Consider the following 55,798-nt stretch of genomic DNA (forward strand, 5'->3'; position numbering starts at 1 on the left):
GGAGGGCCGACAGGACCCTGTTCGCCGGGTGTACCGGGCGGGCCGGCCTCGCCCGGCCTACCCTGCTCTCCGGCCGGTCCGATCTCGCCGCGAAGGCCCTGCGGCCCGGCCGGACCGATCTCGCCCTTCGGCCCGGGCTGACCGGGAAGGCCTGCCTCGCCGCGCGGACCGGGCGGACCCGCGGGTCCCGGTTCGCCCGGCGAACCGGCAGGACCCGGTTCGCCGGGCGGCCCGACGGGTCCGGGCGGTCCCGGCGGTCCGGCGGCACCGGCCTGCGCGGCGCTCCCGTCCTCGCCTCTCGGTCCCTGGGAGCCTTGCGGGCCCGGCGCGCCGGCGGGTCCCTGCTGTCCGCACTCGCCGATCACCGCACTGCGCTCCTGGCGCCGCGTGCGCAGGGTCACGATGCAGGTGGCCGGGTGATAGACGATGCGGAACTCGAACTGGCCCCGGCCATCCGTCTTGGCCGAGAAGCGCTCGTCCAGGCTGATCTCGGTGTTCGGCTCGTCGACCGAGCCGAGCACCCAGAGTTCGCCCGCCGCGATCTTCGCCGCCAGGATCTGGATCTCCGCGCGGGCCGGGTGCACCGCGAAACAGGCCGGCGCGGCCGCGACCAGCAGAAGCCGCTTGAACATCCAACCCGTCCCGACCGGCGCACTCCTGCGGGCGTCGTCGTCACAACTTGAACAGTTTCGTGCCGCCAGGGAAGCCGGCCGGCCCGGCCACCAACAGCGCAATGCAGCGCACGGCCACCCCTGAGGCCCGGGAAGACTGCACGCACGACCATCGATCGACGGTCTGCCTTCTCCGCACGGTCGTGAGGGCCGCCTGATCGCGGTGGGGCGTGGGGCGACCGGCAGACTTGGCCGTCAAGTGGACCGGCCGGCGCCTTTCGACCAGACGAACCCCGCTTGTTCGGAGGGATTGGACAAATCGAAATCCGAATCTGTTCATTGTGCGCCACACAAAACGGACGGCAGTAGCGAAACATTAGAGTGTCGGCGCGAGACTGCGGCCTCCACAGTTAGGCAGGGATGGCGCATGTCCATCAGGACACGCATTTTCGGCGGCTTCGGCCTGAGTCTCTTGATGACCCTCGCGGTCGCCCTGGTGGCGTGGCAGAGCCTCACGGGCTTCGCCCGCCGGGTCGATGCCGCCAACGGGGCGCAGATCCTCGCGGGCGAGATCGGCGAGTTGGCCCTCGCCGCCGATCGCGCCCTCAAGAGCGACGACGGCCGGCACGACGCCGCGCTCGGCCGCACCGTCGGTCAGGTGCGCGCCACCGCCCGCAGCGTCGCCGCGCGGCTCACGAGCGATGCCGGCGCGGCCGGCATGGACGGGTCCCTGTCGGCCTTCGAGGAGGCGGTCGGGGCCTATGGCCGCCAGAAGGCCGAAAAACACGCCCTGCAGGAGAAGCACACCGTGCTGCTCGACGAGTTGCGGGCCGCCGCCGCCGCGATCGGAGCCGCGCAGGAGCGCGGGCTCGCCGAGGCCGGGCAGGCGCTGGAGCGCGGCCTCGCGGACCAGAAGTCGGCCGGCAGCACCGGCGTCCTCGTGTCCTTCGCCATGCGCTCGGCCCTGGAGCTGCGGGCGCTGCAATACGGCCTGATGTCCGACCGCGCCGGCGTGACCCGGGCGCAGTTCGATGCCAAGGCCTCCTCGGTCGGCGTGCTGATCCGGCGGCTCGGCGCCATGACGAGCGACCTCGACGTCGCCCAGGCCGCGGGCGGATTGCTCGACCGCTACCGCGAGGCGGTGGAGGCCGCGGTGGCGGACGGCGCGGGCGGCGTCTCGGCCGAGCGCCTCGCCGAGATCACGGCCCTGTTCGACGAACTCGTCCAGACGCTGCGCAAGGTCGAGCAGGCGCAGAACAACGTGCAGTCGGGCGCACAGGTGAGGCTGCGCGAGCAGCAGGATCGCCTCGGCTACGGCATGGCGCTGCTCGCCGCGAGCCACCGGGCGATCGATGCGGTGCGCGACGCGCAGGCGCTCGAACTGCGCTTGATCGCGGGCCGCGACGACGCGGCGGCGCCCGCGCTCGATGCGGCGGCGGGCGTGCTGCTCGAACAGGCCCGGGCGATCCTCTACGGCGTGAGCGACGAGGCGACCCAGGCGTCGCTGCGCGATCTGACCGCCAAGGTGCAGGTCTTCCGGGAGAGCATCCCGGCGATCGTCGCGGCCAACGCCGCGCAGGCCCGCATCCTGACGGACCTCGACGGGCGCATCGCCGCCCTGGTCAGCGAGGCGCGCCGCATCGGCGCGGACGAACTCCAGCACCTCGCCGCCGAGCGGAACCGGGCCATCCTGCTGCTGCTGGCCGGGGTCGCCCTCGCGGGTGCCTTCGGGGCGCTGCTCGCCCTGCTGATCGGGCGCGGCGTCGCCGGGCCGGTGGTGGCGCTGGCCGATGCCATGCGCGCCCTGGCGGGCGGGCACCTCGGCACCGCGGTCCCGGCCCAGGGACGGCGGGACGAGATCGGCGTCATGGCGAAGGCGGTCGAGGTCTTCCGCACCGCCCTGGTCGCCAAGGCACAGGCGGACGAGGCTGCGGCAGGCGAGGCCGCCGTCAAGGCGCAGCGCGCGGAGCGCCTCGCCGCCGTCACCAACGCCTTCGAGGCCAAGGTCGTGTCGCTGACCGAGAACCTGGGCCGCGCGGCCCACGGCATGAAGGAGGCCGCCCGGACCATGACGGCGGCGGCCGAGACGACGAACGGCCGCTCCGTCGAGGTGGCGGGCGCCGCCGCCCAGACCCTGTCGAACGTGCAGACGGTGGCCGCGGCGAGCGAGGAACTGTCCGTGTCGATCGGCGGCCTCTCGGGCCAGGTGGCCCAATCCTCCGACATCGCCCGCAGCGCCGTGCAGCAGGCGCGCCGGACCGACGAGGCGGTGCAGCGGCTGACCCAGTCCGCCGGGCAGATCAGCGACATCGTGGCGCTGATCAACGCCATCGCGGGCCAGACGAACCTGCTCGCGCTCAACGCCACCATCGAGGCGGCGCGGGCCGGCGAGGCGGGGCGCGGCTTCGCGGTGGTCGCCACCGAGGTCAAGGAACTCGCCGGCCAGACCGCGCGGGCGACCGAGGGCATCGCGCAGCAGATCCGGGAGATCCAAGAAACCACCGGCCGCGTCGCCGAGGCGATCGGCGAGATCTCGGGCACCATCGCGCAGATGGCGGGCATCACGGACGGCATCGCGCTGGCGATCGACCAGCAGGGCGCGGCCACGCAGGAGATCGCCCGCAACGTCCAGCACGCCGCCGCCGGCACCCAGACGGTGACCGCCGGCATCGGCGACGTGCAGCGCGAGGCCGACAGCACCGGCGCCACCGCCGCCCTCGTCCTCGACGCCGCCGACCGCCTCGGCGACACCGCCGCGGATCTGGAGCAGCAGGTCGCGGAGTTCCTGGCCGGCGTGAAGGCGGCCTGAGGCGGCGGGTTCGATTCGGCGAGAGACCGATGAGGGCCGCGTCTCGGAAGAGGCGCGGCCCTTCGGTGGTTCCGGCTCGGCTCAGGCCATAGGATGAGCAGGCGATCGTCGTGAATAGGCCGTGCATCATCCAGCGTGGGGAACCCTTCTCCCGTGCGGGAGAAGGGCATGGGGATCGAAGATCCCGTGCGGGATCTTCGATCCCCTACCCCTCTCCCGCTCGGGAGAGGGGATCCCGCGCTCGTCCATCGACGGGTTGCCGCGGAGACGGCATCTCAGAGTCCCCGCAGCCGCCCGCCCCGTCACGCCACCTTGCGCGGCACGAGGCGTTCGCCGCTCAGGGCCTCGCGCGCGCCGGACAGGCCGGCCTCGCTGTACTCGGCATCCTCGTTGACGCCCCAGACGTCGTAGAGGCGCCGGCCCGCCAGGATGTTCCGCACGGTGAGCATCGCGGTCATCATGGCGTGGTCCTGGTTGTTGTACTTGTGCATCCCGTTGCGGCCGACGAGGTGCAGGTTCGGGCAGTGCAGGTCGAGGTCGCGCCGGATCGTGGCCACGGTCTCGCGGTAGGTCTCGTCGTAGACCGGGTAGGCCTTGGGCTGGCGCACCACGCAGGCATCGACCACGTCCTCGGGACGGATCAGTCCGATCTGGGCGATCTCGCGCTTGGCGAGATCCACGAGGTCGGCATCCGGCGCGGTCCACAGCCCGTCGCCCTCGAAGCAGAAATACTCCAGGCCGAGGCAGGTGAAGCCTGAGTCCGGTACCATCTCGGGCGACCACGAGCGAAAATTCTGCACCCGGCCGACCTTCACGCTGGGGTCGTGGATGTAGATCCAGTTGTCGGGAAAATCCTCGGCCCCGCGGGCGATCAGCGCCACCGTGATGAAGTCCCGATAGCCGAGCGCGCGGGCGTGGAAGGTGCTGAGCGGCGCGGGGCGGATCGCACCGACGAGCTCTTGGAGCGGGGCGGACGAGATCACGTGACGGGCCGTGACGGTCTCGTGGCGGCCATCGCCGCTTCGGGCGCGCACGGTCCAGAGGCCGGTGGCGCGGTCGTAGGTCAGGCCGTCGACGCCGCGGTCGAGCAGCACCTGCCCGCCGTTGCGGCGCACCGCCGCCGCGGCGGCCTCCCACATCATGCCGGGGCCGCGGCGCGGGTAGCGGAAGGACTCGATCAGCGTCTTGATCACCGGCTCGCCCGGCCGGGCCTTCGCCTTCAGGCGCAGCGAGCGGGCGAGCGCGTCGCGGATCGCCGCGCCGAGATCGAGCCCCTTGATCCGCTGCGCCGCCCAATCAGCCGAGATCGCGTCGCAGGACATGCCCCACACCTTCTCGGTGTAGGTCTTGAAGAAGATCGAGAAGAGCCGCTCGCCGAACTGGTTGCGCACCCACTCGTGGAAGCTCTTGGGCTCGGGGATCGGCTTGGCGCGGGCGTACAGGTAGGAGGCGACGCAGGCCGCGCTCTGCAGCAGGCCGAGGTTGCGCAGCGCCTCGAACGCCTTGAGCGGGTAGGCGTAGTAGCGGCCCTTGTAGTAGATCCGCGACAGGCGCGGACGCTCGATGAAATCGTCGGGCAGGATCTCGTCCCAGAGGTCCACCACCTCCTTCGACTTCGAGAAGAAGCGGTGGCCGCCGATGTCGAACAGGAAGCCGTTGTGCTCCACGGTCCGGCTGATGCCGCCGACCCGCACCGGATCGCGCTCCAGCACCACGACGTCGCGCCCCTCCTTGGCGAGGAGGTAGGCGGCGGTCAGGCCGGCGGGGCCGGCGCCGATCACCAGCGTCTCGGTGTGAAGGCTCATCGCGACAAAAGCTCCGGGGCGACGGACGCCGCCGGGGCCGATCCTAGGGTCGGGAGGGTAAAGAAGGCCTCACCATGGCGGCGGGTGCGCCGCACTCCGCTAACCGTGGGGTAAGGCCGGCATGCGACGCCTGGGCGTCAGCCCCCGGGACCGTCATGATCGCCGCCTTCCAGGCACTCGTCCGTCCGAACCCCGCCGCACGCCCGCTCCTCGACAACCCGATCGTGCTCTGGGGCCTCGTCCTCGCCGGGATCGGCGGGCTCTACGGGCAGGCGGCCATTCTCGACGTCGTCCGCACCCTGCGCCTGCCCGACACCGACGACGCCATGCGCCTCGTGCAGGTGCGCGACCTCCTGGCCGGACAGGGCTGGTTCGACGTCGCCCAGCACCGGCTCCCGCCGGAGGGCGCCTCCATGCACTGGTCGCGCCTCGTGGACCTGCCCATCGCGGCCCTCATCCTGCTGCTGCGGCCCCTGGCCGGCGCCCGTGCCGAGGCGATCGCCGCCGCCCTCTGGCCCGCCCTGGCCTTCGGCCTCTACGCGGTGATCCTCTATCGCGGCGTCCGCGACCTGTTCGGGCGCCGCGACGCCCTGCTCGCGGTCTTTGCCGCCACGCAGACGGTGCTGATCGGCGCCCTGTTCGCGCCGGGCCGCGTCGACCACCACAGCCTGCAGATCTGCGCGGTGCTCGGCATGGCGCTGTGCCTGATGCGGACGCGGCACGGCCTGCGCGAGGGATTGGCCGCGGGTGCGCTCTCCGCCCTGTCCCTGGCGATCGGACTCGAAGCCCTGCCGTTCATCGCGGCGGCCGGGCTGGTCGCGGCCGGGGCCTGGATCGTCGCGGGCGAGCCCACGCGCCGCCTCTTCGCCGGGTTCGGGCTCGCCCTCGGGATCGGCGCGCCCGCGCTGTTCGCGCTCCAGACCGCGCCGGGTGCCTGGGGCGCCACGGCCTGCGACGCGCTCTCGCCGCCCTGGCTGTGGCTCTGCGCGGCGGGCGGCCTCACCGGGGCGGCCTCCCTGCTCGGGGCGCGCCTGTCCGGCCCGGGCCGGCTCGCGCTCGCGGCCGGCGGGGGCGCGCTGGCCGTCGCCGGGTTCGTGCTGATCGCGCCGTCCTGCCTCGCCGGCCCGTTCCCCGACATGCCGGATCTGGTGCGCCGGGAATGGCTGGGACGGGTCCACGAGATGCGGCCGGTCTGGACGCTGCTGCGGGAGCAGCCGGCCTTGCTGATGGGCACCTTCCTGCCGGCCCTCGTGGCGGCGGTCGCGGCCCTCGTCCTGGCGGTCGCGGACGCGGAGCGGCGCCGGGCCTGGGGCCTTGCGGGCGGCTTTCTCTGCGTCGGCCTCGCGGTAGCGGTGCTGCAGTTCCGCGGCCTCTACGTGACCACGGCCTTCGTGCCCCTGGTGGCCGGCCCGCTGCTCGGCCGGGCCGTGGCGCTGCTGCGCGAGCCGGGGACGACCACGCGGCGCCAAGGCCTCGCCCTGCTGGCCGGGCTCGCTACCCTCGGCAAGGTCTGGCTGATCCTCGCCACCCTGGCGGTTCGCGCCGATCCGGAGGCGTCCGGTCCCTCGGACGGGTGGTCCTCCTGCACCGCGGGGCCGGCGATGGCGGACCTCGCCGCGCTGCCCCCCGGCACGGTGCTGGCGCCAGTCGATCTCGGCCCGAGCCTGCTCCTCAACACGCCGCACCGGGTCGTGGCGGCGCCCTATCACCGCAACATCGTGGGAATCCAGGCTGGGATCGAGGCGTTCGGCAGCGAGGAGAGCCTGCGCGGGGTGGCCGCGGCGCGCGGTGCGGACTACATCGTGCTCTGCCGGGCGCCCGGTGGCCGCTCCCCGGACGGTCCGGTCGCCCGGGGGCTCCTCGATGGTGCCCTCGTCCCGTCCTGGCTCGAACCGGTTCCCGTGCAGACGATGCTCCCGCAGACGAGCGGCCTGAGGGTGTGGCGGGTGCAGCCCGGCCGATGAGGCGGTGGGCGGCCGGCGCGGGGCTGGCGCTCGGTCTTCTTGCGCTCGGTCTTGCGCTCGTGGGGGCGATCGTGGTGGGACGCGCAGACGAGCCGGGCGGGATCGACGACGTGTGGGTGCGGCTCTTCGGACCGCCGGACCTCGGGCCGGTAGACTTCGCGACGCTGCGGCGGCGGCGCTCCCCCAACGACGCCCTCGCCTGCCCGACCGACATCTGCCCGCACGCGCCGGCCGATTTCGTGCCGCCGGTCTACCCCGTGCCGGGCGCCCGCCTGCGCGAGATCGTGCGGGAGGTGGCGGAAGGCGAGCCGCGCACCGAACTCGTCTTCAGCGACCGCTGGGGCGAGCAGGACCGCTACGTGGCGCGGTCCCGGCTGATGCGGTTTCCCGACACGATCACCGCCGAGATCATCGGACGCGGCGAGGGCGCCGCCTCGGTCGCCCTCTACTCCCGCAGCCAGATCGGCTACGGCGACCTCGGGGTGAACAGGGCGCGGCTGGCGCGCTGGCTCGCCGGGATCGAGGCACGGGCACGATGAGAGTGGCGAGACCCGATCACGCGCGCTTCAGGCCGAGCCAAGCGCCGCGGCTCGCGCCCCTGCCGCGCGATCCGGACGTGGTGGTGGTGGGGGCGGGCGCGGCCGGCATCGCGGCGGCGCGCCGCCTCCTCGCCCGCGGCCTCGCGGTGGCGGTGGTGGAGGCGCGCGATCGCGTCGGCGGGCGGACCGTCACCACGCTGCTGCGCGGCCACCCGGTCGATCTCGGCGCGCACTGGCTGCATGCCGGGCCGATCAACCCGCTGGTGCGCCTCGGGCTTGCCCGCGGCGAGCCCCTGCGCCGGGCCGCGCAGGAGAGCCACCTGATGGTCGGGCGCCGCCGCGGGCGGCCCGACGAGGAAGCCGCCTACGGCCGCGCCTTCGCGGTGGCCGACCGGGCGATGACCGGGAAGGCCGGCAGCGGGCCGGACCGGCCGGCCGCCGCCGCCCTGCCGCCCGGCCTCGGGCCGTGGGGGAGACGAGTCGCGCTCGTGCACGGCCTCGTCTCGGGGCGGCCGCTCACGGAGGTGAGCCTGCACGACTTCCCGAGCATGGAGTACGGCGACAACTACTTCATCGCGGGCGGCTACGGAGCCTTTCTGGCGCGCCTCGCCCAGGGGCTGCCGATCGCGCTGTCCGCCCCCGTGCGCTCGATCGCGTGGGCGGAGGCCGGCGTCGCGGTGGAGGCCGAGGGGCTCGGCCGCCTGCGGGCGCGGGCGGCGCTCGTCACCGTGCCGGTGATGGTGCTGCAGGACGAGACGGCGATCCGCTTCTCCCCTGCCCTGCCGGCGGCGACGCGCGCGGCGATCGACGGCTTCACCCGCGGCCTCTACGAGCACGTGGTGCTGCACTGGCCCTCCGCACCCTTCCGCGGGCGCGACCGGCTCGCCGGCCTCACGGGCGGGGGGCTGCAGCCGCCGGGGCTGCTCACGCGCGTCGACGACACCCCGTTCCACTTCTTCGAACTCGATGCACCGCTGAGCGCGCGGCTCGACGCGGCCGGCGCCGGGCCGGACGGGGCGCGCCGCCTCGCCCGGGCGATCCTCGCCGAGCATGTGGGGACGGGCCGCCTCGCCGACCTCGCGGTGCCGGCGGTGAGCGAGTGGCGGCACGATCCCTGGTCGCGCGGCTCCTGGGCGGTGGTGCCGCCGGGCCATGCGCCCGCGCGCGACGCCCTCAAGGCATCGGTGGCGGACCGGATCTGGTTCGCCGGGGAGGCGCTGTCGCGCCTGCAATGGGGCACCGCGGGGGGCGCCTACGACGAGGGCGAGCGCGCGGCCGACGCCATCGCCGACGGGCTGGCCGCGCCGCGTTGAGCGATGATCAGCCCTGGAGCCGGTCGAGGTGCTGGCGGATATGCGCCGCCTCGGCGGCCGTGCCGGCGAGCGCGATCGCCTGGTCGAAGGCAATGCGGGCCTCGTCGGGCCGTCCGAGCTGGGTGAGCAGCGCGCCCTTCACCCCGAAGAAGTGGAAGTAGCCCGAGAGGCGTGGCGCCAGGGGCTCGATCAGGGCGAGCGCCTCGGCCGGCCCGCGCAGCTTCGCCACCGCGACCGCCCGGTTGAGGGTGACGACGGGCGAGCCCTGCATGATCTCCAGCGTGGCGTAGAGCCGGTCGATCTGCGCCCAGTCGGTCTCCGCGGCCGCTCGGGCGCGGGCGTGCAGGGCCGCGATCGCCGCCTGGACCTGATAGGGGCCGGGGCTGCGGTGGCGCATCGCCTTGTCGAGGAGTGCCAGCCCTTCGGCGATCATCCGCCCGTCCCAGAGCCGCCTGTCCTGCTCGTCGAGGAGCACGACGCTGCCGTCGGGCGCGAAGCGCGCCGCCGCGCGGGCGTGCTGGAGCAGCATCAGCGCCACGAGGCCCATGATCTCGGGCTCGGCCGGGAAGAGGCGCAGCAGCAGGCGCCCGAGGCGGATCGCCTCGTCGCAGAGCGGTGCCCGCGCCGGGCTGGTGTCGCGGTCGGCCGAATACCCCTCGTTGAAGACGAGGTAGAGCATGGCGGCGACGGCCGCGAGTCGCTCGGCCCGCTCGGCCGGCCCCGGCGCTTCGAAGGGCACCCGCGCCTGGGCCACCCTGGCCTTGGCGCGGGTGATGCGCTGCTCCATCGCGCTCTCGCCGATCAGGAAGGCGCGGGCGATCCGGCGCAGGCTGAGCCCCGAGACGATGCGCAACGCCAGCGCGATCTGCTGCGTCGCCGGCAGGTCGGGATGGCAGCAGATGAACAGGAGGCGCAGGATGTCGTCGCGGTAGTGCGACTCGTCGAGCCGCTCGGCGAGTGCGGCTTCCGCATCGTCGAGGTCGGACAGATTTTCCTCGGGGGGCAGCGGGGTCTCGCGCCGGCTGCGGCGGCCGGCATCGAGCGCGACGTTGCGCCCGACCAGGATCAGCCACGCCGCCGGGTCCCGCGGCGGTCCCTGCCGAGGCCAGTGCGTGAGCGCCCGCAGGCTCGCCTCCTGAAAGGCCTCCTCGGCGGTATCGAGGTCGCGGAAGTAGCGCAGCAGCGCTCCCACGGCCCGCGGCCGGGCGCCGGCCAGCGCCGCGTGCATCCAGTCGAGGTCGGTCACGGTGTGTCGCCCCCGGGCTGGAAGTAGGCGATCGGCCGGATCTCGTAGGCGCCGCCCGGATTCGCGCGGCCGAGGTCGCGGGCGGTGTCGAGGGCCTGCTCCAGATCCTCGCACTCGACCACGTAGAAGCCGAGCAGCTGCTCCTTCGTCTCGGCGAAGGGCCCGTCGAGGACGAGGCCGGGCTCGCGGTCCTTGCGCAGCGTCGTGGCGGCGGTGGTGGGCAGCAGGCGCGCCACCGGGCCGAGCCGACCGTCGCGGGCGAGCCGCTCCTGCACGACCGCGAGCTTTTCCATCACGGCCGCGTCCTCCTCCCGGCTCCAGGATCCGACGACCTCTTCCGCGTGGTAGCACAGGATGGCGTAGAGCATGCGGGTCCCTCCCTCGTCGGACACGACGTCCGGAAGCCGGCGCAGCCGACAGGCGAGAGGTGAAAAAACTGTGGCGGAGCGGGCTAATCCCGATTCGCCAGCGCCGCCCGGATCGCCGCGCGCACGGGTTCGGGCGCCTCGAAGGGCAGGAAATGCGTCGTGCCCGGCAGCGTCTCCACCCGGATCAGGGGCGGGCGGTCCTCCGTCAAGCCGCAGGTGCTGCCCCGCTCCGCGCGCAGGATCGTGGCCGGCCGGGCGAGGCGGCGCAGCGCCCCCCAGCTGTCGTGGCCCTGCGCGAGGTAGTTCGACGCCTCCCAGTCGCCCGTGCAGGCGAGCGCCACGCTGCCGTCCGGCCGCTCGCGGAACCCGTCCGCCACGTAGTCGGCGAGCGGCGCCTCCGGCCAGGTGCGGAAGGCGCCGCGCCCGCGATAGGCCGCGAGGGCCGCCTCGCGGGACGGGAAGACCGCGCGCCGCTTGAGCGCCCCCTGGGCCAGCGGCGAGTGGTGCCGGTAGAGACGGGCGAGGAGCGGGATGCGGGCGGCGAGCGCGGTGCGCCGGGGCAGGATGACCGGATCGAGCAGGACGAGGTTGCGCACGCGGTCGGGCCGGCGCGCCGTGGCGAGAAGCGCGGCCGTGCCGCCCATCGAGTGGCCGACCAGGGTGAGCGGCGGGCCGTCGAGGCGGTCGAGCACCGCGACCAGATCGGCCGCGACGTCGCTCCAGCTCCGGCGGCCCCGCGGCTCGGCCGGCAGCGTGGTGCCGCCGTGCCCGCGCTGGTCGTAGGCGATCAGGCGGTGATCGAGGCCGAGCGGTTCCAGCAGCGTGCGGTAGGTCCGCGCGTTGAAGCCGTTGGCGTGCAGCACCAGGGCGTCCGCGGGTCTTTCCGCCGGTCCGAAGGCCAGGGCGGCCACGCGGCCGCCGGGCAGGTCGATGGTCTCGCGGGTCCAGGTCCGGTTGTCCGCGAGGGGACTGGCCTTAGGCTGCATGGAGGTGCCTTTTGGGCCGGGCCGCCCAGGTGCCGACGGCGCCCGCCGCCAGGATGAGCGCCGTGGCGAGAAACACCGAGCGCATGCCGAAATGCCCGCCCGCGAACCCGCCGAGCAGCGGCCCGAGGACCTGCCCGGCATATTGCGACGAGGTCGAGTAGCCGAGCATGGTGCCGGCCACCCGGTCGGGGACGCTGTGGCGGATGACGCTGGCGATGCAGGGCAGGAGCCCGCCGAGCGCCAGCCCCATCAGGAAGCGCAGGGCCACGAGCTGCCAGTCGGCGACCACCAGCGCCTGCGGCACGAGGAGCAGCGCCGAGACGGCGAGACTGCCGGTGATGACCGGCCACGCGCCGATGCGGTCGGCGAGCCGCCCGAGCCGCGGCGCGGACAGGATGCTGCCGAGCGCGGTGGCCGACATCGCGAGGCCCGCCACCAGGGTGACCCGCGCGGGATCGCTCACCAGTTCCGCCACGTAGACCGTGATGATCGGCTCGATCGACATCACGGCGAGCATCAGCAGGAGCCCGGTCGCCAGCATGGCGAGCGCCGGCCCCTTGTCGGGCACCTGCGCCCAGCCGCCGGCGGCCTGGCGCGCCTCGCGGGGCGGACGCGGCGCCTCGCGGATCAGCGCCAGGGTGGCCAGGAAGGCGCCGAAGATCACCGCGCCCGCGGCGAAGAAGGTCGCCCGGATGCCGATGAGCGGCGGCATCACGCCGCCGACCAGGGGACCGACGAGGTTGCCCGCCATGATGCCCGCCGAGAGCACGCCGAGCGCCCAGGCGGAGCGGTCCTTCGGCGTCTGGGTGGCGACGAGCACCATCGAGCCCGAGGCGTAGCCGCCGAGCAGCCCCGCCAGCAGCCGCAGGCCGACGAGCTGCCAGACGTCCTGCGCGAGGCCGATCAGCGACATCGCCACCGCCATGCCGAGGCTCGCGCGCACCAGCATCAGCTTGCGCCCGTAGCGGTCGGCGAGCCGCCCCCAGAGCGGCGCCACCAGCGCGGCGGAGAAGAACGTCGCCCCGAAGGCGATGCCGGACCATTGCACGATCGCGGCCTCGTCGGCCACGCCGAGGTCCCGCACGTAGAGCGGCAGGAACGGCAGCAGCAGCGTCATCGCCACGATGGTGGTGAAGGAGCCGAACACGCAGACGACGAGGTTGCGCCGCCAGTGCGTCTCCGCCGCCATGCCCTCGGTCATGCCGCTCCTCCCCGGCCCGGTGTAGCGCGCCCCGGCCGGCCGGCGAAGCCGCCGGCAGGCGCGCGCGGCATGTGCGCGGGGCATGGCGGGGGCCATGGGTAGAGGGCGAAACCGGTCTCTACCAGGGCGCGGGGAACCCCTCTCCCGCACGGGCTTGCGGCTTCACACATCGCCGAATGAGGCGCGGGATCTCCTCTCCCCGCGTGCGGGGAGAGGGCTGCTTGCACCTTGTCGTGCAAGCAGCGAGCCCGTGTTGGCCCGATAGGGCCAACCGCGAGGGTGAGGGGGCGGTGCCGGATAAGGCTCTTCCGGAAGCGCCCCCTCACCTTCGGCTGCCGCCTCGCTCTGCCGACGACGAGGTCGGGTGGGATCTTCGATCCCCGAGCCCTCTCCCCGCACGCGGGGAGAGGAGACCGCGCACGACCCGACGTGTGAAGCCGCAAGCCCATGCGGGAGAGGGGTTCCCGCGCTCTTCCATGAGAGAGTGGTGGGCATCCGGGCACCGCGACGAACCAACCCTGCCGACCGCCCTCCCCTGTTGCCGGCCCGCAGCGCTGGCCGGGCAAGCGTGTCGCGCGGACCCGACAACTCTTGCGCCGGGCGCGCCGCCGGTCCCAGGGTGCGCCGCATGGGCCTCGCGATTCAGCTCCGCCGCGCCCGGCGCGCCGCGGCGCTCGCCGGCCTCCTCGTCGTCCTGTCGGGCGCGGGCGCGCTCGCGCAGAGCGTGACGGTCGATCTCGGGCCGAGCGGCGGTGTCACCGAGCGGGCGCTGCAGCTCGTCGCGCTCATCACCGTGCTGGCGCTGGCCCCCTCCGTGCTGGTGATGGCCACCTCCTTCACCCGCATCGTGGTGGTGCTGTCGATCCTGCGCTCGGCCCTGGGCACCCAGACCGCGCCGCCCAACGCCGTGATCGTGAGCCTCGCGCTCTTCCTCACCGCCTTCGTGATGGCGCCGACCGCCCGGGAGGCCTACCGGACCGGCATCGAGCCCCTGGTGGCCGGCCAGATCACCCAGGCGCAGGGCTTCGAGCGGGCGACCGCGCCCTTCAAGACCTTCATGCTGCGCACCGTGCGCGAGAAGGACCTCCAGCTCTTCCTCGACCTGTCGAACGCGCCGCGCCCCGCCACCCCGGAGGCGGTCGGCCTGGAGATCCTGACCCCGGCCTTCATGATCTCGGAGTTGCGCCGGGCCTTCGAGATCGGCTTCCTGCTGTTCATCCCGTTCCTGATCATCGACCTCGTGGTGGCCTCGATCCTGATGTCGGTCGGCATGATGATGATGCCGCCGGCAACCGTCGCGCTGCCCTTCAAGCTGATCTTCTTCGTCCTCGTCGACGGCTGGACGCTGGTGGCGGGCTCGCTGGTGCAGAGCTACGGCAGCTGAACCCCCTCACCCGGGCGGGGGGCTGGCGCCGGCACTGGCGTTGGTGCCAGGGGGTGCCTCCGCGCGGGCCGCCGGGCGCGGCGGCACCGCGCTCTCCGGGTAGCGTGCGCGGAACGCACTCAGGAAGGCGGTGAGCGTCTCGGCGCTGATCGCCCGGCCGGCGAGGTCGCGGAAGGCGGCCGACGCGGTGGCGCCCGGCGCGGAGAGGATGCCGAAGGCCCGCGCATCGGCGCTCTCGGCCATCTTCGGCATCATCTTGGTGCGCAGCCGGTCGAGGCTCAGGGTCTCGTCCGCGAGCGCGTAGGCGATGGCCGCCCGCATCACGTCGGCGCGCTCGGCATCCGCGAGCGGCCCCGTCTCGCGCCAGCGTGCGCCGACCAGCGCCTCGTGCGCCTCCCCGGCCTCGCGCCACCGCCGCGCGCCCCAAAGAATGTCGGCGCGCAGACGCGCGGCGTCCGGCCCCTCCATGCCGTCGAGGAGTTCGAGGGCGAGGTCGGTGCGCGACAGGTCGGAGAGCGCGCGCGCTTCGAGCAGCATGCGGGCGTCGCGGATGCGCGCGGGCAGTTCGGGCAGGCGCGTCGCGTGCAGCGCTTGCAGCGCCTGAAGCGGGCGCTCGTCCATCAGCCGGATCGCGGCGAGCCGGGCCGCCACGCTCGCGCGGGCCGCGCCGGTGAGGCGCTTGTCGACCTGATGCTGGAGGAGGTCGCCCGCGGCGTCGAGCAGGTCGAGGCCGACCAGCCGGTCGGCCAGACCCCGCACGATCTCGTCGCCCTGCCGGTCGACCGGCGTGAACTCCTTGAAGTCGAAATACAGGGCCAGGGCCTCGACCCGCCCGAGGCTCGCGCCCTTGTCGGTGAGGAAGAGGTCGGCGAACAGCCCGACCATCTCGGGGTGGAGCGAGCGGGTCGCCGCGTGGTCGGGAAACAGGCGGTTGGCCTTGCGCGCCGTCGCGAAGGCGTCGCGCCAGCGCCCGGCCTCGGCGTAGAGGTGGCTCAAGCGTGCGAGCGTGTCGGCCTCGATGTCCCCGCCGTGCCATGCCACCGAGAGGTGCTCCAGCCGGTCGAGCGCCTCCGCCCGCGCGAGCGTGCCGGCGCCGCGGCCGAGATCGACGAGGCGCAGGGCCGCCTCGGCCGCCACCGGGCGCTCGCCCGCATCCGCGAGACGCTGGTACTCGCGCCGCGCCGTGCCGGCCTCGCCCAGCGCCTCGGCCAAGCGGGCCTGCAGGAGCGCGACCTGATCGCGCGTCAGCGCCGAATCGGTGATCGGGCCTGCGGCCGTCAGCACCTGCTGCGCGGTGGTGAGGTCGCGGGCGTCGAGCGCCACGTCGGCGGCGGCCAGCAGCAGCGGCAGCTGCAGATCCTCCGGATAGGCCTCGATCACCGGCATCCCGGCCTTGAAGGCCGCGAGCGCCAGCGGGCCGGCGCCGGGACGGCTGCGGGCGTCGAGCACCGCCCGCCACAGCCGCGCCTCCGGATCCTGCCCGAGCTTGGTGTCGCCGCCGAGGGACGCGGCCGCCTGGGCGTCGCGCCGCAGCCGCACCGCGGCGATCGCCGACAGGATGCGCGTCGACCGCTCCACCGCGGTCACCGCATCCTCCTTGGCGGCGAAGGCCAGCACCGTGGCGGCCTCCGCGTCGAAGCCGTTGGCCAGGAGCACGCGGGCGAGGTCGATCCGCGCGGCCGAGCGGCCGGGCCGGTCGGCCCTGGCGACCGCGTCCTGCGCGCTGCGGATCCGCGCGCGGACGTCTCCGCGGCGATCCTCGCGCCAGCGCTCGGGCTGCACCACGAGGCTCGTCGCCACGGGCGGCGGGATCTCGGCCCCGTCGACCGGCACCGGGCTCACGGCGACGCCGCCCGACCGCGAGATCACGACCGAGGCGAGGCCGGGGCGCACCACGAGGTCGTCGGCGAGCGCCAGCACGGCGACGCCCTGGCGGCTCGCCAGCAGGTCGAAATCCACGAAGCGCCCGCGCTTGGGCACGCCGGCAATCCGCGGGCCCTGCGCCGTCACCACGGCGATGCGCTCGCCGTCGCGGTCGAGCCAGAGCACCTGACCGGGCCGCGCGAGCGGGAGCGCCACCGCCGGCTTGCCGGCCCCGTCCGCGCTCCGCCGCGGCACGAGGAGATCGCCCGCCGGCACGCTGCCGTCGCCGAAGACGAGGGTCCAGCCCTGCCCCTCCCCCGCGGCGAGCTGGGCGAAGAGGCCGCCGTCGAGGGCGAAGCGCAGCACCGTGTGGCCGCTCTCCTGGCGCGGGGCCTCGGCGAGCCGCACCGCGCCGCCCAGCGCCGCGGGATCGAGACGCAGCGGGGCGGTGCCCTCGAAGACCAGGGTGGCGAGACCGCCCCGCTCGAACAGGGCTGCGGCGGGGCGCTGCGGGAAGGGGAAGGCGATCCGCACCGCCTCACCCGCGCGGGTGACCCGCGCCTCGACCGGGCCGGGCGGGTGCGGCGGCGCGGCAGGCGGCGAATCCGTCCGCGCGGGCTCGGGCCGGGCCGGCTCGGCTTTCTCCGGAGCGCGCGGCGGCGTCTCCGCGACGGGAGGCTGCGCGGGTTCGGCCTTGGCGGCGGAGAGCGGCGCGGGCGCGCGGCGGTCCCCGGCCTTCAGGATGTCGAGAGTGTAGCCGTCCTCGTCGCGATAGGCCTCGGCCTCGTGGCCCTCCGCCAGGGTGAGGGCGAAGCGCGCGGCCTCGGGGGTCGCTTCGGCGCTCAGGGCCTCGACGGCGGGCTTGAGGCGGGCGCGCGCCTCGCCGATCTGCACCGCGTAGGAGCCGTCGACCCGCAGCCGCAGGTCGCGGCCCGCGCGCTCCAGCGCCACCTCGGCGCCCGGCGGCACCCGCAGGGTGAAGCGCGTCAGCGTCGGCAGGTGCGCCACCTCCAGGGGCAGCGGCCGGACGGGCTTGGCCGTGCGGGCGGCCTCGCGGCGCAGCCGCGCCTCGGCCTCCTCCGCCCGGCGCGCGAGGTCGGCCACGATCTCCGGCGGCAGCGGCGGGAGCAGGCCGGTCCAAGATTCGGGCAAGAGATCGATGAACACCCGCTCGGCCGCCTCCTGCACGTTCACCCGGTAGGGCTTCTGCAGGGCGAGCCGCAGGCCGGTGCCGTCCGGGTCGCGGCGCACCTGGGCGATGTAGGCGGGCATCTCGGCAGCGAGGCGCTCCCGCAGCAGGCCGGTCGCCGGCTCGCGGAAGGTGACCAGCAGGACGGTGCCCGAGACCTTGGCGGTGACCTTGACGCTCTGGTCGAAGGTGAGCGCGATGCGCCCATAGGCGCGCTGCTCGCGCCCCTCGACCGCGACGAGCTTCGCGGCCGCGGCGCCGACCGTGCCGGACAGGAGCGCCGCGAGCGCGAGGAGGAGCCTCGCCCCTCGCCGGCCTGTGCCTGTCCGCCCCATTCGTCGATCCGTCCCCGCGCGGTGAGGAACCGTCGCACGGGCAGGGCTAACGGGCGCTTAATCCTGACGGAGCGCGGCCGACGTCGCGTCGCCGGCCCAGGATGCCAGGGCATCGCGCGGCGGACGCACCCGACTGAGCATCCGCACCGCATCCGGCAAGAAGAGAAAACCGCACTCTGACGTTGCGTCATGTGCGGTTTCCTTCGACAATGACTCTGTCCGGCGGTGGTTGCCGGATACCACAGAGGAGAGAGAGATGGTCACCATCTCTGTCACTCTGCGGTGGAGGAAATGGCGCCTGATCCTCGCCATGACCTTCTAACCCGCAGGGGCCGGGCGGGGGTCCAAACCTCGCCCGGTTCCCGGTGTCATAGCATTCGGAGCATGGATCGACAACGAGCGCGAGCGACAGGACAGACGAACCGCGTCGCGCCGACCCGATCTCCTTGCGGTCGTGCGTCGTCCCACTGCGTCAGCCGGCGGACCGATGACGAGGCGCGGGGATGCATCTCACTCGGCCGGAACGTGGCCCGATCCGTCCGGCGCCGCGGGCGCAGGGCGACGCCCGCGCCTGAGCGACCGCACGAGGCGGCTGGTGCCGTTCGCGAGGCGGTCCATGTAGATGTAGAGGACGGGCGTGATGTAGAGCGTGAGGAGCTGCGACACGAGCAGCCCGCCCACCACTGCGACGCCGAGGGGCTGGCGCAGCTCGGCGCTGGCGCCGTGCCCGATGGCGATCGGCAGCGTGCCCATCACGGCCGCCGCCGTGGTCATCATGATCGGCCGGAAGCGGAGCGCACAGGCCTCGCGGATCGCCGCGGCGGGCGTCCAGCCCTGCTCGCGCTGGAGCACCAGCGCCACGTCGATCATCATGATGGCGTTCTTCTTCACGATGCCGATCAGCATCAGCACGCCGATGATCGCGATGACCGAGAGATCCATCCCGAAGAGTTCGAGGGCGCCCAGCGCCCCGACCGCCGCCGCCGGTAGCCCGGTGAGGATGGTGAGCGGGTGGATGAAGCTCTCGTACAGGATGCCGAGCACGAGGTAGATCGTCAGCACCGCGGCGGCCAGCAGCAGGCCCTGGTTGGCGAGCGCGTCCTGGAAGACCTGCGCGGTGCCCGCGAAGGTGGCCGTGATGGTGTTGGGCACGCCCAGCGAGGCCTTGATCTGCGCGATGCGGTCGACCGCCTGCCCCAGCGCCACCCCGGGGGGCACGTCGAAGGAGATCGTCACCGCGGGCAGCAGCCCCGCTTGGTTGAGCGAGAGCGGGCCGGGCGTGCGGGTGATCGACGCGAAGGCCGAGAGGGGCACGAGCTTGCCGTTCGACGAGCGCAGGCGCACGTCGTCGAGCCGGTCGGCCGTCCATTGCAGACGCGGGTCGAACTCGGTGATCACCTGGTAGCTGTCGGTCTGCCCGTAGATGGTGGAGATCTGGCGCGTGCCGAAGCCGGTGTAGAGCGTCTGGCGGATCTGGTCGGACGAGATGCCGATGGCCTGCGCCTTGTCGGTGTCGACCGTGATCCGGGCCTGGAGCGCGGCGTTCTGGAGGTCGTTCGTCACCCCCGTGAAGGTGCCGCGGTCCTGCGCCATCGCGTCGGTGATCTTCACCACCCAGCGTTCGAGTTCGGCCCGGTCGAGGCCCTGCACCACGTACTGGTACTGGCTCTTCGACTGGCGCCCGCCGAGGCGCAGGTTCTGGACCGGCGTGATGAAGGCGGCGAGGCCGGGCAACTCGCCGAGCTGCTGGCGCAGTTCCGCGATGGTCTTCTGGAGCGGGGGGCGCTCGCTGCGGTCCTTCAGCTCCACGAAGAAGGCGCCCTGGTTGAGGGTGCCGGTGAAGCCGTTCGAGCCCGCCCGGTTGACCACGTGGGCGACCGCCGGGTGGCGGGCCAGCACCTGCTCGGCCTCCGCCTGGAGGGCGGTCATCGCGTCGAACGAGATGTCCTGGCGCGCCTCGGTGGCGATCTGCAGCTGCCCGATATCCTCGGAGGGGAAAAACCCCTTCGGGATCACCACGAACATGTAGGCGGTGAGCCCCACCGAGACGAGGAAGGACATGAACACCGTGATCTTGTGGCGCAGGCACCAGTCGAGGCCGCGCTCGTAGCCGGCCTGGAGGCGCGCGAAGCCGCGCTCGAACAGGTTCTTCTTCGCGCCGTGGCCGGCCGCCTCCGCGGGCAGCCGGGCGGCGAGCATCGGGGTCAGTGTCAGCGAGATCACCGCCGAGGCCACGATGGCGATCGAGACCACGATCGCGAACTCGTTGAAGATCCGCCCGACCACCCCGCCCATCAGCAGCACGGGGATGAACACCGCGATCAGCGAGATGGTGATCGACAGGATGGTGAAGCCGATCTCGCCCGCGCCCTTGAGCGCCGCCTCGAACGGCTTCATCCCCTCCTCGACGTGCCGGACGATGTTTTCCAGCATCACGATGGCGTCGTCGACCACGAGGCCGACCGCGAGCGTCAGGCCGAGCAGCGAGATGTTGTCGATCGAGAAGCCGAGCAGGTACATCGCCCCGAAGGTCGCGATGATCGAGATCGGCACCGCCACCGAGGGGATCAGCGTCGCGGCGAGCCGCCCCAGGAAGAGGTAGATCACCATCACCACGAGGCCGATGGTGAGGATGAGCGTGAACTGCACGTCGTCCACGGCCTCGCGGATCGAGACCGAGCGGTCGTTGACCACCGCGATCGTGCCGCTCGCCCCGAGCTGCTCCTGGAACTTCGGCAGCATGGCGCGCACGCGGTCCACCACCTCGACGGTGTTGGCGTCGGGCTGGCGCTGCACGGCCAGCACCAGGGCGCGCTTGCCGTCCTTCCATGAGGCGATGCGGGCGTTCTCGACCGAGTCGATCACGCGCGCGACCTCGCCCAGGCGCACCGGGCGGCCGTTGCGCACCGCCACGATGATGTCGCGGAACGCGTCCGCGTTCATCAGCTGGGTGTTGGTCTGGATGGTGAGGTTCTGCCCCCTCCCCTCCACCACGCCGACCGGCGTCGAGGTGTTGGCGTTCGAGATCGCCTGCTGCACCTCGTCGACGCCGATGCCGCGGGCCGCCAGCACGTTGGGGTCGAGCTGCACCCGCACGGCGAACTTTTGGCTGCCGTAGACCAGCACCTGCCCCACGCCCGTGATGGTCGAGAGCGAGGGCGAGATCACCGTCTGCGCGAAGGCGTCGAGGGTCGGCAGCGGGGTGGTGTCGCTCGACACCGCGAGCAGGATGACCGGCGCGTCGGCCGGGTTCAGCTTGCGGAAGCTCGGCGGGATGGTGAGTTCGATCGGCAGCCGCCGCAGGGTCCGGGTGATCGCCGCCTGGATGTCGGCCGCCGCCTGGTCGATGTTGCGCGACAGCTCGAACTCGATCGTGATCGAGGTGAAGCCCTGGTAATTGGTCGCCGAGATCGTGGCGATGGCCGGAACGGTCGAGAATTCCTTGATGAGCGGCGTCGCCACGGAGGCCGCCATCGATTCCGGCGAGGCGCCGGGGAGCTGGGCCGTGACCGAGATGGTCGGGAAGTCGACGGTCGGCAGCGCCGCCACCGGCAGCAGCCGGTAGGCGAAGAGACCCGACAGCGTGAGCGCCAGCGACAGCAGGATCGTGGCGACCGGGCGGCGGATGAAGGGGGCCGAAATATTCACCGTGGCGGCTCCGCTACTCGATCAGGGTGCGGCGCACCTGGGGCCCGGCGGCCTGGGCCTCCGGTGCGCTCGCCTGAGGGCGCTCGGTAACCGGCTGGCCGTGGCGCACCCGGACCTGCCCCTCCACCACCACGCGCTCGCCCGCCGCGACGCCGCGGGTGAGCGCGGTGCTGCCCGCACTCGCGGAGAGCACCTCGACGCTGCGGCGCTCCGCGATCCCGTCCGGCCGCACGACCCAGACGAAGCTGCCGTCCTGGCCGGGCTGCACCGCCACCTGCGGCACCGTCACGGTGTTCGGCCGGCGCCCGAGATCGACCTCGACGCGCACGTACTGGCCGGGCCACAGCCGCTCGTCCTCGTTGGGAAACAGCGCCCAGGCGGTGACGGTGCCGGACGCCTGGTCCACGCTCGAATCCACGAAGGAGAGCCGGCCCGTCGCCAGCACCGTGTCGGTGCCGCTGGCCGAGACCCGCACGGTCGTCGGCTCCTTGCGGGACAGCGCGGCGCGCAGGAGGTCGAGCTCCCGCTCCGGCAGCGAGAAGGTGGCGCGCAGCGGCTTCATCTGCGTGATGGTGACGAGGCCGGTGCCGGTGGATTCGTTGCCCTTCACGAGGTTGCCGGTGGTGACCCGCACGGTGCCGAGCCGGCCGGAGATCGGCGCCCGGATCGTCGTGTAGTCGAGCCGCACCCGATCGGCCTCCAGCGTCGCCTGGGAGGCCGCCACGTTGGCGCTCGCCACCTTCGACTCGGCGGTGGCGATGTCGAACTGCGCCTGCGAGGCGGCGCTGCGCGACAAGAGCTCCGTCACGCGGCGCACGTCGTTCTGGGTCCGGGTCTGGGTTGCTTGGTCGCGGGCGAGCGCGGCCTCGTTGCGGGCGATCTGGGCGCGCAACTCGCGGTCGTCGAGCCGGTAGAGCACGTCGCCCGCCTGCACAGGCTGGCCGTCGCGTGCCAGCTGCTCGGTGATCACCCCGTCGATGCGCGGGCGCACCACCACGGTGGCGATGGGCTCGATCCAGCCGACCGCCGTGCGGGTGATCGGCAGGTCGATGCTGCCCGCCGCGACGGTGCCGACCACCGGGCGCGACAGCACGGCGGGGGCCTTCGGCGGCGCGGGGGCAACGAGCGCGAGCGGCAGGTGCTCGGCGACCGGCGCGGGCAATGCCGCGCGGACCTCCGCCCAGGCGGCCTGCCGGTCGCCACCGTGGCGGTGGAGGAGGTAGCCGGCCCCGCCCGCGAGCACGGCCGCGAGGAGGAGAAGGAGGCGGATCATGCGACGGCTCCGAGCCGCGGGGCCGCGGGGCGCGCCATCGCGCCGGCCCGCAGACCGTTGAGGAAGAAGGCGGCCATCGCCGCGGGCGAAGGGGATCGGCGGCCGGTGCCGTGCGCGGCCATGCGGATGCCGCCGAGCATCATCATCACGGCGAGATCCACGTCGTCGACGTCGAAGCTTCCGACCGCGACGCCGTCGCGCAGCAGGTCGGCCAGCGCGCCGCGCAGGCCGTCGAAGCCCTCGCGCAGCACGCGGCGGCTGCGCTCGCCGCACTCGCTGCCGCGGTTCTCGATCGCGTGCAGCGCGGGCGAGAGGCGCCCGACCCGCTCCAGCACCAGCGCCACCGCCGTCTCCACCCGCGCGGCCGGGTCCCGGCGCGGCTCGCGCGTGGCGCCGATGGCCTCGCGCAGATCGGCGAGCGTCCAGGCCAGGCCCTCGATGAACAGGGCCTCCTTGGTCGGGAAGTAGCGGTACAGGGTGGGCTTGGCGACGCCCGCCGCGGCCGCGACCGCGTCCATGTGCACGTCGGCGTAGGGCAGCCCCGAGAACAGCCGCATCCCGGCCTCAAGGATGCGGCGGCGGCGCTTCGGATCGGGGGGACGGGCAGGGTCGCTCATTCGCACACGACTGAACTCGTGAGTTCAGTTGGCGGGATGGCGCCGACCAACGCAAGCGGTGCCAAATGCGGCAGGCTGCCGCATGCTTTGGTGCCGAGCTTGGCGCCTGGGGGTTGCACAACCTTGCCTGCAACCATCGTCTGCACGGGTCGCCCGATCCGTCATGTGGGAACCGGCGGAAGACTTGACGCATGAATGATGTAATTTCCGCCTGACCCGCCCGTGTAAAAGCACAGTGCGCCTCCCCTCTCCCGTGTGGGAGATGGGCCGGTGATCGAAGATCGCGCGTGAGGGTGCTACGGTTCTGAGTCGAGCACGGAGCGCCGTGCTGGCAGCGTGACGGTCTGAGCTTCGCGCGGAAGCGTCCCACCCTCACGCGGGACCTTCGATCCCCTACCCCTCTCCCACACGGGAGAGGGGATCCCGCACTTTACTGGCGCTGGAGCAGATCAATTGGTAATAGTATTACCCATTTTTCTTATATGATTGGAGAAATGTATAAACCGATGCAGAAAAATGACATTTTTTCTTGCTAACTATCGAAGAATAAGGCGCTTCGACTGAGATTAAGCCAAGCAAGGGCTGTCTATGGCATCCTGCCTGCAGCTCTCCCTACCCGCGCCCGGCCACCACCACGAGGCGGCGCACCTCGCCGCGCAGGAAGGCCTGGAGGAAGCGGTTGTAGTCGCGGAAGGAGACGCAGCCGTTCGACTGGCCGCTCGGGCCGAGCATGTAGGTGTGGGCGAGGAGCCCGGTCCGGCCGTGGATCGCGCCCGGGCCGCCCACCGGGTTGAGGCGGATGGCGCGCACCCCGTGAAAGAGGGCTTCTCGCTCGGTGAGGTCGTAGGTGCCCGGCGGCGTGGCGCCGTGCATCCGCACGTGCACGTGGCGGGGATCGTCCATCTTGGGGCCGAGGCCGGAGTGGGCTTCGAGCCGCTCGCCGCTCGGCAGCGTCACGGTGCGGGCCGTGATGTCGTAGACTGCGGTCCCCCCGGCGAGGAACGGCGAGGGGCTCAGCAGAGGGCGAGGCGATTCGGCCAGGGTGCCGTTGCCGGTCGAGGCGTAGGCCAGGGCCGTTTGCGGCGGCTCGGCCGGCTGACCGAAGAGTCTTTCGAAGAACGAGCGGGTGTCGGCCATCGCGGTGGCAGTCGCGGCGGCGCGGGAGCGGCGCGCGGTCTGGCGCGCGGCGAGGCGGGGCGTCTCGGGTCCACGCGCGATGCGGAACTCGGTCGGGCGCGGGACCGGCAGCGGCACCGGCTGGATGATCGGCCGGGCGTCGAGGACCAGCGGGGCCGGCGCCTCGGCGAGCGCCACGGGCGGCGCGGGCTCGCGGATCGGTGCGGGCTCCGCGGCGGCGACGCGCGGCGCCGGGGGCGCTTCGCGGCGCCACGTGAGCCGGGCCGGATCCATGGACGGGTTGGGATCGAACAGCCACGCGTGGCGGGTCGGTTCGACGGGCGGCGCGGCGGGGAGCGCCGCCGCGGGCGCCTCGGCCGTCGGCGGCGCGGGCGGGAGCAGGAGATCCTGGTAGGTCCAGCCGAGCCAGACGGCGCCCGAGAGGGCGAGCAGGCTGCGGATCAGGCCGCGGCGCGGCGCCGGCCAGCGCAGGCGGGAGACCGGACGGGCGGAGGAAGACGCAGGCTCGACCATGGGCACGCAACTCGGGTACGCGCTCCCCGCCTGGACGCGCCCGCGGCCGCACCGGCGCGCGCCAGCAGGGGCTGGCGCGGCACGGGGTCATGCCGCCGCGAAACGGTCCGATACTCCGGGAAGTGCCTATTTCGGCTGCGTCTTTTCTCGCAGGTCTTGGTTAAAACTCACTGAAGGTCGTGCAAGACCTGCGAGAGAACCCGAATTCAGCGCTGCGGATCCAGCAGCGGGGACCACGTCGGATCGGAGGCGTAGGAGGGCGTCGGCACCGGCTGCTCCACGCGGCCGGTGACGTCGACCATGTAGAGCTTGCCGCCGGCCTGTCCGCCCGGATCTCGGAAGAACATCACGTACTGGCCGTTCGGCGCCCAGGTCGGTCCCTCGTTGTGGAAGCCCTCCGTCAGCACCCGCTCGCCCGAGCCGTCGGGCTTCATGATGCAGATCGCGAAGGAGCCCTTCCGCTGACGCGTGAAGGCGATGTAGTCGCCCCGCGGCGACCATGCGGGCTGCGAGGCCGAGCCCTCGCCGAAGGAGAGGCGGCGCGGGTTTCCGCCATCCGCCCCCATCACGTAGATCTGCTGCTGCCCGCCGCGATCGGACTCGAACACGATCTCGCGTCCGTCCGGCGAGAAGGACGGCGAGGTGTCGATGGCGTTGGCGTTGGTGATGCGGGTCTGCGCCTTGGAGCCGAGATCCATGATGTAGATGCTGGCGTTGCCCCCCTCCTGGTCGCTCATGACGAGGCGGCGCCCGTCCGGCGAGAAGCGGGGGCTGGTGCTCATCTCGGCGTTGGTGGGGATCACCTGCCGGGCACCGGTCTCGAGGTTGATGACCTGGACCCGCGGCTGCTGGCCGGTGGTCTGCGCCATGTAGGTGATGTCCTGCGTGGCGGGCGAGTAGCGCGGGGCCACCACGGCGGCCTCGCCGCTCGTCAGGTAGCGCACGTTGGCGCCGTCCTGATCCATGATCGCGAGGCGCTTGCGCCGCCGCTCCTTGGAGCCGGACTCGTCCACGAAGGCGATGCGGGTGTCGAAGAAGCCGCCGATGCCGGTGATCTTGGTGTAGACCGCGTCCGAGATCAGGTGGCCCATGCGGCGGCCGTTGGCGGCGTCGCCCGCGTATTGCTGGCCGATCATCTGCTGGCCTGCCAGCACGTCCCAGAGCCGAAATTCCGTCTTCAGGCGCCCCGACCCGTCGCGGGTGACCCGGCCGGTGACGAGGCCCTGCACGCCCGCCTCCTTCCAGGCGGAAAAACGCGGCGCGGCGTCGAAGTTCGGGGTCTCGGGGAACTGCGCCCGGTCGAGGGGCACGAAGTAGCCGGACCGCCGCAGGTTGCTGGCGACGATGCCGGAGACGAGCGGCCCGAGGGAGGGATCGCCGGAAAAGTCCGCCACCGCGATCGGCATCGGCTGAAACGCGCCGCCGGGCCCGACCCGCAGGTTGAGCTGGGCCTCGGCCGGCCGCACGAGAACGACGAGGAGGCACAGGAGCGCGGCGAGCGCGTGCGGCCAGCGCACGAGGGGGCGTGAAGGCATGGTCATGTCCGTCAGGTGGTCGGTCACGCGGCGGGTTCGAGTGTCCTCAGACCCGCGGCAACTCGAACTCCGCGTTGATGATCCGCCAGTCGTTGTAGAAGGGCGCGAACTGGGCGGGGATGCGGTAGGGAGCGCAGCGGCGCACCGCGCGCACGGCGGCCTCCGCGATGGAGCGGTCGATGGACGAGCCGCCGGCGCGCAGGATGCGCGGGTCGGACCCGAGGGAGCCGTCCGGGTTCAGGCGGATGTCGAGCTGCGGCAGCACGATGCCCTGCTGCGCCCCGGGCGGGGCGGAGTAGCAGCGCTCGATCTGCTGCTGCAGCAGGCCGACCAGCGCGTCGCGCTGGCTCGGGTTGAGGCGTGCCGCCGTGCCGGTGGCGGTGCCGAGCGCCGCCGTGCGCTGGACCTCACGGCCGGTCGCCCCGGTCGACTGCGAGGGGCCGTGGGCGTTGAGCGCGTCGCGGATCGAGCCGGCGTTGAAGCGGTCGGCGAGTTCGGCCTGCCGCCGTGCCCGCGCGTCCGCAGCGGCCTTCGCCTCCGCCTTGGCCTTCGCATCGGCAGCCGCCTTGGCCTTCGCTTCCGCCTTGGCCTTCTCGGCGGCCGCCTTCGCCTCGGCCTGGGCCTTGGCTTCCGCGGCGGCCTTCGCCTCCGCAACCTTGGCTTCGGCCTCGGCCTTCGCCTCGGCTTCTTCCCGGGCCTTCTCCTCGCGGGCCTTGGCCTCGGCCCGCGCCTTGGCTTCGGCCTTCGCGCGCGCCTCCGCCTTGGCCTTCGCCTCGGCCTGAGCCTTGGCCTCCGCAGCCTTGGCTTCGGCCTCCTCGCGGGCGATCAGCTCGGCCAGTTCCTCGCGGCGGGCCGCCTCCGCCTTCTCGGCGGCGGCCTTGGCAGCGGCTTTGGCCGCAGCCGCCTTGGCGGCCTCCGCGGCCGCGGCCTTGGCCTCCGCAGCCTTGGCCTCCGCAGCCTTGGCCGCCTCGGCGGCGGCTTTCGCCGCCTCAGCCTTCGCCGCCTCGGCCTTTTCAGCCTTCTCGGCCTGCGCCTTCTCCTCGCGGGCCTTCTCCGCCTTGGCGCGCGCCTCGGCCTCGGCCTTCGCCTGGGACTCGTCGGGGCGCGGGGGCGGCGTCGGGGCGGGTTGTTCGAGCGCCGGGCGCAGGGGCGGCATCGGCGGGTCCTCGGCGCTCGCCACCCTCATCTCGGGCGGGCGCGTCGGCGGGGTCGGCACGTCGGCCTTGGCCTCGCCCGGATCGTTCTCGCGCGGCTTCTCGGCGACCTTGTCGGCCCGGGGCGTGCGGGCGGGCGCGTCGCCGTCCCGCTGGCCCTTGGTGATCTCGGAGAACTGGTTCTCGGTCAGCACCTCGACCGGCACGCCCTCCTCGGCCTGCGGCAGCTCCTGGGCCGCCGCCGCCATCAGGGCGGCGCCGAGCAGCGCCGCGTGCGCGACGCCGGAGATCCAGAACCCGGGCTCGGAGCGTTTGAGGGATCGCACGGCTGGTCCGTCCCGGTCAGCGCTGGTCGGGCTCGGTCACGAGGGCGACCCGCTTGAAGCCGCCGCCGGTCACGATCCCCATCACCTGCGCGACGCGGCCGTAATCGACGCGCTTGTCGCCGCGCACGAAGACGCGCTCCTCGAAGCCCTCGCGGGCCGTGGCGGTGAGGCGCGCCACGATGGCGTCGTCCGTCACCTCGTCCTCGCCGAGGAAGACCTGGCCCGTCTGGCGGATCGACAGCGTCACCGGCTTGGCGTCGGAGTTGAGGGGCGCGGCCCGGCTCTGCGGCAGGTCGAGGGGCACGCCCACGGTCATCATCGGGGCGGCCACCATGAAGATGATCAGGAGCACCAGCACGACGTCGATGAACGGCGTCATGTTGATCTCGTTGATGACGCCGCTGCGTCGTCCGCGCCGACGGCGTCCGCCGCCCTGTGCCGCTCCGGCCATGCCCATGATGCGTCGTCCCGGGAGGTGGTCGGGTCAGGCCGCGAGCGCGATGCGCTCGTCGATCTGGCGCGAGAGGATGGCGGAGAATTCGTCGGCGAAGCCTTCGAGTCGCCCCTGCGCCTTGGCGACCGAGGCCTGGAGCTTGTTGTAGGCGAGCACCGCGGGGATGGCGGCGAACAGCCCGATGGCGGTGGCGAACAGGGCCTCGGCGATGCCGGGCGCCACCACCGCGAGGCTGGTGTTCTTGGAGGCGGCGATCGACGTGAAGGCCGTCATGATGCCCCAGACGGTGCCGAACAGGCCGATATACGGGCCGGCCGAGCCGATGGAGGCGAGGAAGAGCAGGCGGGATTCGAGCCGCTCGACCTCGCGCTGGATCGTGACGTCCAGCACCTTGTCGATGCGCTGGCCGAGGCTGTGGATCGAGCGGCCGGAGCCCTCGAAGGAGCGCTTCCACTCGCGCATCGCCGCGACGAACACGGCGGCGAGCCCGGTGGGGGACTTGTCGTTGAAGGACCGGTAGAGCTCTTCGAGCGAGCGGCCGGACCAGAACGATTCCTCGAAGGCGTCCATCTCGGCCTTGGTGCGGCGGAAGAGCAGCGTCTTGTCGACGATGATCGCCCAGCACCAGACCGAGGCCCCGATCAGCCCGAGCATCACCACCTTGACGACGAAGTGGGCCTGCCAGAACAGGCCGAACATCGTGATCTCGTGGACGGGCATCGCCTGGACGGCATCGGCGGGGTTCATGCAGTCGTCCTCACCCTCGAGGCGGCGCGCGGCGGCCCCTGGTTTCCCTACAGACTGAGCGGTGTTGACCTTCGATCGCGCTCGAATCTGTCGAAAGTAAGGGCCGGCGCGCCCGACCGGGCGGCCCACCCGCATCGTTTAGGCCGTCGTCAGGGTTAAGGTTCGGTTGAGACCGCCCGGAAGACGGCGCTAGCCGCGCCCTTCGAGGAGCGCCCGCAGGTTGTCCGGGAGCCGCGCCGGGCGCCCGCCCGCGAGCGCCGCCACCCGCACGTCGGCGGTGAGCAGCACCTGCTCGTCCCGCAGGATGCGCTGCGCGATCACGATCGAGGCGCCGCGCACCTCGGCCGTGCGGGTCTCGATCGCCAGCACGTCGTCCATGCGCGCGGGGATCAGCCAGTCGATCGTCATGCGGCGCACGGCGAAGAAGAGCCCCTCCCCGCCCGCGTGCAGCACGGACTGGTCGACGCCCGCGGCGCGCAGGAGTTCGGTGCGCCCTCGCTCCAGGAAGCGCAGGTAGCTCGCGTGGTAGACGAGGCCGGAAAAATCCGTGTCCTCGTAGTAGACCCGGACCGGGAGGCGATGCGGGGCGCTCATGCGGCAGCGGCGGCCTCGCCGAGGTCCACCACCACGATCTCGGGCGGGATGCCGAAACGAATCGGTGCGACGCTGAGACCGAGGCCTGCCGACACGATGAGGTCGGTGTGCTCGCGGACGTGGCCGTAGGCGTAGCGGTTGCGGTAGCGCGAGGGCACCACGGGCGCGTAGCCGAACAGGCGCACCTGTCCGCCATGGGTGTGGCCCGACAGGGTGAGCGCCACGCGGGCCGGCACCTCGGGGAAGATGTCGGGCTCGTGGGCGAGCAGGATCACGGGCGCGTCCGCAGGGACCTTGGCGAGGGTGGCCGGGAGGTCGTCGAGGCCGACGCGCCGATCCGCGGCGCCGTGCGTCCGGCGCATCCAGCGGTGGCGGGGCAGCAGCGCGAGCTGGTCGGCGAGCCCGGCGATCCACACCGGCCCGCCGGCGACCGGCAGCGCCGCGGCGTCGTTCTCCAGCACCCGGATGCCGTGGCGGGCGAGCGCCGCCCCGGCCCGGGTCGGTCCGCCGGCCCGGCGCTGGGCGGCCTCGTCCTCCCACCAATCGTGGTTGCCGAGCACCGCGTAGACGCCGAGCGGCGCGGTGAGGCCGCCGAGCGGCGCGGCCCACTCCTCGTCCGGCAGGATGCGGGTGACGTAGCGCTGGCCGGCCACGTAGTCGCCGAGCAGCACGATCAGATCCGGCTTGAGGGCGTTGGTGGCGGCCACGATCCCGGCGATGCGCGCGGCGCTCATCCAGGGCTCGCAGGCGTGGATGTCCGCGAGCGCGGCGATGCGCAGCCTCACCCCCGCCGGCCAGGGCGCGCGGGGGCGGAGGGCGTAGCGCGTCACCACCGAGGAGAACGGCTCGATGCCGGTGGCGTAGGCGCCGGTGGCGAGGCCCGAGAGCGCGATGGCGCCCGCGCCGCGCACCACCTGCCGGCGGGTCGGCCAGCGCCGCCGCGCCGGCTTCTGCCTCTCACTCATCCTCACCGCCCGCGAACAGGCCGAACTGCAAAGCCGGGTCGAGATTCGGCTCCGGCAGCCCGAGATGCCGGAAGGCGTGGGCCGTGAGGACGCGCCCGCGCGGCGTGCGCTGCACGAAGCCCTTCTGGATCAGGTAGGGCTCGATGATCTCCTCGATGGCGTCGCGGGGCTCGGAGAGCGCCGCCGCGATGGTCTCGACGCCGACTGGCCCGCCGCCGAAGGAGTTCGCGATGAGGCCGAGATACTTGCGGTCCATCGTGTCGAGACCGGCCGGGTCGACGTCGAGGAGGCGCAGCGCCCGGTCAGCGATGGCGCGGGTCACGGTAGGGGCGTCCTCCACGATCGCGAAGTCGCGCACCCGCCGCAGCAGGCGGCCGGCGATGCGCGGCGTACCCCGGGCGCGCTTGGCGATCTCGTTGGCGCCGTCCGGCGACATGCCGATGCCGAGCACCCGCGCCCCGCGCGTCACGATGCTCTCCAGCTCGTCGATCTCGTAGAATTCGAGCCGGATCGGGATGCCGAAGCGGTCGCGCAGCGGCGTGGTGAGCAGGCCGGCCCGCGTGGTGGCGGCCACCAGCGTGAACTTCGGCAGCTCGATCTTCACCGAGCGGGCCGCCGGTCCCTCGCCGATGATCAGGTCGAGCTGGTAATCCTCCATCGCCGGGTAGAGGATTTCCTCCACCGCCGGGTTGAGGCGGTGGATCTCGTCGATGAACAGGACGTCGCGCTCCTCCAAGTTGGTGAGCTGCGCCGCGAGATCCCCCGCCTTCGCGATCACCGGGCCGGAGGTCGAGCGGAAGTTCACCCCGAGTTCGCGCGCCACGATCTGCGCCAGCGTGGTCTTGCCGAGGCCGGGCGGGCCGACGAACAGCACGTGGTCGAGGGCCTGTCCGGTCTTGCGCGCCGCCTCGATGAAGATCTGGAGGTTCGCCCGCGCGGCGCGCTGGCCGGTGAAGTCGGCGAGGCTGAGGGGACGGATCGAAGCGTCGATGTCGTCCTCCCGGCGCTCGGGACTCAGGAACGGTCTGGGTTTGCTCACGGGGCACTCGGGCGGATCGGTGCGGACTGCGCGCCCGCTACCACGGATGTAATGGTCCTGTCGCGGCGCACAACGCGACCGATCGCGCGAGCGCCGGGGGCGCAGTGTGCCGCGGAGTCCGGCGATTCGAGAGCACGAAACGGGCTGCGCCGCGGGGCATCCGGACTAGGCTGCGAACCGTCGCCGGAGATGCCCGATGCCGCCCCTGAACCGCACCATGACGCCCGGCGAATGGACCCTGCTCGTCGTCCTCTCCGTGCTGTGGGGCGGCTCGTTCTTCTTCACGGGCGTGGCCCTGCGGGCGCTGCCGCCGCTCACCCTGGTGGTGCTGCGGGTCGGGATCGCGGCGCTGATCCTCCACCTCGTGGTGCGGGCGGCCGGGCTGGCGATGCCGCGTGACGGCCGCGACTGGGCGGCGTTCCTGGGCATGGGCCTCCTCAACAACGTCCTGCCCTTCTGCCTGATCGTCTGGGGCCAGACCCGGATCCCGAGCGGGCTCGCGGCGATCCTGAACGCCACCACCCCGCTCTTCACCGTGGTGGTGGCGCACGTGCTGACGACGGACGAGCGGATGACGCGCAACCGCCTCGCGGGCGTGCTCCTCGGGTTCTGCGGCGTCGCCGTGATGGTGGGCCCCGCCGTCCTCGCGGGTGCCGGCACCGACGGCCTCGGGCAGGTCGCGATCCTGGCGGCGGCGCTGTCCTACGCCTGCGCGGGCGTCTACGGGCGCCGTTTCCGGGAGATGGGCGTGCCGCCGCTGGTCACGGCCTGCGGGCAGGTGACGGTGTCGAGCCTGCTCCTCCTGCCGCCCGCGCTTCTCATCGACCGGCCCTGGACGCTGCCGATGCCGGGCGTGCCGGTCTGGGGGGCGGTCCTCGGCCTCGCCGTACTCTCGACCGCGCTCGCCTACGTGCTGTTCTTCCGGCTGCTCGCGAGCGCGGGCGCGACGAACATCGTCCTCGTCACCTTCCTGATCCCGGTCTCGGCCGTCCTGCTCGGAACCCTGGTGCTGGGCGAGAGCCTGGATGTCCGCCACGCGCTCGGCATGGCGCTGATCGGGTGCGGCCTCGCCGCCATCGACGGGCGGCTCCCCACCGCTCTGCGCGCCCGCCTGCGCCCGGCCGCGCACCGGTCCTGACGCTCAGCGCCAGACGGTGTGCGCGTCGATCCAGTTGTCCGCGCTCGGCACCGTCACCTGCGCGGTGCCGCCGCAGACCGGAAGCCGGATGGTGATCGCGCTCACCTTGACGTTGCTGCGGGAGGGGGTGTTGACGAGGTAGATGTAGTCGGTGGTGCGCTCCACCTCGTCGAAATAGGACACGTCGACGTTGCGGAAGGTCGGCACCTCGATCCAGTCCTCGCCGCGCCGCTGGAACGCGCCGCCCGGATACATGTAGACGTCCGAATAGCTCAGGCAGTAGGGGCGGCCGATGAACCGCGTCATCCCGACCCAGACCGGCGGTCCCACCTGCGCCAGCACGACGCTGCCCGCGAGGATCCCGCAGGCGGTGTAGGTGTGCCGGCTGCGCAGCACCGCGCCCACGGCGCGCAGGCCCCGCCGCCAGCCGAACCGTCGCCCCTGCATCGCTGTCTCGCTCATCCGGTCCTTCCAGTCTGCGGGATGCCCGAGCACACCGCTGCAGGATTAGGTTAGGACGAGACATCGCACGAAGGCGCCAAAGAAAACCTTACGATTCGCGCGTTCGAAATCGCGCGAATTGCCAGCGTCATGGCGGGGCCGCGATGGACATCACCCCTGCATGGCAGGGCGATGTCCGTCGACGCCGGATCTCGCTCCCGTTCTGATCCGAGAGCGGGTTCCGGGGCCGACCCGAATTAGTGGCTGCCGCCTTCCGGCTCGATCTTGTCGAGGCCGCCGATGTGGCGCTGGGCGTAGAGCGGCAGGCCGATCTGGTTGATCAGTTCGAGCTGCGTCTCCAGGAAGTCAATGTGACCCTCCTCGTCCGCCGCGAGATCCTCGAACAGCTGCTTCGAGACGCGATCGTTGATCGAGTCGCAGTACTTCGCGGCTTCGAGGTAGAGCGCCCGGGCCTCGTTCTCGGCCGCGAGGTCGCATTCGATGATCTCCTGCACGTTCTGGCCGATCCGCAGCGGGTCCAGCTCCTGCAGGTTGGGGAAGCCTTCGAGGAACAGGATGCGGTCGACGAACCGGTCCGCGTGCTGCATCTCCTCGATCGACTCCTTGCGCCAGTATTTCGCAAGATCGATGTAGCCCCAATCGTTCAGCATGCGGAAGTGCAGCCAGTACTGATTGACTGCGGTCAGCTCGCTGCGCAGCCCGCGATTGAGATACTCGACAACCTTCGGGTCGCTCTTCATTCCCGGTCTCCCGTCTCGGCGTCCGCCACCTGCGGGCGGCGCCGTGCCCCTGTGGCACCCGGCCGATCGCTCGGCACGGGGCACCCCATGGCACGGACGTCCACGCGCGCCAAGGCCTTATTTAGAATAGTTACAAGGTAAATCAAGCCCCCGTCGACGCGGGCTCGCGGACCCGGGTCTCGGGGCTCGTCGCGGGAGGTTCCGAGCCGCCGCGCGGCGGGGCCTTGATGCGGTACCAGCCGACGTAGAGCGCGGGCAGGAAGAACAAGGTCAGGAAGGTCGCCGCGATGATGCCGCCGATCATCGCGTAGGCCATCGGCCCCCAGAAGACCTCGCGGGCGATCGGCACCATGCCGAGACTGGCGGCGGCGGCCGTGAGCAGGATCGGGCGCATGCGGTGGCAGGTGGCCTCCACCACCGCGTCCCAGGGCGCCCTGCCCTCGCGCTCGTACTCGTCGATCTGCGTCACGAGGATCACCGAGTTGCGGATGATGATGCCGATGAGCGCGAGCACGCCGAGGATCGCCACGAAGCCGAGCGGCGCGCCGAAGGGCAGCAGGGCCGCGACGACGCCGATGAGCCCGAGCGGGGCCACGCTCGCCACCAGGAACATCTTCTGGATGCTGTGGAGCTGCACCATCAGCAGGAAGGCCATGACGAGAAGCATGACCGGCACCACCGCGGCGATCGGCCCCTGACCCTTGGCGCTCTCCTCGACGGCGCCGCCCGTGGCGAGGTCGTAGCCGTCCGGCAGTTCGGCCTTGAAGCGGTCGATCGCGGGCTGGAGCGCCTTGACCACGGTGGCGGGCTGCGTCGCGTCGGTGATGGCGGCCCGGACCGTGATGGTGGGCTGCCGGTCGCGCCGCCAGACGATCGGCTGTTCGAGGTCGTAGCCGATCCGCGCGAAGGCGAGCAGCGGCACGGTGGCGCCGCTGGCCACCGGCACCTGCAGGCTCTGCAGCGTGTCGACGGAGCGGCGCTCGGTCGCCTCGGCGCGGCCGACCACGTTCACGAGGTAGATCGAATCGCGCACCTGCGTGATCGTGGTGCCGCCGACCACGCCGTTGAGCAGGGTGGCGATGTCCTTCGAGGTCACGCCGAGCTGGCGGGCCTTGTCCTGCAGGATCTCGACCTTGAGCACCTTGCCGGGCTCGTTCCAGTCGAAGGTGGGCACGCCGAGGCTCGGCTGGCTGCCGATCACGTTGGCGAGCTTGAGGGCCTGCTGGCGCACCACCTGCAGGTCGGGGCCGCCGAGCCGGTACTGGACCGGACGGCCCACCGGCGGGCCGAGATCGAGCGGGTGCACGAACACGTCGGTGCCGACGAAATCGCGCCGGGCGAGGTCCTGCAGCCGCGCGATGGTCCGGTCGCGCGCCTCCAGGGACACGGTGTCGATCACGATCTGGCCGAAGAAGGCGTTGCCGAGCTGCTGGTCGAGAGGCAGGTAGAAGCGGATCGCCCCCTGGCCGACATAGGAGCTCCAGTGCCGGATCGTCGGGTCGTCCCGCAGGGCGGCCTCGAACCGGTCCATCTGGGCCTTGGTCTCGCCGATGCTGGCATTCTGGGGCAGCGTCAGGTCGACCAGCACCTCATTGCGGTCGGACGAGGGGAAGAACTGCTGCTGCACGTAGCCCATGCCGAAGACCGAGAGGGCGAGGAGCCCGAAGGTCGCCGCGACCGTGAGCCAGCGGTGGCGCATGGCGGGCAGGAGCATCGCCCGGAAGACGGCGAGGAGCCGGCTCGGCTTCTCGTGGTGGCCCTTCATGGTGGCGGGCAGGATCTTCACGCCGAGCAGGGGCGCGAACAGCACGGCCACCACCCAGGAGACGAGGAGGGAGGCCGCCAGCACCACGAACAGCGAGTAGGTGTATTCGCCCGCCGCCGAGCCGTTGAAGCCGATCGGCAAAAAACCCGCCACCGTGACGAGCGTGCCGGTGAGCATCGGGAACGCCGTGGAGGTGTAGGCGAAGGTCGCGGCCTTGTGCAGGCTGTCGCCGGCCTCCAGCCGGGCCACCATCATCTCGACGGTGATCATGGCGTCGTCGACCAGCAGCCCGAGCGCGATGATGAGCGCGCCGAGCGAGATGCGCTGCAGCGTCACCCCCATCGCGTCCATGATCACGAACACGATGGCGAGCACGAGCGGGATTGACAGCGAGACGACGAGGCCCGCCCGCAGGCCGAGGCTGAGGAACGAGACCACGAGCACGATCACCACCGCCTCGACCAGCGCCTTGGTGAAGCCGCCCACCGCCTCCTCGACGATCTTGGGCTGGTCGGAGACGAGGTGGATGCCGACGCCGACCGGCAGTTCCGCCTCCACCTGGCGCATGCGCGCCTTCAGGTCCTGGCCGAATTGCAGGATGTTGCCGCTCGGCTGCATGGCGATGGCGAGCGCGACCGCCGGCTGGCCGTTGTAGCGGAAGAGGGCCTGGGGCGGGTCGGTGTAGCCGCGGTGGATCTCGGCCACGTCGGAGAGCCGGAAGAAGCGGTCGTTGATCCGCAGGTTGATCGCCTTGAGGCTGGTCTCGTCGGCGAACTGGCCGCCGACCCGCACGGAGACGCGCTCCGGCCCGGCCTGGATCACGCCCGAGGGCTCGACGGCGTTCTGGGCCTGGAGCGTCCCGATCACCGCCTGCGAATCGATGCCGAGCCCGGCGAGCTTGCGGGTCGAGAAGTCGAGGTAGATGACCTCGTCCTGCGCCCCCACGATCTGCGTCTTGCCGATGTTCTTGACCTTGAGGATGCGGGTGCGCGCGGTCTCGACGTAGTCGCGCAGCTGGCGCATCGAGAGCCCGTCCGCCGTGAAGGCGTAGACGTTGCCGAAGACGTCCCCGAACTCGTCGTTGAAGACCGGCCCCTGCACCCCCTGCGGGAAGCTGCCCCGGATGTCGCCGACGCGCTTGCGGACCTGATAGAACAGCCAGGGGATGGTCTTGGGCGGCGTGGTCTCGCGCAGCTGCACGAACACCGTGGTCTGGCCGGGGGTCGTGTAGCTGCGGGTGTAGTCCACCGCGTTGATCTGCTGGACCTCCTTCTCGATCCGGTCCGTGACCTGCTGGAGCGTGTCGCCGATGGTGGCGCCGGGCCAGTTCGCCTGGACCACCATGGTCTTGATCGCGAAGGCGGGGTCCTCCTCGCGGCCGAGCTTGCCGTAGGACATCGTCCCGGCGACGATCACCACCGCCATCAGGAACCAGACGAAGGACCGGTGCGCGAGCGCCCATTCCGAGAGGTTGAAGGAGGTCATCGGCGCGTCCTCGCGCGGTGTGTCGTGGTAGGGCGGGTCGGCCGCAGGGCGCGGGGACGCGGCGTCACAGGCCCGTCTCCGGCAGCCGAACCGCCTGACCCTCGGCGAGGCTGTGGACGCCCGCGACCACGACGGCCTCGCCGTCCTGCAGGCCCTCGGCGACCAAGATCTCGTCGGTCTCGCGGCCCGCCACGCGCACCTCGCGGCGGGTCACCGCCTTGCCGTCCGGGCGGACGACCCAGATCGCGGTGCGGCCGTCCTGCTCCAGGAGCGCGGTCGCGGGCAGGCGGATGCGCGGCGCGGTCGGGCGCTCCAGCGCCACCGTCACGGTGGTGCCGAGCCGGAAGGCCTGCGGCGGGTCGACGAGCGTCATGCGGATCCGCCGCGTGCGCGTCGCGGACTCGGCAAGCGGGCCGATCTCGCGCACCCGGCCGCTTGCCGCCACCGACGGAGCGGCGAGCAGGCGGACGCTGAACTCGGCGTCCTTGCGCACCTCGCCCATCAGCGTGTCGGGGATGTCGACCACCGCCTCGCGCACGTCCGGCCGCGCCAGGGTGACGACGGCTTGGCCCGCCGGCACCACCTGCCCGACCTCGGCGGTCCAGGCCGTGACCACCCCGTCGAAATCCGCCGTGAGCGAGGTGTAGCCCCGCTCGTCCTCCGCCCGCTGCCGCGCGGCCTTGGCCTGGGCGAGGCGCGCCGCCGCGGTGTCGCGGTTGGCGACCGCCGCGTCGAGCTGGGCCTGGGTGACGTTGCCGCCCTCGAACAGGGTGCGCTGGCGCCCCTCGGTGGCGCTCGCATTGGCGAATTGGGCCTCGGCATCCGCTACGTCGGCCCGCGCCCGCAGCACCGCGAATTCCTGCACGGTCGGATCGAGGGCGGCGAGGCGCGCGCCCTTCGCCACGAGATCGCCCACGAAGACGTCGCGCGCGACGATGCGCCCGCCGACCCGGAAGCCGGCCTGGGTCTGGTAGCGCGGCTCGACGGTGCCCGCGAAGGGGCCGAAGGTCTCAAAGTTCCGCGAGACCGCCCTCACGGTGAGCACCGGGCGCACCGGCGGCGGCGGCGGCGGCGCGGCCTTCTCCTCGCAGGCCGACAGCAGCGCGAGAGCGGCGAGCACCGGCAGGAGCCTGCGGCGCCTCACGGCGTGCCCTCCCCCACCACCGCCACCTTCTGGCCCGGCCGCAGCAGCTGGATGCCCGCGGTGACCACCTGCTCGCCGGCCTCGATGCCACGCGAGAGCACGATGGCCGAGCCGGCGTAGCGGGCGATCTCGACCGGCTTCGGGGTCACCGTGCGGGTCTGCGGGTCCAGCACCCAGACCGCCGGGGCGTCGCGCCAGCGAAACAGCGCGCTCCAGGGCAGGCTGACCGCCTCCTGCGGCCGGAAGCGCCCGCGCCCGATCACCACCGCGCCGAGGCTCATGCCGGGCGGGACGCTCTTGAGGCCGATCTTGACCCGCACCCCGCCCGAGGCCGGATCGACCGAGGGCGAGATCTCGCGCACCGTGCCGGTGGTGCGCACGCGCGGATCGGATTGCAGGGTGATCTCGACCTCCGGGCTGCCGGGCGGCTGCGCCAGCAGGCTCTCGGAGACGAGGAAGACCGCGTCGCGCGGGCCGTCCTGCGCCAGCGTGAACACGGTCTGGCCCGCCGGCACCACCTGGCCGGCCTCCGCGTTGCGGGCCGTGATGATCCCCGCCACCCCGGGCTTCAGGTCTGTGTAGGAGAATTGCTCGCGCGCGGAGCCGAGCGCCGCGCGGGCGGAATCGACCGAGGCCTGCGTGGTGCGCAACTGCTGCTCGGCCTGATCGTAGGTGCTGCGCGTCGTGTAGCCGTTGCGCATCAGCGCCTGCTGGCGCTCGAAATTCACCTTGGCCTGGGCGAGGAGCGCCTCGGCGGAGGACAGGGCCGCCTGCGCGGTGTCGAGGGCGACCTGCTGCTCCTGCGGTTCAAGCCGCGCCAGCACGTCGTCGGCGCCCACGTGGTCGCCCACCTCGACGCGCCGCTCGGCGATCTTGCCGTTGACCCGGAACGCGATGTTGCTGAGGTACTTGGCCTGGACGTCGCCGGTCAGCACCACCTCCCCGGCGACCGGCGTGCGGGTCGCCGTCACGGTCTTCACGAGCGCAAGGTGGATGTCCGCGGCCGGTGCGCCGCTGCCCTGGGTAGCTGCGGCGCGCGGTGTCTCGGCCAGGGCCGGCACCGCGAGGGCGGCCCAGACGGCGACCGAGGCAGCAGCAGAGTGCCGGAGACGGTGAAGCATCCTGACCTCGTGGGGCGGGCGGAGCGCGCAGGGACGGGTGCGCTGGGTCGAGTGAAGGAGCGGCCGCGAGGGGGCGGGTGCGGCCGCTCCTTCCAGGCTCCCGGTCGACAGGGCCGGCCGGGAGCCTGTGACAACGCCCCGGCCGGGCGGCGGGGCAACGATTATTCCAGCCCGAGGCTGCCGGTCCGATGCGGCATCGGCGTTACTCTGCCGAGGGATCGGAAGCGGGCTTCTTGCCGGAGCCGCCGCTCACGTACTAATTACTGACTGGTCAGTCAATAGAGGATGAGATGGCCCAGGGATCGGCCCAAGGATCTGCCAAGGGATCGGCCAAGCCGCGGCAGCGGCGCAAGGAGGAGCGGCCCGGGGAGATCCTGGAGGCGGCCTTCGACGAGTTCACCCGTCACGGCTTCGCGGCGACCCGGCTCGACGCCGTGGCGGCGCGCGCGGGCATCACCAAGGGCACGATCTACATCTACTTCCCGAGCAAGGAGGACCTGTTCGTCGCGGTCTTCAGCGAGCGCGTCCGGCCGGTGAACGAGCACATGGCGGCGCTCACCGCCGACCCGAAGGGCTCGGCCATGGCGATCCTGCGGGCGCATTTCGAGTTCGTGTACGCGTACATGGTGCAGGAGCGCGGCGGGCGCGACCTCATCCGGATGGTGGTGGCGGAGGCGGGCCGCTTTCCGGACATCGCCGAGCGCTGGCACGACGAGGTGATCGGCCCCTCCGTCGAGATGCTGCGCCGGGTGGTGCGCTACGGCGTCGCGCGCGGCGAGTTCCGGGCGAGCGCCGCGGAGGAATTCCCCCACCTGCTGTTCTCGCCCGTGATGATGGCAGCCACTTGGTGCAGCCTGTTCGGCGCCGTGCGCCCGCTCGATCTCGACCGCTACCGGGTGGCGCATCTCGACCTGATGGAGCAGAGCCTGCGCGCCGTCCCGGGGCGGCCCGCGGGCTGATTCCGCGCCGGCTCAGCCGTCGCGGGCGCGCTCCAGCGCCGCGAGGTCGATCTTGGTCATGCCCATCAAGGCGGCCATCACGCGGCCGGCGCTCTCGGCATCCTCCAGCATCGCCGGCAGCGCCTCCGGTACGATCTGCCAGGAGAGGCCGAACCGGTCCTTGAGCCAGCCGCAGACCCCCGGCTCGCCGCCCTCCGAGAGCGCCGCCCAGAGGCGGTCGATCTCGGCCTGATCGGCGCAGGGGACCGCGAAGGAGACCGCCTCGGTGAACCGGAACCGCGGGCCGCCGTTCAGCGCCGCGAAGGAGCGGCCGGCGAGGCGGAACCCCACGGTGAGCACGCTCCCCTCCGGCCCCGGCCCGCCCGCCCCGTTGCGCACGATCCGCTCGATGCCGCTGTCGGGGAAGATCGCGGCGTAGAAGCGCGCCGCCTCCTCGGCCTGTCCGTCGAACCACAGGAAGGGGATGATCGTCCGCATCTCGGTCTCTCCCGCACCGGCCCGCGCCGGTTCGTTCCGAGGACGATCGAGGGCGCCCGATCCCGACACGCAGGGACCGGGCCGGTCAGGCCGGGTGCGCCGGCTCCCGCTCGCCGAGGGCGTCCTCGACGTAGAGCCGGTCGAGCAGAACCTTCGCCACCGCCATGAGCGGCAGCGCGAGGGCAAGCCCCCACAGCCCGAGCAGCACCCCGAGCAGGATCTGCCCGGCGAAGATCGTCGCGGGCGGGATGTCGAGGGCGCGCTTCTGGATGAAGGGCGTGAGCACGTAGCTCTCCAGCGCCTGCACCACGAGATAGACCCCGAGGCCACCGAGCGCACCGGACAACCCCTGGGCGAGGCCTGCCAGCACGATGACGAGGCCGGCGGCCAGCGCGCCGATCGTCGGCACGAAGCAGAGCAGCCCGGCCTGCAGCCCGAGCACCAGGGCGCCGTCGAGCCCGAGCAGCGTCAGGCCGAGCCAGACGCAGACGAAGATCGCCGCCATGATCACGAGCTGGCCGAACAGCCAGTGGCGCAGCGTCTTGCCGATCTCGTTCATGATCTCGCCGGCCCGCGACCGGTGCCGCGGCGGCACGAAGCGCAGGAAGCCGTCGCGGTAGGCGCTGGGATCGGCCGCCGCGAACAGCCCGAGCGCCAGGACCACGAAGACGTTGCCGACCGCCCCGAAGACCTGCACGGCGATGGCGGTGGCCTGCCCGAGCACGCTGCCCGCGTCCGACAGCAGCGCCCCGGGGCTCGGCAGGCTGGCGCCCGCCCCGGATTCGCCCGCCCCGCCCTTCCCCTCGTCGCCGAGGCGCAGGGCGCGGGTGTCGATGCCCTTCTCCTTCAGCCAGTCGCGCACGCTCTGGGCCTGCCGGCGCAGGGTCTGGCTGACCGTGTCGGCCTCCCGCACCAGCGTGGCGCCGCCGAACGCGGCCCCGCCCAGCACGAGGCCGGCGAGAACGATGCTGACGGCGGCGAGCGAGACGCCGTGCCCGAGCGGCACCACCCGCCGCAGCGCCCGGGCGAGCCCGTCGAGGAAGACCCCGAACAGGATGCCGGCGAAGATCAGCATCAGCGTGTCGGCCGTGTGCCAGACCAGCGCCAGGGTCGCCACGAACACGACCGTGCCGATTCCCGCGACCAGGAGGGGCCGCGCTCCCGTACTCAGCATGCCGGTGCTCCCGTTGCCCCGTCCGCCCGGGGGAGATCCCTCGAGGCTCACCAGCGGCCCGCCGCGGCTTCGTCGTGATCCGTCGCCTCGACCCAGCCGCCGACCGTGCCGTCCGCGAGGTGTTCGCGCTTCCAGAACGGGGCGCGGGTCTTGAGGTAGTCCATCAGGAAGCTCGCGGCCTCGAAGGCGGCCGTGCGGTGCGCCGAGGCCGTGAGGACGAGGACGATGCCCTCGCCCGGCCGGATCAGGCCGTGCCGGTGGATCACCGTCGCGGCGGGGATCGGCCAGCGCGCGGCGGCCGCATCGAGCACCCGGCCGACCTCGCCCTCGGCCATGCCGGGATAATGCTCCAGTTCGAGGGCGGCGAGCCGGCCGCCCTCGTCGCGGCACAGGCCGGAGAAGGTCACCACTGCTCCGATGCCCGGGCCGGCCCGGGCCGAGAGCGCCGCGATCTCGGCCGCGACGTCGAAGGATTCGGGCTGGATACTCACGCGCAAGGTCATGGCGGCCTGCCTACCATGCCGCAGGCCCCGGCGGCCACGGCGCGGGCGGGATTACACCCGCGCGCAGCGTCGGGCAGCCGCGTCGGGCTTGGCGATGCCGCCGCGTCCGGTGCATGAACCGGGCGCGAGCCGGAGACCGCCCCGTGACGCCCGACCTGCTGCTTCCCTTCGCCGGCACCGCGCCGGACTTCGCGACCCCGCCCCTCTGGTGCGGGCGCGGCAGCACCGTGATCGGCCGCACGACGCTCGGGGCCGAGGCGTGGCTCGGGGACGAGGCGGTGATCCGCGGCGACGGCCACGACGTGATCGCGGGCGACCGGCTCTGGCTCGGGCCGCGCGCGACGCTGCACATCGCGCAGGACATGTATCCGTGCATCCTCGGCGACCGGGTCACGGTCGGACCCGATGCCTGCGTGCACGCCTGCACGGTCGGCGACGACTGCGTGATCGAGGACGACGTGGTGGTGCTCGACGGCACGGTGATCGAGGACGGGGTGGTGGTGGAAGCGGGCAGCACCGTCTTCCCGCGCACGACCCTGCCGACGGGCCTCGTCTGCGCGGGATCGCCCGCCGTGCCGGTGCGCCGGCTCGAACCCGGCGAGGCCGCGGCCCGGGCGGCGCGCCTGCGGGAGAGGGTATTTGCGCCCCCGCCGCCCGGCGAGTCCGGGCGTGATCCGGGCGCCTCGGTCTTCGTCGCCCGCACGGCCCGCCTGCGCGGCGCGGTCACGCTCGAGGCCGGCGCGAGCATCTTCTTCGGCTGCGACCTCGCCGCCGGGGCGGGGCCGATCGGGGTGGGCGCGAACGCCAACGTGCAGGACAACTGCGCGCTCCACACGGCCGGCGCGGGCCTGGAGATCGCGCGGGACACCACGCTCGGCCACAACGTGCGGGCCGCAGACGGGCGCATCGGGCCGCGCAGCCTCGTGGGCATCGGCAGCCGGCTCGCGCCGGGCACCGTGGTGGAGGAGGACGTGATGGTCGCGGCCGGCACCGTCACGCAGCCCGGCCAGGTGCTCGAATCCGGCTGGCTCTGGGGCGGGCGTCCGGCACGGCCGCTGGCCCGGCTCGACGAGGGCAAGCGCGAGATGATGCGCCGGATCGTCCAGCAATATGCCGGTTACGGCCGGGCCTACCGCAAGGCCCAGGACCGCCTTGAGACCGATCGTCTCGGGATCGATCGCCCGGAACCGTGAGCCCTCAGAATGCCGCGGCGGCGGGCGGCGCCTCGCGGGCGCGGCGGGCGGCCTCGGCGGTGTCGAGGAGATGCGCGAACTCGGTCGCCGCCGCCGCGACGCGCTCGGCCACGCGCGGGTCCGTCACCACCCCGTCCCGGATCTCGCCCTCCCCGGCATAGACCGCGGTCGGCGCCACGTGGGCGGTGAAGAAGCCGAAGAGCGGCCGCATCTGGTGCTCGACCATCAGCGCGTGGCGCGGACCGCCCCCCGTGGCGGCGATCGCCACCGGCTTGCCGGCGAGTGCTGCGGGATCGAGGAAGTCGATCACGTGCTTGAACAACCCCGAATACGAGCCCTTGTAGACCGGCGAGGCGACGATGAGCCCGTCCGCGCCCTCCATCGCCTCGATCATCCGGGCGGCGGGCAGCGGCAGCGCCTCGCGCAGGGTCACGCCGAGGCCCGGCCCGGCATCGACGAGATCGAACACCTTCAGGTCGATGCGGCGCTGGCGCGCGAGATCCGCCGCGATGGCCTCGACCAGCGTCCGGGTGCGGGAGGGCCGGCCGGGATTGCCCGAGAAAGCGACGATGCGGGGAAGTCTCACGACGCAACTCCGGTTCGCCGGACCGCCCGGCTTCGCTGGTGACCTCGTGGGGGAGCAACCGTGCCCGCCCGTTCCGGTTCGGCCGCGATGGCGCCGCACCCCCGCGCCGCTTCGTGACACCCATCAGTTCGGCACGGAGGGCGCCGGCGTCAAGCATCCGCCCGCGCCGACACCCGGAACTTGACGGGCTCTGGTTAAGTCAGTTGGAACGGGATCACCGCCTTCTCCGGCATGACGAACGGATCGTTTGCGGGTTCTCACGACTCCTCTGCGTGATCCGCAATCAAACCGGGCAGGCGGTGGAAATCGGCGAAGACGAGCGCCGCGCCGGCCGCGACGAGATCATCGGCCGCCGGATCGTGCCGCCAGTGGCCGCCGCCCGCGAAGCCAAACACCCGCATGCCCGCCGCGCGCGCCGCCGTCACGCCCGGCACGCTGTCCTCGATCACGAGGCAGCGCTCCGGCGCCGCGCCCATCCGCTCGGCGGCGTGCAGGAAGAGGTCGGGCGCCGGCTTGCCGCGCGCCACCATGCTGGCGCTGAAGACGTGCCCGTGAAAGAGCGGCAGCAGCCCCGTGAGGGTGAGCGCGTGGGCGAGGCGCGCCGGATCGCTGCTCGACGCCACGCAGCGCCGGTCCGGCAGGGCCTCCAGCACGTCGGCGACCCCGGCGATCGCGGTGAGTTCCGCCTCGAAGGCCCGCAGGGTGTCGGCCCGCACCGCGTCCACGAACCCGTCCGGGGCGGTGACGCCGTAATCAGCCGTGATGTGGGCCATGATCGAGGTCATGCTGGTGCCGGTGAAGCGGCGGGCCACCGTGTCGAGGTCGATCGGCACGCCGATCCGCACGAGATTGTCGGTGAGCCGCGCGAGGCTGATCGGCTCGCTGTCGATCAGCACCCCGTCGCAGTCGAAGATCACCAGGTCCGGCCGTTGCTGCACGCCCATGTCCTCTGCCCGTCTCGGGCGCAGGCCCTGGCACGGGGCGGGCCGGGGAACAAGGCGGCGCGGGGCCACGCTTGCGCGCGCTGGGTCGGCTGTCTACTGCGGACACGCGCCCGACGAGAGCGTCCTCCCGCGCGGTCCGGAGCCCCGCATGATCCGCTTCCTGGCCCGCTGCCTCGGGCTCGTCTTCCTCGCCGCCGGTTTCGTCGGCTTCGTCTACGACGGCGCGCGGTCGATCGCCAACAACACGGTCACGGTTTCCTCGGTGAGCGAGGTGGCGTCCGCCCTCCTCAAGGACCGCGCCGCGAGCCTGCAGGCGGCGGTGGAGGGCAGCCAGCCGGCCCTGTGGAAGTTCCTGGGCGCGCCGCTCACCGTGTGTCCGGCCGCGCCGGCCGCCCTCGTCCTCGGCCTCCTGCTGCTCTGGCTCGGCCAGTCGCCCCGGGCCGGAATCGGCACCCTGATCCGTCCCTGACGCGGGGCCATGGCGGGACCCGGCCCTGGAGCCCGACCGCGCGCATCCCCATATTCCGGCTCGAGAGTCACGGGGCGGTCGCCGCGACCGCCCGAGACGGAGCGAGCCGATGCTGTTCTTCCGCAAGCGCGCCGAGATGCCGAGCCCGGACCGGATCCTGCCCGGCCGGCCGACGCCGCTCCCCACCGCCGAGCGCCACTTCGTCAACGGCCGGCCGCTGAAAGGGCCGTACCCGGACGGCATCGAGACCGTGATCGTCGGCCTCGGCTGCTTCTGGGGCGCGGAGCGCAAGTTCTGGCAGCTCGGCGACGGCATCTGGGTAACGGCGGTCGGCTACGCCGCCGGCACGACGCCGAACCCGACCTACGAGGAGGTCTGCTCGGGCCTCACCGGCCACAACGAGGTCGTGCTGGTGGCCTACGACCCCGCCGTGATGCCGTTCGGGCGCCTGCTCCAGACCTTCTGGGAGAGCCACGACCCGACCCAGGGCATGCGCCAGGGCAACGACATCGGCACGCAGTATCGCTCGGGCCTCTACCTGACGGACCCGGAGCGGCGCGCCGAAGCCGAGGCCTCGCGCGACGCCTACGCGGCGGCGCTCGCCGCGCAGGGGTTCGGGCCGATCACCACCGAGATCCGCGACCCCGGCCCGTTCTACTTCGCCGAGGATTACCACCAGCAGTACCTCGCCAAGAATCCTGGCGGCTATTGCGGGCTCGGCGGCACCGGCGTGGCCTGCCCGATCGGCACGGGCGTGCGTAGCGCCGCGGAGTAGCCCCGAGCTGCCTAACCCGGCTACTTGGCCTTCAGCACCGCGCGACAGGCGTCGGGCAGCCCCGCCAGGGTGATGGGCGGGCGCGGCTTGCCGGGCGGGCCGGGCCGGGGGTTGAGCACCGCGTCGCTGAACCAGTAGTCGAGCTCGCCGCTGCAGCCGTCACCGCCCGGCGGCGGGTCCTGGTCCTTGCAGGCGCGCTCGCCCGCCGGGCAGTCGAGCCGGATGTGGAAATGGTAGTTGTGGCCGTACATCGGCCGCACCTTGCTGAGCCAGCCCCGGCTGCCCCCCGCCTCGCGGCACAGGGCGAGCTTGATCGCCGGGTTGACGAAGATGCGCGCCACCTCCGGTTGCTGCGCCACCATCTGGATCAGCCGGACGTGTTCGGGGCGCCAGATCGCGGGGTCGATGTCGCGGCGGTCGGACCGCACGACGTTCGTGGCCGACATTTCTTCGCGCTCCGCCCGGGTGAGGCGCCGGTCCGGCATCGGGGTGAGCCAGATGTCGGCGTCGAGGCCGAGCTGGTGCGAGGCGTGCCCGGTCAGCATCGGTCCGCCGCGGGGCTGCGACAGGTCGCCGACGAGCAGCCCCGGCCAGCCCGCCTGAACCGGCGCCTTGGCGGCGATCTTTTCGAGGAAGGCGATCAGGCGCGGGTGGCCCCACATCCGGTTGCGCGACAGGCGCATCACCTGCCAGGTCGGGCCGTCGGTGGCGAGCGCCTCGGCTCCGGCGACGCAGCCGCGCGAGTAGCTGCCGATCGCCTGCGGTGGCAGCGAGGCCGCCGTCGTGGCGCGGCCGAACAGGGCCTTGGCGGGCGTCGCGGGATCATCCGGGTTGGCGAGCGGCGGCAGCGGCTTCGGATTGACGCTGCCGCGGTCCTGCGCGAGCGCGGGCAGGGCCGTCAGGGCAAGGGCAGCGAGGAACAGGGCGGAGGAGCGAATCGTCATGGGCGAAGGCTAGACCGCCCCGGGGCCGCGCGAAACCGCCGGCCGGAACGGCGTCGGCCGGACTGCGTTGCTTGCGCAACAGTGTCGACCCTGGAGGCCGCGATGACGACCGAAGCACCGACGGTGGGTGACCGTTCCGACATGGGCAGCCTGACCACCAACGAGACCAGCACGCTGATCGCCAGCGACCGGGTCGAGGGCACGGCGGTGCGCCGCCGGAACGGCGACAGCCTGGGGCGCATCGAGCGCCTGATGATCGAGAAGCGCAGCGGCCGGGTCGCCTACGCGGTGATGAGCTTCGGCGGCTTCCTCGGCATCGGCGAGACCTACTTCACGGTCCCCTGGAGCGCGCTGACCTTCAACCCGGAACTCGACGCCTACGAGATCGACGTCACGGACGACCAGATCCGCAACGCCCCCCAGCGGTCGGCCGAGGGCCATGATCCCTCCTCGGACCGGGCCTGGGAGGAGCACGTCCACCGCTACTACAACGCGCATCCCTACTGGACGGTCTGAGGCGTCACTGCGCGCGTTCCGCCCAGCGGCAGACCTTGCTGTCCTTCACGGCGAGGCAATCGTAGGGGGTGCCGCCCACGACAACGTGGTCGGCCACCCCGTCGATCCGATCGCGTGGCGTGAAGGCGCAGCCGAGATGGTCGGCCTTCGGGTCGGCGAACAGGCGCGTGATCGCCGACCGGTCGCCGTTGGTGTCGCGCAGGAGCATGCGCAGGTTGGCGAGCGCTCCGCAGGTCACCGCCGGCGGGGCGGTCTTCGCCGTCCCCCCCTTCTCGGCGCCCGTGGCGGGCGCGGCAGCCAGCGCGGCGGCGAGCGCGAGGCCTGCGCGGCCGGCCCATCGGCGTGCCGGGCGGGGCCGGTTCACAGGCCCCCCATCGCCCGCACGATCGTCCATTCGTCCTCCGTCACCGGCTGCACCGACAGGCGGGAATTGTTGACGAGGATCATGTCCTTGAGCCGGGGCTCGGCCTTGATCGCCTCCAGGGTGACCGGGCGCGGCAGGGCCGTCACCGCCCTCACATCGACCATGCCGAAGCGGCCGCTCTCGTCCGTGGGGTCGGGATGGTAGGTGCGGATCACCTCGACGATGCCGACCACCGCCTTGCCCTCGTTGGAATGGTAGAAGAAGCCCTGGTCGCCCAGGCGCATCGCCTGGAGGTGCTGCTTGGCGAGGTGGTTGCGCACGCCGTTCCAAGAAGTGCCGGACTCGGCCGCCGCGACCTGCTGCTCCCACGACCATGCCGACGGCTCGGACTTGTAGAGCCAGTGCGCCATCCCCGCCCTCCCCTCAAGCCGCGGCGCGGCGCCAGAATGCGACGCTCTCGCGGTTGACCGGATGCCCGGCCGCCTCGTCCCGCGCCACCACGAAGGCCAGGAAGGCCCGCGCCTCCTCCGGCCCGGCGAGGTCGCGCAACGCGGTCAGGATGCGGGTGATGCGCAGGTGGTTGTGGTCGCGCGGACTGAGCCAGCCGTCGGTCTCGGCGTAGAAGCGCCGCATCCGGTCGCGGGCGGCCCGCAGGCCTGCGAGCGCCGCCGGATCGGCCCGGATCGCCGCCGCCTCGCCCGGGCCGAGCACCGGCGCGCCGGGCACCGCGCGGCTCGCCTCCGCCAGCGGGAAGCACCACTGGATGAAATCGTGCACGCCCTCGATGTGCAGGTCGTCGAAGGCGAGGATGTCGGCGAGGCGCCGGCCGCGCCCGTCGGGTCCGCGGCCCGCCAGGAAGGCGTGGATCGGGCCGGCATCGGGCGTCGCGGCACTCATCGGATCAGCCGTCCGTCAGCGGATGTAGGTCGCGCACCATGCTCTTCAGGCGCTCGTCCAGCACGTGAGTGTAGATCTGGGTCGTCGAGATGTCCGCGTGGCCGAGCAGCTCCTGCACCACCCGCAGGTCGGCGCCGTTCTGGAGCAGGTGGCTGGCGAAGGCATGGCGCAGCACGTGCGGGCTGACCCGGTCGGCCCGCAACCCCGCGGCGGCCGCCGCCGCCTTCAGATCGCGCGCGAATGCCTGCCGCGTCAGATGCCCGCTCTCGCTGTCGGCCGGAAACAGCCAGGACGCGCCCGCCGGCAGGTTCGCCTCGTGCGCCGCCATCGCGGCGCGGGCGAGACCGGTGAGCGGCACCAGCCGCTCGCGCCCGCCCTTGCCGCGCACCACCAGGAATTGCTCGCGGGTGCGCGCGGCGCTGCGCGGCAGCGACACCAGTTCCGAGACGCGCAGACCCGTGGCGTAGAGGAGTTCGAGCATGCAGTGGAGCCGCGCCGCGCGGGCGGCCTCGCCGGGCGCGGCCGCCTCCTTGGCCACTGCGAGCAGCCGGTCGACCTCCGCCACCGAGAGCACCTTCGGCAGGGCGCGCCCGCGCTTCGGGCCGGCCACCGGCGCGGTCGGATCGCTCTCGGCCAGCCCTTCCGCGTAGAGGAAGCGGTGGAAGCCGCGAACGCATGACAGGCGCCGGGCCGCCGAAGAGGCCTTGAGGCCCCGTGCGTCGAGGTCGGCGAGGTAGGCGCGCACCGTCGGCGGCGCGACCGCGGCGGGATCGAGCCCGGCGGCGGCGAGGTGGGCGAGGTAGTCGTCGAGGTCGCGCCGGTAGGCCGCGAGCGTGTTGGCCGAGGCGCCGCGCTCGGCCGCCAGCATGTCGAGAAAGGCCTGCATCAGCCCGGCGCGGACGCGGGAGGCCCGGCTCCCGTTCTCCCGGCCATGCGTCGGCTGGCCGCCGGATGCGGCGCGCGCCCGGCTCATCGGTTCCCGGGCTGGAGCTTCGAGTTGGGGATCGTCACGGTGATCTCCCGCGGCGTCGGCTCGACGAAGGTGGCCATCGCGAACATCGCCGCGTAGACGAGCCCGGCCAGCAGTGCCACGACGGCCAGGAAGCGGAAAAGGGTCGGCACGTCGGACGGGCCTCTCGGGGGCTCTGGAAGACCGGAATGCGTGCGGTCGGTTGCAATGCGGCACGGTTCGACCATGCGGCCGGGCGCAAGGCAAGGGTTCCGGGCGTCGCCCCACCCGAATGCCGGGGCGTGTTGCGCGGTGGACCCGCGGCCGGGATCGTTTCACGCGGCCTCGGATTCAGGCTAAGAACGCACCATGATTGAGCCTTCGCCCCAGGACGACCCGATCGAGGCCCGCGTGCGCCGCGGCGTCGGTCAGCGCTCGATCGTCCTCGTCGGGCTGATGGGCGCGGGCAAGAGCACGGTGGGCAAGCGCCTCGCCAGCCGCCTCGGCATGATCTTCAAGGATGCCGACCACGAGATCGAGGCGGCGGCCGGCCTGACCATCCCGGACATCTTCGCGATCTACGGCGAGGCGAGCTTTCGCGATGGCGAGGAGCGGGTGATCGCCCGGCTGCTGCGCCAGGGGCCGATGGTGCTGGCCACCGGCGGCGGCGCCTTCATGCGGCCCGAGACGCGCGAGCGCATCGCCACCTCCGGCGTGTCGGTGTGGCTCAAGGCCGATCTCGACCTGCTGATGCGCCGCGTGCGCCGCCGCCCCGGCCGTCCGCTGCTCCAGAACGAGGATCCCGAGGGCACGATGCGACGCCTGATGGACGTCCGCCACCCGGTCTACGGCGGCGCCGACGTGGTGGCGGTCTCCCGCGACGTCTCCCACGACCGCGTGGTGCAGGACGTGCTCGAAGCCATCGACGCCTACTTGGCGGGCGATCCGTCGAGCCGCGGAGTGGCGGCCCAATGAGCCTGGAGACCGTCCACGTCCCCCTCGACCAGGGCCGGGCCTACGACATCCTGGTCGGGCGCGGCCTCCTCGCGGAGGTCGGCGCGCGCCTCGCGCCCTTGGGCGCGCGCGCCGTCGCGGTGGTGAGCGACACCAATGTGGCCGGCCTCTACGGCGAGGCGGTGCTCGCGAGCCTGCGGGAGGCCGGCCTGCGCGCCGCCCTCGTGACGGTGGAGCCGGGCGAGGGATCGAAGAGCTACGCCACCTTTGCGCAGGTCTGCGACGGGCTGCTCGCCCACCGGGTCGAGCGGCGCGACCTGGTCCTGGCGCTGGGGGGCGGCGTCGTCGGCGACCTCGCGGGCTTCGCCGCCGCCGTGCTGCGCCGCGGCGTGCGCTTCGTCCAGGCCCCGACCACCCTCCTGGCGCAGGTTGATTCCTCGGTGGGCGGCAAGACCGGCATCAATTCGCCCCACGGCAAGAACCTGATCGGCGCTTTCCACCAGCCGGGGCTGGTGCTCGCCGACACCGCCGCCCTCGATTCCCTCTCGGCCCGCGAGATGCGGGCGGGCTATGCCGAGGTGGCGAAGTACGGGTTGATCGACGATCCCGGCTTCTTCGCGTGGTGCGAGGCGAATTTTTCGGAGATCTTTTCCGGCGGGCCGGCCCGCGAGCGGGCCGTGGCGGCCTGCTGCCGGGCCAAGGCCGGCGTGGTCGTGCGCGACGAGCGCGAGGACGGCGAGCGGGCGCTGCTCAACCTCGGCCACACCTTCGCGCACGCGCTGGAGCGCCTGACGGCCTACGATTCCACCCGGCTCGTCCACGGCGAGGCGGTGGCGATCGGACTGGCGCTGGCCTTCCGCTTCTCGGCCCGCCTCGGCCTCTGCTCCGGCCAGGATGCCGGCCGCGTCGCCAACCACCTCGCGCTGGCGGGCCTGCCCACCCGGCTGCGGCAGGTGCCGGGCGGCTGCGGCGACGCCGACCAACTCCTCGACGCCATGCGCCAGGACAAGAAGGTGCGCGACGGCGCGCTGACCTTCATCCTGGCCCGCGGCATCGGCAAGAGCTTCATCGCGCCGGGGATCGACCCGGGAGCGGTGCGGGAGTTCCTGATGGAGGAACTGGCGGCCTGAGGGCCACGCGCGGGCAGCGCGGGCGTTCCTGTGGGCGGAAGGTGATCCTCTCCGACCACGTCAGCCCGCCTGCGGGGCGAGGTCCCGCACCGCCCCCTCCCCCTGCCCCGCCATCATCAGCCCCAGCCGCGTGGCATCCAGCGTCTCGGCCGGCAGCGCCGCCGAGAGGCGGGAGCGGGCCATCACGGCGATCCGGTCGCTGAGGGCGAAGAGTTCGTCGAGGTCCTCCGAGATCAGCACCACCCCGGCCCCGCGGGCGCGGGCGTCGAGGAGCCGGCGGTGCACCTCCGCCACCGCGCCGATGTCGAGGCCGCGCGTCGGCTGGGCCGCCACGATCAGCGCGGGCGACCGGTCGAGGACGCGGGCCAGCACGACCTTCTGCATGTTGCCTCCCGACAGGAGCCGGACCGGCGCATCGGGGCCGGGACAGCGGATGTCGTGGTCGCGGATCGCCGCCAGCGCCCGCGCCCGGATGGCGGCGAGGCGCAGGAATCCGCCGCGCTGGAAGCGGGTGCGGATCTCTTCCGCCGCCACGGTCTCGGCCACCGACATGTCGGCGACCACGCCCTCGTGGTGGCGGTCCTCCGGGATGCGGCCGATGCCGAGCCGCACGAACAGGCCCGGATCGAAGCGGCGGACCGGCTCGCCGCGCAGCCGCACGGTGCCGGCGGCCGGCCGCACGAGGCCGAACAGCAGGCGGGCGAGCGCGGCCTGCCCGTTGCCCGCGACCCCCGCCACCCCGACGATCTCGCCCGCGCGGACGCGCAGGCTCGCCTCCTCCAGGCGGTCGCGGGCGTGGGATCCGGCCACCGACACGGCTTCGAGAGACAGCACCTCGGGGCCGGGTGCCCGGGCCGCGCGGCGCGAGGGCGGGACGGCACGCCCGACCATCAGGCCGGCCAGCATCTCGCGGTCGGCGCCCGCGGTGGCGCGCTCGGCCACCTTGCGCCCCGCCCGCAGCACGGCGATGCGGTCGCTGGCCGCCAGCACCTCGCCGAGCTTGTGCGAGATGAAGGCCACCGCGAGGCCGCGGTCGGCGAGCGCCCGCAGGGTCGCGAACAGCCCCTCGCTCTCGGCCGGCGTCAGCACCGCGGTGGGCTCGTCGAGGATCAGCACCCGCACGTCCCGGGTGAGGGCCTTCAGGATCTCGATCCGCTGGCGCTCGCCCACGGTGAGCCGCCCGACCGGCACGTCGAGATCCACCGCGAGGCCCGAGCGGCGCATCAGGTCGTCGAGCCGCCCGCGCGCCGGGCCGGTGCGGCGGCGCGGCCGCCAGAGCGGCTCGGTGCCGAGCATCACGTTGTCGAGGCCCGTGAGCGCGTCGGCGAGGGTGAAGTGCTGGTGCACCATGCCGATGCCGGCGCGCAACGCCGCCCGCGGCCGGCCGGGCGGCAGGGCCACGAGGCGCCCCTCCCGGTCCGCCACCCGCACCTCGCCCGCGTCGGCCGTGTAGTGGCCGAACAGGATGTTCATCAGCGTGGTCTTGCCGGCGCCGTTCTCGCCCAGCAACGCCAGGATCTCGCCGGAGCGCAGGTCGAGGTCGATGCCGTCGTTGGCGACGAGCGCGTCGAAGCGCTTGGTGATGCCGCGCAGCGCGAGGAGGACGGGCGGGGTCTCGGGAGGCACGCGGGAATCAGGTGGTGGATTTGGGCTCGGAATCGTTCACCGCCACCGTGAAGGCGCCCGCGCGGATCTCCCGCTCCTTGGCCAGCACGAGGTCGATCACCGGCTGGGGCACCAGCGCGGGATCGAGTGCTGCCAGCGAGCAGCCGCCCTTGGCCATGTGGCTCCACGGCCCGTAATCCTCGGCCGTGAAGCTGCCCTCGATGACCTTGGCCACCGCCCGGTCGATGGTGGGCTCCATGTGCCAGAGCGCGGAGGCGATCACCGTGCCCGGATATTGCGCGGCGGTGTCGATGACGTTGCCGATCGCCTTCACGCCGCGCTCCTTGGCGGCGTCCGAGACGCCGAAGCGCTCGGCGTAGAGCACGTCCGCCCGGCGCTCGATCATGGCGAGCGCCGTCTCCTTGGCCTTGGGCGGGTCGTACCAGGAATTGATGAAGGAGACGAGGAACTTGACATCCGGATTGACGGACCGTGCCCCGGCCATGAAGGCGTGCATCAGCCGGTTGACCTCGGGGATCGCGTAGCCGCCGACCATCCCGATCAGGTTGGTCTTCGTCGCCTTCCCGGCCACTATGCCGGTGAGGTAGGAGGCGTCCTGGATGTAGTTGTCGAAGACCGAGAGGTTGGGCGCCTGCGCCGGGAAGGACGAGCCCATCAGGAAGGCGGTGGTCTTGTAGTCCGCGGCGATGCGGCGGGCCGGGCGCTCCAGCCCGAAGGCCTCGCCGATGATCAGGTCCTTCTTCGCCTCGGCATATTCGCGGATCACCCGCTCGGCATCGGTGTTGGCGACGTTCTCCGAGTACACGTAGGTGATGTCGCCCCGCCCCTCCGCGGTCTTGAGGGCGCGGTGGATGCGGCTGATCCACTGCTGCTCGATCGGCACCGAGGCCACGAGCGCCACCGCCACCGGCCGGGCCTTGGCGGCCCGGGCAGGGCCGCCGAGGGTGCCCCCCGCGAGCAGCGCCGCTCCTCCCGCCAGCACCGCCCGGCGATCCACTCCCCGCCCGCCCGTCGTCATCCGTTCGCGCTCCCCGTCCTGCCCCCACAGGCGACCACGCCCGGACCCGGTGCGCAAGCCGTTTCGGCGGGCAGGTGAGCGCGGCGGCGGCCCGATCCTGCGCCAGGAAGGGCGGATCAGGGCCGCGGCTCCCGCATCAGATCGATCCGACCTCGCTCATGACGCGGCATGCACGCGATGCGAGGAGCCGCGCCAATCCTGGGTGGCCTGGATCATCTCCGAGAAGGCGGCGCCGATCGCCGTATCGGACTCCGGGAGGGGATGCTCCCCTCTGGTCAGTGGCGATCAGTCGAAGTCGCTCGGTACTCGCGTCAGGGAACCGCGTCCGCAAGCACGACCACGGCGACAGCGCCGTTGCTCAAGGGGAGGAAACCGATGCCCGCCTCCTGCAGCGCCTCCGCAGCCGACCTGCGGTTGCGGGTGAGCACACCCTCGGCGTCCTGTTCGAGGCGGCGGACCGTCGAGAGCGAGAGCCCGCTGGCTTTGGCCAGATCGGACATCGACCAGTCGAGCAGAGCACGTCCTGCGCGCAGGTGATGCCCGCTCAGGACCGCACCGAGATCGGTGCTGGCTGGCCTGATGGTGATCCCGGCCGGCTCCCAGGTCGTGTCGCCTTCGCCGGAGGCGCGGTCAATACGTGCACCGGTACACTCCGCACGCTGGGCGACGAAAGACCCGATGGCGCCGTATATCTCCATCAGGAGCTGGTCGACGTCGGCCTGGTGATCCGGCGGCATGTGAGATGTGGAATGTGCGAGCATGGGTCGACTGCGTGTGATTCTCGATAAAGCGCTTTTTGTTCGTTGATCAGCGATGCCGTGAGGCTCGTTCTGGCCGGGTTGCAGCCAGC

Annotated in this window: 50 protein-coding genes; 13 read left to right on the top strand and 37 right to left on the bottom strand. The window is 72.7% G+C overall.

Annotation, left to right across the window (positions count from 1 at the left end; genetic code table 11):
* Positions 1-632: collagen-like domain-containing protein (locus ACKUB9_RS21310; RefSeq protein ID WP_410825902.1), on the bottom strand; the 632-nt coding region annotated here is incomplete at its 3' end.
* A gap of 406 nt (positions 633-1,038) precedes the next feature.
* On the opposite strand from ACKUB9_RS21310, the gene ACKUB9_RS21315 reads away from it, so the two are divergent.
* Positions 1,039-3,420 (top strand): methyl-accepting chemotaxis protein, encoded by a 2,382-nt coding sequence (locus ACKUB9_RS21315; protein WP_407528768.1) that lies wholly within the window; start codon positions 1,039-1,041, stop codon positions 3,418-3,420.
* A 302-nt stretch (positions 3,421-3,722) separates the two neighbouring features.
* Here the strand turns inward: ACKUB9_RS21315 and ACKUB9_RS21320 are convergent, their stop codons facing one another.
* Positions 3,723-5,225, bottom strand: a complete 1,503-nt coding sequence (locus tag ACKUB9_RS21320; RefSeq protein ID WP_407528769.1) for an NAD(P)/FAD-dependent oxidoreductase — start codon at positions 5,223-5,225, stop codon at positions 3,723-3,725.
* A 155-nt stretch (positions 5,226-5,380) separates the two neighbouring features.
* On the opposite strand from ACKUB9_RS21320, the gene ACKUB9_RS21325 reads away from it, so the two are divergent.
* The 3 genes from ACKUB9_RS21325 to ACKUB9_RS21335 are packed head-to-tail and all read left to right on the top strand — an operon-like array spanning position 5,381 to position 9,041.
* The gene (locus tag ACKUB9_RS21325) at positions 5,381-7,189 is read left to right on the top strand and encodes a hypothetical protein (protein ID WP_407528771.1); all 1,809 of its coding nucleotides are present in this window, start codon (positions 5,381-5,383) and stop codon (positions 7,187-7,189) included.
* Positions 7,186-7,728: a DUF1499 domain-containing protein gene (locus tag ACKUB9_RS21330; protein ID WP_407528773.1), complete on the top strand. Its 543-nt coding sequence runs from the start codon at positions 7,186-7,188 to the stop codon at positions 7,726-7,728. Before ACKUB9_RS21325 ends, ACKUB9_RS21330 begins: the two co-directional genes overlap by 4 nt.
* On the top strand, positions 7,725-9,041 hold the full coding sequence (locus ACKUB9_RS21335) for a flavin monoamine oxidase family protein (RefSeq protein WP_410825904.1): 1,317 nt from the start codon (positions 7,725-7,727) through the stop codon (positions 9,039-9,041). The genes ACKUB9_RS21330 and ACKUB9_RS21335 overlap by 4 nt, the downstream gene beginning before the upstream one ends.
* Before the next feature lie 7 nt (positions 9,042-9,048).
* Here the strand turns inward: ACKUB9_RS21335 and ACKUB9_RS21340 are convergent, their stop codons facing one another.
* From ACKUB9_RS21340 to ACKUB9_RS21355, 4 genes are all read right to left on the bottom strand, one after another.
* Positions 9,049-10,287, bottom strand: coding sequence for an RNA polymerase sigma factor (locus ACKUB9_RS21340; RefSeq protein WP_407528776.1), 1,239 nt, complete (start codon positions 10,285-10,287; stop codon positions 9,049-9,051).
* The gene (locus ACKUB9_RS21345; RefSeq protein WP_407528778.1) at positions 10,284-10,655 is read right to left on the bottom strand and encodes a YciI family protein; all 372 of its coding nucleotides are present in this window, start codon (positions 10,653-10,655) and stop codon (positions 10,284-10,286) included. Before ACKUB9_RS21345 ends, ACKUB9_RS21340 begins: the two co-directional genes overlap by 4 nt.
* Positions 10,656-10,738: 83 nt before the next feature.
* Positions 10,739-11,641, bottom strand: coding sequence for an alpha/beta fold hydrolase (locus tag ACKUB9_RS21350; RefSeq protein WP_407528780.1), 903 nt, complete (start codon positions 11,639-11,641; stop codon positions 10,739-10,741).
* Positions 11,631-12,842 carry an MFS transporter gene (locus ACKUB9_RS21355; RefSeq protein WP_407528781.1) on the bottom strand — a complete coding sequence of 404 codons (1,212 nt, stop codon included), beginning with the start codon at positions 12,840-12,842 and terminating at the stop codon, positions 11,631-11,633. Before ACKUB9_RS21355 ends, ACKUB9_RS21350 begins: the two co-directional genes overlap by 11 nt.
* 628 nt (positions 12,843-13,470) lie before the next feature.
* On the opposite strand from ACKUB9_RS21355, the gene fliP reads away from it, so the two are divergent.
* Complete coding sequence (fliP, locus tag ACKUB9_RS21360) at positions 13,471-14,226, top strand: flagellar type III secretion system pore protein FliP (protein ID WP_407528783.1); 756 nt, start codon at positions 13,471-13,473, stop codon at positions 14,224-14,226.
* A gap of 6 nt (positions 14,227-14,232) precedes the next feature.
* Here fliP and ACKUB9_RS21365 read toward each other — a convergent pair whose 3' ends face one another.
* The 12 genes from ACKUB9_RS21365 to ruvB form a co-directional block, all read right to left on the bottom strand.
* Positions 14,233-17,613, bottom strand: coding sequence for a hypothetical protein (locus ACKUB9_RS21365; RefSeq protein WP_407528785.1), 3,381 nt, complete (start codon positions 17,611-17,613; stop codon positions 14,233-14,235).
* 510 nt (positions 17,614-18,123) lie between these two features.
* Positions 18,124-21,261 (bottom strand): efflux RND transporter permease subunit, encoded by a 3,138-nt coding sequence (locus ACKUB9_RS21370; protein WP_407528787.1) that lies wholly within the window; start codon positions 21,259-21,261, stop codon positions 18,124-18,126.
* 13 nt (positions 21,262-21,274) lie between these two features.
* Entirely contained in the window at positions 21,275-22,534 is a 1,260-nt protein-coding gene (locus ACKUB9_RS21375; RefSeq protein WP_407528788.1) for an efflux RND transporter periplasmic adaptor subunit, read from the bottom strand.
* A complete protein-coding gene (locus ACKUB9_RS21380) occupies positions 22,531-23,151 on the bottom strand; it encodes a TetR/AcrR family transcriptional regulator (protein WP_407528790.1) in 621 nt (206 codons plus the stop codon). Before ACKUB9_RS21380 ends, ACKUB9_RS21375 begins: the two co-directional genes overlap by 4 nt.
* A gap of 612 nt (positions 23,152-23,763) precedes the next feature.
* A complete protein-coding gene (locus ACKUB9_RS21385) occupies positions 23,764-24,801 on the bottom strand; it encodes a DUF2778 domain-containing protein (RefSeq protein WP_410823649.1) in 1,038 nt (345 codons plus the stop codon).
* A 206-nt stretch (positions 24,802-25,007) separates the two neighbouring features.
* Positions 25,008-26,336, bottom strand: coding sequence for a Tol-Pal system beta propeller repeat protein TolB (gene tolB / locus ACKUB9_RS21390; RefSeq protein ID WP_407528791.1), 1,329 nt, complete (start codon positions 26,334-26,336; stop codon positions 25,008-25,010).
* A gap of 46 nt (positions 26,337-26,382) precedes the next feature.
* Entirely contained in the window at positions 26,383-27,816 is a 1,434-nt protein-coding gene (gene tolA, locus ACKUB9_RS21395; protein WP_407528792.1) for a cell envelope integrity protein TolA, read from the bottom strand.
* Positions 27,817-27,832: 16 nt separating this feature from the next.
* Entirely contained in the window at positions 27,833-28,273 is a 441-nt protein-coding gene (locus tag ACKUB9_RS21400) for an ExbD/TolR family protein (RefSeq protein WP_238235600.1), read from the bottom strand.
* 27 nt (positions 28,274-28,300) lie between these two features.
* Entirely contained in the window at positions 28,301-29,017 is a 717-nt protein-coding gene (gene tolQ, locus ACKUB9_RS21405; RefSeq protein WP_238235599.1) for a protein TolQ, read from the bottom strand.
* A 189-nt stretch (positions 29,018-29,206) separates the two neighbouring features.
* A complete protein-coding gene (gene ybgC, locus ACKUB9_RS21410) occupies positions 29,207-29,611 on the bottom strand; it encodes a tol-pal system-associated acyl-CoA thioesterase (RefSeq protein WP_407528794.1) in 405 nt (134 codons plus the stop codon).
* Positions 29,608-30,576 carry a metallophosphoesterase gene (locus tag ACKUB9_RS21415; RefSeq protein ID WP_407528796.1) on the bottom strand — a complete coding sequence of 323 codons (969 nt, stop codon included), beginning with the start codon at positions 30,574-30,576 and terminating at the stop codon, positions 29,608-29,610. Before ACKUB9_RS21415 ends, ybgC begins: the two co-directional genes overlap by 4 nt.
* Positions 30,569-31,615, bottom strand: a complete 1,047-nt coding sequence (gene ruvB / locus ACKUB9_RS21420; protein ID WP_407528798.1) for a Holliday junction branch migration DNA helicase RuvB — start codon at positions 31,613-31,615, stop codon at positions 30,569-30,571. The genes ACKUB9_RS21415 and ruvB overlap by 8 nt, the downstream gene beginning before the upstream one ends.
* 196 nt (positions 31,616-31,811) lie before the next feature.
* Between ruvB and ACKUB9_RS21425 the strand changes: the two genes are divergently transcribed.
* Positions 31,812-32,753: a DMT family transporter gene (locus ACKUB9_RS21425; RefSeq protein WP_407528801.1), complete on the top strand. Its 942-nt coding sequence runs from the start codon at positions 31,812-31,814 to the stop codon at positions 32,751-32,753.
* Between the two features lie 3 nt (positions 32,754-32,756).
* Here the strand turns inward: ACKUB9_RS21425 and ACKUB9_RS21430 are convergent, their stop codons facing one another.
* The 5 genes from ACKUB9_RS21430 to ACKUB9_RS21450 all read right to left on the bottom strand — a co-directional run bounded on the left by ACKUB9_RS21430 (position 32,757) and on the right by ACKUB9_RS21450 (position 39,470).
* Entirely contained in the window at positions 32,757-33,215 is a 459-nt protein-coding gene (locus tag ACKUB9_RS21430) for a hypothetical protein (protein WP_407528802.1), read from the bottom strand.
* A gap of 236 nt (positions 33,216-33,451) precedes the next feature.
* Entirely contained in the window at positions 33,452-33,955 is a 504-nt protein-coding gene (gene bfr / locus ACKUB9_RS21435; protein ID WP_407528805.1) for a bacterioferritin, read from the bottom strand.
* Between the two features lie 142 nt (positions 33,956-34,097).
* Positions 34,098-37,205 carry an efflux RND transporter permease subunit gene (locus ACKUB9_RS21440; RefSeq protein WP_407528807.1) on the bottom strand — a complete coding sequence of 1,036 codons (3,108 nt, stop codon included), beginning with the start codon at positions 37,203-37,205 and terminating at the stop codon, positions 34,098-34,100.
* Between the two features lie 64 nt (positions 37,206-37,269).
* Positions 37,270-38,349 carry an efflux RND transporter periplasmic adaptor subunit gene (locus tag ACKUB9_RS21445; RefSeq protein ID WP_407528809.1) on the bottom strand — a complete coding sequence of 360 codons (1,080 nt, stop codon included), beginning with the start codon at positions 38,347-38,349 and terminating at the stop codon, positions 37,270-37,272.
* Entirely contained in the window at positions 38,346-39,470 is a 1,125-nt protein-coding gene (locus tag ACKUB9_RS21450; protein WP_407528811.1) for an efflux RND transporter periplasmic adaptor subunit, read from the bottom strand. Before ACKUB9_RS21450 ends, ACKUB9_RS21445 begins: the two co-directional genes overlap by 4 nt.
* A gap of 290 nt (positions 39,471-39,760) precedes the next feature.
* Here ACKUB9_RS21450 and ACKUB9_RS21455 point away from each other — a divergent pair, with 290 nt between their 5' ends.
* On the top strand, positions 39,761-40,429 hold the full coding sequence (locus ACKUB9_RS21455; RefSeq protein WP_407528812.1) for a TetR/AcrR family transcriptional regulator: 669 nt from the start codon (positions 39,761-39,763) through the stop codon (positions 40,427-40,429).
* Positions 40,430-40,441: 12 nt separating this feature from the next.
* Here ACKUB9_RS21455 and ACKUB9_RS21460 read toward each other — a convergent pair whose 3' ends face one another.
* From ACKUB9_RS21460 to ACKUB9_RS21470, 3 genes are all read right to left on the bottom strand, one after another.
* The gene (locus tag ACKUB9_RS21460; protein WP_407528814.1) at positions 40,442-40,906 is read right to left on the bottom strand and encodes a VOC family protein; all 465 of its coding nucleotides are present in this window, start codon (positions 40,904-40,906) and stop codon (positions 40,442-40,444) included.
* A gap of 85 nt (positions 40,907-40,991) precedes the next feature.
* Positions 40,992-42,080 (bottom strand): AI-2E family transporter, encoded by a 1,089-nt coding sequence (locus tag ACKUB9_RS21465; protein WP_407528817.1) that lies wholly within the window; start codon positions 42,078-42,080, stop codon positions 40,992-40,994.
* A 47-nt stretch (positions 42,081-42,127) separates the two neighbouring features.
* Entirely contained in the window at positions 42,128-42,583 is a 456-nt protein-coding gene (locus tag ACKUB9_RS21470; RefSeq protein ID WP_407528818.1) for a molybdenum cofactor biosynthesis protein MoaE, read from the bottom strand.
* Positions 42,584-42,726: 143 nt separating this feature from the next.
* Between ACKUB9_RS21470 and ACKUB9_RS21475 the strand changes: the two genes are divergently transcribed.
* On the top strand, positions 42,727-43,776 hold the full coding sequence (locus ACKUB9_RS21475) for a gamma carbonic anhydrase family protein (protein WP_407528820.1): 1,050 nt from the start codon (positions 42,727-42,729) through the stop codon (positions 43,774-43,776).
* 4 nt (positions 43,777-43,780) lie between these two features.
* Here ACKUB9_RS21475 and msuE read toward each other — a convergent pair whose 3' ends face one another.
* Positions 43,781-44,362 carry an FMN reductase gene (msuE, locus tag ACKUB9_RS21480; RefSeq protein WP_407528821.1) on the bottom strand — a complete coding sequence of 194 codons (582 nt, stop codon included), beginning with the start codon at positions 44,360-44,362 and terminating at the stop codon, positions 43,781-43,783.
* A gap of 257 nt (positions 44,363-44,619) precedes the next feature.
* Positions 44,620-45,306, bottom strand: coding sequence for an HAD family hydrolase (locus ACKUB9_RS21485; RefSeq protein WP_407528823.1), 687 nt, complete (start codon positions 45,304-45,306; stop codon positions 44,620-44,622).
* 148 nt (positions 45,307-45,454) lie between these two features.
* On the opposite strand from ACKUB9_RS21485, the gene ACKUB9_RS21490 reads away from it, so the two are divergent.
* Complete coding sequence (locus tag ACKUB9_RS21490; protein WP_407528824.1) at positions 45,455-45,775, top strand: PetM family of cytochrome b6f complex subunit 7; 321 nt, start codon at positions 45,455-45,457, stop codon at positions 45,773-45,775.
* Between the two features lie 109 nt (positions 45,776-45,884).
* Positions 45,885-46,550, top strand: coding sequence for a peptide-methionine (S)-S-oxide reductase MsrA (gene msrA / locus ACKUB9_RS21495; protein WP_407528826.1), 666 nt, complete (start codon positions 45,885-45,887; stop codon positions 46,548-46,550).
* Between the two features lie 20 nt (positions 46,551-46,570).
* Here the strand turns inward: msrA and mepA are convergent, their stop codons facing one another.
* Positions 46,571-47,494 carry a penicillin-insensitive murein endopeptidase gene (mepA, locus tag ACKUB9_RS21500; protein ID WP_407528829.1) on the bottom strand — a complete coding sequence of 308 codons (924 nt, stop codon included), beginning with the start codon at positions 47,492-47,494 and terminating at the stop codon, positions 46,571-46,573.
* A 141-nt stretch (positions 47,495-47,635) separates the two neighbouring features.
* Between mepA and ACKUB9_RS21505 the strand changes: the two genes are divergently transcribed.
* Positions 47,636-48,010: a PRC-barrel domain-containing protein gene (locus ACKUB9_RS21505; RefSeq protein WP_407528865.1), complete on the top strand. Its 375-nt coding sequence runs from the start codon at positions 47,636-47,638 to the stop codon at positions 48,008-48,010.
* Positions 48,011-48,014: 4 nt separating this feature from the next.
* Here ACKUB9_RS21505 and ACKUB9_RS21510 read toward each other — a convergent pair whose 3' ends face one another.
* From ACKUB9_RS21510 to ACKUB9_RS21530, 5 genes are all read right to left on the bottom strand, one after another.
* Positions 48,015-48,374 (bottom strand): hypothetical protein, encoded by a 360-nt coding sequence (locus ACKUB9_RS21510; RefSeq protein WP_407528831.1) that lies wholly within the window; start codon positions 48,372-48,374, stop codon positions 48,015-48,017.
* Complete coding sequence (locus tag ACKUB9_RS21515) at positions 48,371-48,784, bottom strand: EVE domain-containing protein (protein ID WP_407528833.1); 414 nt, start codon at positions 48,782-48,784, stop codon at positions 48,371-48,373. Before ACKUB9_RS21515 ends, ACKUB9_RS21510 begins: the two co-directional genes overlap by 4 nt.
* A gap of 13 nt (positions 48,785-48,797) precedes the next feature.
* Positions 48,798-49,271: a hypothetical protein gene (locus ACKUB9_RS21520; protein WP_407528835.1), complete on the bottom strand. Its 474-nt coding sequence runs from the start codon at positions 49,269-49,271 to the stop codon at positions 48,798-48,800.
* Positions 49,272-49,275: 4 nt separating this feature from the next.
* Positions 49,276-50,157 carry a tyrosine recombinase gene (locus ACKUB9_RS21525; RefSeq protein WP_407528866.1) on the bottom strand — a complete coding sequence of 294 codons (882 nt, stop codon included), beginning with the start codon at positions 50,155-50,157 and terminating at the stop codon, positions 49,276-49,278.
* Positions 50,158-50,240: 83 nt separating this feature from the next.
* On the bottom strand, positions 50,241-50,393 hold the full coding sequence (locus ACKUB9_RS21530; RefSeq protein ID WP_407528837.1) for a histidine kinase: 153 nt from the start codon (positions 50,391-50,393) through the stop codon (positions 50,241-50,243).
* Between the two features lie 196 nt (positions 50,394-50,589).
* Between ACKUB9_RS21530 and ACKUB9_RS21535 the strand changes: the two genes are divergently transcribed.
* Positions 50,590-51,195, top strand: a complete 606-nt coding sequence (locus ACKUB9_RS21535) for a shikimate kinase (protein WP_407528839.1) — start codon at positions 50,590-50,592, stop codon at positions 51,193-51,195.
* Positions 51,192-52,304 carry a 3-dehydroquinate synthase gene (gene aroB / locus ACKUB9_RS21540; RefSeq protein ID WP_407528840.1) on the top strand — a complete coding sequence of 371 codons (1,113 nt, stop codon included), beginning with the start codon at positions 51,192-51,194 and terminating at the stop codon, positions 52,302-52,304. The genes ACKUB9_RS21535 and aroB overlap by 4 nt, the downstream gene beginning before the upstream one ends.
* 60 nt (positions 52,305-52,364) lie before the next feature.
* Here the strand turns inward: aroB and ACKUB9_RS21545 are convergent, their stop codons facing one another.
* The 3 genes from ACKUB9_RS21545 to ACKUB9_RS21555 all read right to left on the bottom strand — a co-directional run bounded on the left by ACKUB9_RS21545 (position 52,365) and on the right by ACKUB9_RS21555 (position 55,709).
* The gene (locus ACKUB9_RS21545) at positions 52,365-53,930 is read right to left on the bottom strand and encodes an ABC transporter ATP-binding protein (protein WP_407528841.1); all 1,566 of its coding nucleotides are present in this window, start codon (positions 53,928-53,930) and stop codon (positions 52,365-52,367) included.
* 7 nt (positions 53,931-53,937) lie between these two features.
* Entirely contained in the window at positions 53,938-54,948 is a 1,011-nt protein-coding gene (locus tag ACKUB9_RS21550) for a BMP family protein (RefSeq protein ID WP_407528843.1), read from the bottom strand.
* 311 nt (positions 54,949-55,259) lie between these two features.
* On the bottom strand, positions 55,260-55,709 hold the full coding sequence (locus ACKUB9_RS21555) for a hypothetical protein (RefSeq protein ID WP_407528846.1): 450 nt from the start codon (positions 55,707-55,709) through the stop codon (positions 55,260-55,262).
* Positions 55,710-55,798 lie beyond the last annotated feature (89 nt).

This window comes from Methylobacterium oryzisoli (assembly GCF_046557895.1).
In the GTDB taxonomy this organism is placed as follows: domain Bacteria; phylum Pseudomonadota; class Alphaproteobacteria; order Rhizobiales; family Beijerinckiaceae; genus Methylobacterium; species Methylobacterium oryzisoli.

Coding starts and splice junctions, on each gene's coding strand:
- bfr (WP_407528805.1), bottom strand. CDS start 33,955: ATGAAGAGCGACCCGAAGGTTGTCGAGTATCTCAATCGCGGGCTGCGC.
- ACKUB9_RS21345 (WP_407528778.1), bottom strand. CDS start 10,655: ATGCTCTACGCCATCCTGTGCTACCACGCGGAAGAGGTCGTCGGATCC.
- ACKUB9_RS21320 (WP_407528769.1), bottom strand. CDS start 5,225: ATGAGCCTTCACACCGAGACGCTGGTGATCGGCGCCGGCCCCGCCGGC.
- ACKUB9_RS21525 (WP_407528866.1), bottom strand. CDS start 50,157: ATGCAGGCCTTTCTCGACATGCTGGCGGCCGAGCGCGGCGCCTCGGCC.
- ACKUB9_RS21440 (WP_407528807.1), bottom strand. CDS start 37,205: ATGACCTCCTTCAACCTCTCGGAATGGGCGCTCGCGCACCGGTCCTTC.
- mepA (WP_407528829.1), bottom strand. CDS start 47,494: ATGACGATTCGCTCCTCCGCCCTGTTCCTCGCTGCCCTTGCCCTGACG.
- ACKUB9_RS21415 (WP_407528796.1), bottom strand. CDS start 30,576: ATGAGTGAGAGGCAGAAGCCGGCGCGGCGGCGCTGGCCGACCCGCCGG.
- ACKUB9_RS21330 (WP_407528773.1), top strand. CDS start 7,186: ATGAGGCGGTGGGCGGCCGGCGCGGGGCTGGCGCTCGGTCTTCTTGCG.
- ACKUB9_RS21460 (WP_407528814.1), bottom strand. CDS start 40,906: ATGCGGACGATCATCCCCTTCCTGTGGTTCGACGGACAGGCCGAGGAG.
- ACKUB9_RS21485 (WP_407528823.1), bottom strand. CDS start 45,306: ATGGGCGTGCAGCAACGGCCGGACCTGGTGATCTTCGACTGCGACGGG.
- ACKUB9_RS21380 (WP_407528790.1), bottom strand. CDS start 23,151: ATGAGCGACCCTGCCCGTCCCCCCGATCCGAAGCGCCGCCGCCGCATC.
- ACKUB9_RS21455 (WP_407528812.1), top strand. CDS start 39,761: ATGGCCCAGGGATCGGCCCAAGGATCTGCCAAGGGATCGGCCAAGCCG.
- ACKUB9_RS21425 (WP_407528801.1), top strand. CDS start 31,812: ATGCCGCCCCTGAACCGCACCATGACGCCCGGCGAATGGACCCTGCTC.
- ACKUB9_RS21355 (WP_407528781.1), bottom strand. CDS start 12,842: ATGACCGAGGGCATGGCGGCGGAGACGCACTGGCGGCGCAACCTCGTC.
- ACKUB9_RS21375 (WP_407528788.1), bottom strand. CDS start 22,534: ATGATCCGCCTCCTTCTCCTCCTCGCGGCCGTGCTCGCGGGCGGGGCC.
- ACKUB9_RS21555 (WP_407528846.1), bottom strand. CDS start 55,709: ATGCTCGCACATTCCACATCTCACATGCCGCCGGATCACCAGGCCGAC.
- ACKUB9_RS21465 (WP_407528817.1), bottom strand. CDS start 42,080: ATGCTGAGTACGGGAGCGCGGCCCCTCCTGGTCGCGGGAATCGGCACG.
- ACKUB9_RS21450 (WP_407528811.1), bottom strand. CDS start 39,470: ATGCTTCACCGTCTCCGGCACTCTGCTGCTGCCTCGGTCGCCGTCTGG.
- tolQ (WP_238235599.1), bottom strand. CDS start 29,017: ATGAACCCCGCCGATGCCGTCCAGGCGATGCCCGTCCACGAGATCACG.
- msrA (WP_407528826.1), top strand. CDS start 45,885: ATGCTGTTCTTCCGCAAGCGCGCCGAGATGCCGAGCCCGGACCGGATC.
- ACKUB9_RS21315 (WP_407528768.1), top strand. CDS start 1,039: ATGTCCATCAGGACACGCATTTTCGGCGGCTTCGGCCTGAGTCTCTTG.
- ACKUB9_RS21515 (WP_407528833.1), bottom strand. CDS start 48,784: ATGGCGCACTGGCTCTACAAGTCCGAGCCGTCGGCATGGTCGTGGGAG.
- ACKUB9_RS21365 (WP_407528785.1), bottom strand. CDS start 17,613: ATGGGGCGGACAGGCACAGGCCGGCGAGGGGCGAGGCTCCTCCTCGCG.
- ACKUB9_RS21490 (WP_407528824.1), top strand. CDS start 45,455: ATGATCCGCTTCCTGGCCCGCTGCCTCGGGCTCGTCTTCCTCGCCGCC.
- ACKUB9_RS21550 (WP_407528843.1), bottom strand. CDS start 54,948: ATGACGACGGGCGGGCGGGGAGTGGATCGCCGGGCGGTGCTGGCGGGA.
- ACKUB9_RS21335 (WP_410825904.1), top strand. CDS start 7,725: ATGAGAGTGGCGAGACCCGATCACGCGCGCTTCAGGCCGAGCCAAGCG.
- tolB (WP_407528791.1), bottom strand. CDS start 26,336: ATGCCTTCACGCCCCCTCGTGCGCTGGCCGCACGCGCTCGCCGCGCTC.
- fliP (WP_407528783.1), top strand. CDS start 13,471: ATGGGCCTCGCGATTCAGCTCCGCCGCGCCCGGCGCGCCGCGGCGCTC.
- ACKUB9_RS21350 (WP_407528780.1), bottom strand. CDS start 11,641: ATGCAGCCTAAGGCCAGTCCCCTCGCGGACAACCGGACCTGGACCCGC.
- ACKUB9_RS21470 (WP_407528818.1), bottom strand. CDS start 42,583: ATGACCTTGCGCGTGAGTATCCAGCCCGAATCCTTCGACGTCGCGGCC.
- ACKUB9_RS21535 (WP_407528839.1), top strand. CDS start 50,590: ATGATTGAGCCTTCGCCCCAGGACGACCCGATCGAGGCCCGCGTGCGC.
- ACKUB9_RS21430 (WP_407528802.1), bottom strand. CDS start 33,215: ATGAGCGAGACAGCGATGCAGGGGCGACGGTTCGGCTGGCGGCGGGGC.
- ybgC (WP_407528794.1), bottom strand. CDS start 29,611: ATGAGCGCCCCGCATCGCCTCCCGGTCCGGGTCTACTACGAGGACACG.
- ACKUB9_RS21325 (WP_407528771.1), top strand. CDS start 5,381: ATGATCGCCGCCTTCCAGGCACTCGTCCGTCCGAACCCCGCCGCACGC.
- ACKUB9_RS21520 (WP_407528835.1), bottom strand. CDS start 49,271: ATGAGTGCCGCGACGCCCGATGCCGGCCCGATCCACGCCTTCCTGGCG.
- ACKUB9_RS21505 (WP_407528865.1), top strand. CDS start 47,636: ATGGGCAGCCTGACCACCAACGAGACCAGCACGCTGATCGCCAGCGAC.
- aroB (WP_407528840.1), top strand. CDS start 51,192: ATGAGCCTGGAGACCGTCCACGTCCCCCTCGACCAGGGCCGGGCCTAC.
- ACKUB9_RS21385 (WP_410823649.1), bottom strand. CDS start 24,801: ATGGTCGAGCCTGCGTCTTCCTCCGCCCGTCCGGTCTCCCGCCTGCGC.
- ACKUB9_RS21400 (WP_238235600.1), bottom strand. CDS start 28,273: ATGGGCATGGCCGGAGCGGCACAGGGCGGCGGACGCCGTCGGCGCGGA.